Genomic DNA, 56983 nt, shown 5'->3' on the forward strand with positions numbered 1-56983 from the left:
GTGCCATGGCCTGTAGGAGCGGCGTTGTCAGCCTTGGTGCATGGCGGGAATGCTTGTCGAGGCCACAAGCCGGCGGTCTACACGCAATCGCGAGATGTGTAGATACCGATGCCCATCGTGGGGCAAGCCCGCTCCCACTTGCTCCGCGATAAACGACCCGATATGGTCGGCGCCTTCACAGCAAGGGGCGCACATGGGCTATTTATTGATCGTCGCGCTGATCCAGGCGTTTTCCTTCAGCCTGATCGGCGAGTACCTGGCCGGCCATGTCGACAGCTATTTCGCTGTACTGGCGCGGGTGTTGCTCGCCGGGCTGGTATTCCTGCCGCTGACCCGCTGGCGCCAGGTCGAACCGCGCTTCATGCGCTCGATGCTGCTGATCGGCGCGCTGCAATACGGCATCACCTATGTCTGCCTGTACTTGAGCTTTCGCGTGCTGACGGTGCCGGAGGTGCTGCTGTTCACCATCCTCACGCCCTTGCACGTGACCTTGATCGAGGACGCGCTCAATCGGCGCTTCAATCCCTGGGCACTGGTCGCGGCGCTGGTGGCGGTTGCCGGTGCGGCGGTGATTCGTTTCGACAGCATCAGCCCGGACTTCTTCATGGGCTTTTTGCTGCTGCAACTGGCCAACTTCACCTATGCCGCCGGGCAGGTGCTGTACCGTCACCTGATCGCCCGTAACCCCAGCGACCTGCCGCATTACCGGCGCTTTGGCTATTTCTACCTGGGCGCCTTGCTGGTGGTGCTGCCGGCCTTTCTGCTGTTCGGCAACGCCCAGCACCTGCCGAGCACTGACGTGCAATGGCTGGTGCTGCTGTTCCTGGGCTTGTGCCCGACGGCGCTGGGCTTGTACTGGTGGAACAAGGGCGCCTGCCTGGTCTCAGGCGCAACCTTGGCGGTGATGAACAACCTGCATGTGCCGGTCGGCTTGCTGCTCAACCTGCTGATCTGGAACCAGCACGAGCCATTGGGCCGGTTGTTCATCGGCGGGGCAGTGATTCTGGCGTCGCTATGGCTCAGTCGTCTCGGCACTCAGCGCCCGCTGCTGGCTGGGCAAGGTCGAGGGTAACAGGCCTGCGCGCAGGTCGTTGCCGCTGGGTTGCTGGTACAGGCTCAGGCCAAACTCCGGCAACACCGCCAGCAGGTAATCGAAGATATCGCCCTGGATACGCTCGTACTCGGCCCACACCGTGGTGCGGGTAAAGCAGTAGATTTCCAGCGGCACGCCTTGGGCGGTGGTCTGCATCTGGCGGACCATGCAGGTCATGTTCGGCTGGATGTCCGGGTGGCTCTTGAGATAAGCCAGGGCGTAGGCGCGGAAGGTGCCGATGTTGGTCATGCGTCGACGGTTGGCGGACAGCTCGGCAACATTACCCTGGGCCTCGTTCCAGACCTTCAGCTCGCTGCGCTTGCGGGCGATGTAGTCGGTCAACAGGCGCACTTCACCCAGGCGCTGCTCCTCATCGTTGCGCAGGAAACGCACACCACCGGCATCGATGAACAGGCTGCGCTTGATCCGTCGCCCGCCCGATTGCTGCATGCCGCGCCAGTTCTTGAACGACTCGGACATCAAGCGCCAGGTGGGAATGGAGACGATGGTTTTGTCGAAGTTCTGCACCTTGACCGTGTGCAGGGTGATGTCCACCACATCGCCGTCGGCGCCCACCTGGGGCATCTCGATCCAGTCGCCGACCCGCAGCATGTCGTTGCTGGTCAGTTGCACGCTGGCGACGAACGACAGCAGGGTGTCCTTGTAGACCAGCAGGATGACCGCCGACATGGCACCCAGGCCAGAGAGCAGCAACAGCGGCGAGCGGTCGATCAAGGTGGCGACGATGACGATGGCGCCGAACACGAACAGAACCATCTTGGCCAGTTGCACATAGCCCTTGATCGAGCGGGTACGGGCATGTTCGGTGCGCGCGTAGATGTCCAGCAGGGCGTCGAGCAGGGCGCTCAGGGCCAGGGTCAGGAACAGGATGGTAAAGGCCAGGGCCACGTTGCCGAGGAAATGCTGGCTGGTGGCGCTCAGCTCCGGCACCAGCTTCAAGCCGAATTGCACCACCAGTGAAGGGGTGGTCTGGGCCAGACGCTGGAATACCTTGTTCTCGCGCAGGTCATTGACCCAGTGCAGGGCCGGCTGGCGTCCCAGCAGGCGCGCAGCATGCAGTACCAGAAAACGCGCTACGCGGCCGAGCACCAGGGCAATCACCAGCAGTACGCCAAGGCCGATACCGGCGTGCAGGACCGGGTGCTGATCGAGAGTGCCCCAGAGGTCCAGGGTGTTTTGCCACATCTGTTGAATGTCCATAACCGTGTCGAAAGGTGTCCGCAAGTCGAAAACAGGGCCATTAGAGCGCGGATCGGCAAGAAGTTGCCAAAAGAAATTCGGCGCCGACGCCGGAAAACGTTACCCTATGCAACTGAATTTTTTGCACATGCCCGAGGTACACCCGTGTTTTCCCAATTCGCCCTGCACGAACGCCTGCTCAAAGCCGTGGCCGAGCTGAAATTTGTCGAGCCGACGCCGGTGCAGGCAGCGGCCATTCCTCTGGCGTTGCAAGGGCGTGACCTGCGGGTAACGGCGCAAACCGGTAGCGGCAAGACCGCAGCCTTCGTTCTGCCGATGCTCAACCGCCTGGTTGACCTCAAGCAGAAGCGCGTGGAGATTCGCGCCCTGGTGCTGCTGCCCACCCGCGAGCTTGCACAGCAAACCCTCAAGGAAGTCGAGCGCTTCTCCCAGTTCACCTTCATCAAGGCCGGCCTGATCACTGGCGGTGAAGACTTCAAGGAACAGGCCGCGATGCTGCGCAAGGTGCCGGACGTGCTGATCGGCACCCCGGGCCGTCTGCTCGAGCAGCTCAATGCCGGCAACCTGCACCTGGAGCATGTCCAGGTGATCGTGCTCGACGAAGCCGACCGCATGCTCGACATGGGCTTTGCCGAAGACGTCGAGCGCCTGTGCAACGAATGCCCGAACCGCGAGCAGACCATGCTGTTCTCCGCCACCACCGGCGGTGCCGGCCTGCGCGACATGATCGGCAAGGTCCTGAAAACCCCTGAGCACCTGATGCTCAACAGCGTCAGCCAACTGGCCGAGGGCACCCGTCAGCAGATCATCACCGCTGACCACAACCAGCACAAAGAACAGATCGTGCAGTGGCTGCTGCAGAACGAGACCTACGACAAGGCGATCATCTTCACCAACACCCGGGTGATGGCTGACCGCATCTACGGGCACCTGGTGGCCAAGGACTACAAGGCGTTCGTGCTGCACGGCGACAAGGACCAGAAGGACCGCAAGCTGGCCATCGAGCGCCTCAAGCAAGGCGGCGCCAAGATCCTCGTGGCGACCGACGTCGCTGCCCGCGGCCTGGACGTCGATGGCCTGGACCTGGTGATCAACTTCGACATGCCGCGCAGCGGCGACGAGTACGTGCACCGCATTGGCCGTACCGGCCGCGCCGGTAACGAAGGCCTGGCAGTGTCGCTGATCTGCCACGGCGACTGGAACCTGATGTCGAGCATCGAGCGCTACCTGAAGCAGACCTTCGAACGCCGGGTGATCAAGGAAGTCAAAGGAACCTACAGCGGGCCGAAGAAGGTCAAGGCCTCGGGCAAGGCTGCTGGCGTGAAAAAGAAAAAGACTGACAAGAAGGGCGACAAGAAGGTAGTTGCCAAGCGCAAGCCAACGGCCAAGCCAAAACCTAATGCACCGCTGGCCAGCTCCGATGGCCTGGCGCCGCTCAAGCGTCGCAAGCCGGCGCCGGCTGCGGAGTAAGCGCCAGCCTCATCGCTGGCAAGCCAGCTCCCACAGGTTCTTTGCAGTCCTTGTGGGAGCTGGCTTGCCAGCGATAGTGTTATCCCGATTTCAAGTCCTCTTCTCAGCGGTCTTCAGTACCTGCAACCGCTTGTCGATCAGCTGACATTTGTCCGGCAAATCCTTGCTGGCACTCTCAAGCTTCATCCCGCGCAATTCATCGTTGATCTCCTTGGCTTTTTGCGGATTCTGCTCCGTCAGCTTGCTCACTTCTTTGGCCAGTTCTTCGCGTTTGTCCGTCGCTTCCTCCAGCGTGCAGGCCCAGCTGGGAAGGGCCAGCAACAGGCTGGCGGCGGCTGCAATGTTCAACAGGGTCTTCATCGGCAGGCTCCTGTGCAATCAAGGTGAGGTCTTGCGGTTGAGCCTGGCCAGGGCAGCAAAGTTCAGTCGAACCGCAGCCGCGCCCATCGGTCACAACCTTACCTACCCCTGATTGAGGTTACGCTGATGAGCACCTATGACTGGGACTTGATCGAACGCCTGCTGCACGAGGCGCAGAACAGCGCCGGGCACAGTTTCACCCCCAGACCCTATGCCGAGCAACATGCGGCCCAGCTCGCGGCGCAAGGCGCGTCGCCTGGCGATCTGGATCATCTGAAAACGCTGGCATGTGATTACGAAAAGATACTGTTTGAGCGCGGTTACATCGCTTCGCGGCCGGAAGATCAAGGCGGTAACGGTGAAAACTTTGTCCTTACTGAGCGCGGCTCGCGGCTGTTGAGCCTGCTCGACAGTAGCATTCCGGGCAACGAGCACCCACGCCAGGTACTGGATGAACAGATTGATCCTCTGGACCAGGCAACCTTCGATACAGTGGCGTGCAACGCGCAGATTGCCTGAATCAGGCAACACAAGGCTGGCATTGAGCGGTCGGAGCCGCTGATAATCGGCGCTGGATTCACTTCTGCCGAGAAACCGCCATGTCGTTGCCTGATACCGGGGGCGCCCGATGAGCGCCATCCGCCGCAATACCGATGCCTTTGCCTTGCAAGTGATGCTGGTGCTGTGCCTGATCTGGGGCATCCAGCAGGTCATGATCAAGTGGGCGGCGCCAGATATCGCCCCGGTGATGCAGCAGGCCATGCGTTCGGGCATGGCGGCGCTGCTAGTCGGCTTGTTGATGTGTTTTCGCGGCGGTTGGGACCAGGTTGCTAGCACCTGGCGCGGCGGCCTGTTGGCCGGGGCATTGTTTGGACTGGAGTTTCTGTTCATCGCTGAAGGTTTGAAACTGACCTCGGCGGCGCACATGTCGGTGTTTCTCTACACCGCGCCGGTATTTACCGCCCTGGGCCTGCACTTCATGCTGCCGAGCGAACGCTTGCGCCCCCTGCAATGGCTCGGCATTTTGCTGGCGTTCGGCGGCATTGCCTTTGCCTTTGCCGGTGGCGTCTCGCTGGAGCAGCTGGATGGGCGCATGTTGCTCGGTGATGCCTTTGGCGTGCTGGCGGGCCTGGCTTGGGGCGCGACCACCGTGGTGGTGCGCGCCTCGCGGCTGTCCGAGGCCCCGGCGACCTTGACCCTGTTCTACCAACTGGCAGTGGGTTTTATCGGCTTGCTGCTGATTGCTGTGGCCAGTGGCCAGGTCAGCCACGTGCAGTTCACCCCGCTGTCGATTGGCAGCTTGCTGTTCCAGGGCCTGATCGTGTCGTTCTTCAGCTACCTGACCTGGTTCTGGTTGCTGCGCCGTTACCTGGCGTCGAACCTGGCGGTGTTCTCTTTCATCACGCCCTTGTTCGGGGTGACCTTCGGTGTGCTGCTGCTCGGTGAGCCACTGAGCCTGAACTTCGTCCTCGGGGCAGTCCTGGTGTTGTTCGGGGTGACGCTGGTCAGCGCTGAGCAGTGGGTGCGCCGACGCCTGCGCAGCCTGCTCGGCTAGCCTGTGTGCGCAATCGATTTGTAACAAGGGGAAACAGTTACCCAGGCTACGGTAGTAGCGGTCAGTGCTTGATCACGATCAAACTTGGCTTTGGTTGTATGTTTTTGACATGCGCAATGTAAGACATCGGGCTATGATCTGTATGAAGCATCGCAGGATTTACTCGCCGTGCAGGCTGACCCGTAAGGGGGAGTTATGACAAACCATCTGTACAACTGGCTCCACGACCTGGCCGTCGCCCTGGGCCTGCTGCCGCCACCGCTACAGCCGGTGCCGATCCCCACCGACGAAGAACGGCGCAAGCGCCAGCCACGTCGCTAAAACAAAACGGCCGCCGCATCATGGCTGATGCGACGGCCGCGCTACTGCAGACGGTCAGGCCAGGTTGACGGCACCCGCCGGACGCCGGGACATCAGGCTGATCAGCACGAAGCTGACCAGGCCAATCGCCAAACTGTAGTAAATTGGCGTGTTGGCATCCATCCCATCCTTGATCATGAACACCAGGGCGGTGACGAAGCCCAAGGTCATGCTGGTGATCGCCGCGGCGGTGGTGGCGCGCTTCCAGTAGATGGCGCCAATCAGCGGAATCAGCATGCCACCCACCAACAGGTTGTAGGCCAGGGTCAGGGCGCTGATCACATCGTTGACCACCAGGGCGATAGCCAGTACGACCATGCCGGTCAGGCAGGTGAACAGGCGGTTGATGCCCAGGCTCGACTGCTTGCCCCCGCGCAGTTTTGGCAGCAAATCTTCGGTCAGTACCGTGGACGCTGCGAGCAAGCCGGCGCTGGCGGTGGACATCATCGCGGCCAGGGCTGCGGCCATCAGCAAACCACGAATACCGTCTGGCAAGGTCGATTTGATCACTGCAGCGAAGGCGTTGTTGGGGTTGCCCAGGTCAGGCATCAGCACATGGGCAGCCATGCCGATCAGCGCGCATGCCAGGCCGTAGAACACACAGTAGACACCGGCGGTGGTACCGGCGTACTTGGCGACTTTTTCGTCACGGGCAGTGAAGACCCGCTGCCAGATATCCTGGCCGATGAGGATGCCGAAGAAGTAGATCAGGAAGTAGGTGATGATGGTGTCCCAACCGATGGTGGTCAGGCTGAAGCTGGCTTCAGGCAGCTTGCTCACCAGTTCGTCCCAGCCCCCGACCTTGTACAGGCAGACCGGCAACAGGATGAACATCAAACCGACGGTCTTGATTACAAACTGCACGATATCGGTCAGGGTCAGCGACCACATGCCACCGATGGTCGAGTAGATCACCACCACGCCACCGCCGAGCAGGATCGAGATCCAGAACGGCAGGTCGAGCAGTACTTCAAGTACGGTACCGATGGCCAGGATCGAGGTCACGCCGATCATCAGCGCATACGCCAGCATGATCGCGGCACTGGCCTGGCGGGCCATGGGGTTGTAGCGGCGCTCAAGCACCTGGGTCACGGTAAAAATTCGCAGGCGCAGCAGCGGTTTGGCCAGGAACAGGTTCAGGGCAATGATGCCCATGCCCAAGGCTGCGCACAGCCAGAAACCGGAAATGCCGTGCACGTAGCCCAGGCGGACAGTGCCCACGGTGGAGGCTCCGCCCAGCACGGTGGTGGCCATTGTTCCCATGTACAGGACCGGGCCCAGGTTGCGCCCGGCCACCAGGTAATCTTCATGGGTTTTTGCCCGGCGCATGCCAAACCAGCCAAGCGCGAGCATGCCGGCGGCATAGATCAGAACAACGAATATGTCCAAGGCCATGGGTGTCTCCAATTATCTTTATTATGGTGAGATCGATCCCGGCGCCAGGCAGGCCTGACGCCGGGTCATTCATCTATTCAGCGAGCTGTCGTTGCAGCCCGGCTGTCATGGCTCCTGCCCTGTTGCAATTCCTGGTACACAACCGTTAGCGACGAACCACACCCGGCAGCGCACAGAGCATTTCGTAAAGCAGGTTGGCACCGAGCAGCGAAGTGTTGCCGGTGGTGTCATAGGGTGGCGAGACTTCCACCAGGTCGCAGCCGATCAGGTCCAGGCCCTGGCAACCACGGATGATTTCCATTGCTTGGATGGTGGTCAGGCCGCCGATTTCCGGGGTGCCGGTGCCGGGCGCCCAGGCCGGGTCGATACCGTCGATGTCGAAGCTCAGGTACACCGGGCCGCCGCCGACTTTCTCGCGCACTTCGGCCATCAACGGCGCCAGCGACTTGTGCCAGCATTCTTCAGCCTGAACCACACGGAAGCCCTGCTTGCGGCTCCAGTTGAAGTCTTCGGCGGTGTAGCCCTGGGCGCGCAGGCCGATCTGCACCACGCGGTCGCAGTCCAGCAGGCCTTCTTCGACGGCGCGGCGGAAGGTGGTGCCATGGGCGATCTTCTCGCCGAACATGTGATCGTTGACGTCAGCGTGGGCATCGATGTGCACCAGCCCGACCTTGCCGTGCTTCTTGTGGATCGCCCGCAGGATCGGCAGGGTGATGGTGTGGTCGCCGCCCATGGTCATGGGGATGACGTTGTGTTCCAGGATCTGGTCGTAGGCTTCTTCAATGATCCGCACGGCGTCGAGCAGGTTGAAGGTGTTGATGGCGACGTCGCCGATATCGGCAACCGACAACGAATCGAAGGGCGCAGCGCCAGTGGCCATGTTGTAAGGGCGGATCATCACCGATTCGGCGCGGATCTGCCGGGGGCCGAAGCGGGTCCCGGAGCGCAGCGAGGTGCCGATGTCCAGCGGGATACCAATGAACGCGGCATCCAGGCCTTCGGCGCTTTGCAGGTGGGGGAGACGGAGCATGGTGGCGATGCCGCCGAAGCGCGGCATTTCGTTGCCGCCCAGTGGTTGGTGCAGAATCTTGTCCACGGTCGGGCCTCATCGATTCGATTGTTCTAGTTGTTGGAACCTGTCTGGACGGCCCGGGGAGCCCCCGGAAATACCGTCAAGCAGGTGTATTGCGGCAGAGTCTGCAAAAGGTAGTGGATGAAAAGAATCGCTACAGGCAAATACTTAGTTCAGGTTTTTCTGAACTAATGCCGAGAGTGAGGTTAGACTCCGCCCATCTGTTGCCCTGCGGACCTGCTGATATGGCCTCTGCCTTGCCCGATTTGAAACTGCTGCGCATCTTCGTCAGCGTGGTGCGTCACCAGGGTTTCGCCAATGCCCAACGCGAGCTGAACCTGTCGACTTCGGCGATCAGTACCTACATGAGCCAGTTGGAGGCCGCGCTGGGCATTGTCCTGTGCCATCGTGGCCGCGGCGGGTTCAGCCTGACCAGCAAGGGTGAGTTGTTCCACCAGGAAACCTTGCGCCTGCTGGCGGAAATGGACGGATTCGAGCAGTACGCCGCCGCGCTCAAGGGCGAGCTGCGCGGGACCCTCAACCTGGGGGTGATCGACTCCACCGTCGGTGATCGGGCCTTGCCCCTGGCCGAGGCCATCGGTGCCTACAGCCAGGAGCATCCGGCGGTGCACCTGCACCTGTCGGTGTCGAGCCCTTACGAGTTGCAACTGGGCGTGCAGGACAATCGCCTGGACCTGGCCATCGGTGCCTTTTCCACACGCATGAGCGGCTTGGTCTACCAGCCGCTGTACCGCGAACAGCACTGGCTGTACTGCAGCAACCGCCACCCGCTATTCACTGAGCGGCGCATCCCCGAGCAGGTCATCACCCAGCAACGCATGGTCGGGCGCGGTTACTGGAGCCAGGCCGAGTTGGCCCGGCATGGTTTCAAGCACAGTGCGGCAACGGTGGAGAGTATGGAGGCGCAGTTGATCCTGGTGCTGTCGGGGGCCTACATCGGTTACCTGCCTGAGCACTACGCCCAGGCCTGGGCCGACAAGGGCGATCTACGGGTGCTATCGCCGGCGACGTTCGGTTATCAGGCGCCATTCTCGATGATCATTCGCCGTGGTCGCAGCCGCGAACCCCTGATTCAGACCTTCCGCGATCTGCTCAAGGCGCACCTCACTCCAGCCTGAACGAAGCGGCTGTTGAAAAATTTACTTCCGGCTGCAAAAAATCCTGAAAGGAACCACCTCTGCACCGTAATTGCTCTGCTACACCTGTACTGGATTGATGAAATTTCCCATCATTTCCTTAGCAGGGATCGCCCAGATGCGCATGAATTTGCCCGTCACTGAGCATGAAAGAACCTTTCCGAGCGAGCAGCGGCTGATTTCCACCACCGACCTCAACAGCCGCATCACCTATTGCAACGACGCCTTCGTCGCCATCAGCGGGTTTACCTACGAAGAATTGCTCGGTCAGCCGCACAACCTGGTGCGGCACCCGGACATGCCGCCGGCGGTGTTCGCTCATATGTGGGAAACCATCAAACAAGGCAAGCCCTGGATGGGCGTGGTGAAGAACCGTGCCAAGAACGGCGACTGCTATTGGGTCAGTGCCTACGTTACGGCGATTTACGAGGACGGTCGCATCAGCGGCTACGAGTCGGTGCGATCGGTGCCGAGCCGCGAACAGATCCGTCGGGCCGCCAGCCTTTATGCGCGGCTACGCCAGGGGCGCAGCCCGGTGTCGTTGGCGGCGCGGCTGGGCGCGACCCTGGAGCATGGCTGGCCATTGCTGGGCGCAGGCATCCTGTCGCTGGTCAGCTACCTGTGGTTGCCGCAGTACGCTGCCCTGGGGGTGCTGATGGCCAGCCTGCTCAGCGCCTGGTACCTGATCGAGGCGCGGCAGAACCGGGTGATTCGCCGCACCCTGGATGAGCACCCGAAAGCCTTCACCAGCCCGCTGGTGGCCCTGACCTATAGTGACAACAGCGGCCTGCAGGGCCAGTTGGACCTGGCCATGCTCAGCGAGGAGGCGCGCCTGCAAACCGCCCTGACCCGGCTGGTGGACGCAGGGGTGGGGGTTAAGGCCCGGGCGGCGCAATCATCGGACCTGTCGGGCGCCCAGGCGCAGATGCTCGACCGCCAACGCAGCGAAACCGATCAGTCGGCCACGGCGATCGCGCAAATGGCGGCAACCATCCAGCAAGTGACGCACAACGTGCAGAGTACTGCCACGGCCGCCAGTGATGCTGATCACCTGGCCCAGCAAGGCAGTGAACTGGCGCAGCAGAGCCTGCGCGCCATGGGCAGCATGGCTGACGCGGTCAACGACATCGGCCTAGCGGTCAATGCCCTGGCCGGCCAGACCCAGTCGATCGGTAGCGTGGTCGATGTCATCACCTCGATTGCCGAGCAGACCAACCTGCTGGCGCTCAATGCCGCGATCGAAGCGGCGCGGGCGGGGGAGCGGGCAGAGGTTTTGCGGTGGTTGCCGATGAAGTGCGCTCGCTGGCCCAGCGCACCCGCACCTCCACTGAAGAGATCCACCAGATCATTGCGTCATTGCGTGCCGGTGCCGAGCGGGCGGTGTCCAGTGCCAGCAAGGGCGAGCAGATTTCGCGCGACAGCGTTCACAGTGTCGAGGCGGTGCAGTCGGCGTTGGTGGGCATCACTCAGGCGGTCAGTCGCATCACCGGCATGAGCCAGCAGATGGCAACGGCCTCGGAAGAGCAGAGCCATGTCGCCGAGGACATCAACCAGCAGATCACCCGCATTGCCCAGTTGTGTGACCACAGTGCCGGCCAGGCCAAGCAGGGCGCCGAGATCAGTCAGGACCTGGAGCGCATGGCCGATTACCTGTACAGCCTGGCTGAACGTTTCAACCGCTGAAGCTTTTCGTCTCTCCCACAGGGAAGTGGGCTTTTTTCGGGACTGCTGTGGCACACTTTGCCCGCCCAGGAGAACCCGATGTCCAGAATCCACTGCGAGCGCTGCCTGCGCCCCCAAAGCCACTGCCTCTGCCCTATGATCCCGTCCCTGGATAGCCGCACCCGTGTGCTGTTACTGCAGCACCCCAGCGAAGTGCAACATGCCCTCAATACCGCCAAGCTGGCGGCGCTTGGCTTGCGCAACGCCCAGTTGCACGTGGGCGAAGTGTTCCAGGACCTGGCGCCGCTGCTGGAGCAACCGCAGTACCGCAGTGCCTTGCTGTTCCCCGGGGATCAGGCGCAGCCGCTGGTGGCCTATGCCGATGACCGTGATGAGCGGCCTTGGCAATTGGTGGTGCCTGACGGCACCTGGCGCAAGGCAAGCAAGTTGCTGCATTTGAATCCGTTGTTGGGCGCATTGCCGCGGGTGACCCTGGCCCAGGTGCTGCCGTCGCGCTATCGCTTGCGCAAGGCGCCGCAGCCAGGAGCGCTGTCGACCCTGGAGGCGGTGGTGCAGGCGTTGAATGTGCTGGAGGCGCCGCAGAACTTTGATGCGCTGTTAAAACCGTTCGAGGCGCTGATCGAGGGGCAGATCGCGGCGATGGGGCGTGAGACGTACGAGCGTAATCATTTGCGTTGATTTTTTAAGACTGCATCGCGGGGCAAGTCGGGTCGCCGCATCGCCGCTCCCACAGAGATCAGCAATAGACTGTGGGAGCGAACGCCTCAGCGTTCGCGCATCGCCTCGGTGCGCGCCTTGAGTACCGGCTTGAGCAGGTAATCGAGCACGCTTTTGTGCCCGGTGATGATATCCACCGTGGCGGTCATGCCCGGGATGATCAGCAGCGGCTTATTGTCCCCGCCCAGATGGTTTTTATCCGTGCGCACCTGGATCAGATAGAACGCGTTGCCCTTGTCGTCGGTGACGGTGTCGGCGCTGATCAATTCGAGTTTGGCCTTCAGCCCACCATAGATGGTGTAGTCATAAGCGCTGAACTTGACCATCGCCGATTGGCCGGGGTGCAGGAAGGCGACATCCTGCGGACGCACCTTGGCCTCGATCAACAGGTTGTCTTCCAGCGGCACGATCTCCAGCAGGTCGCTGCCGGGCTGGACCACGCCGCCGATGGTGTTGACCTTGAGCAGCTTGATGATCCCGTGCACTGGCGAAACCACCGTGGTGCGTGTCACCCGGTCATCGATGGCGATGCTCGAGGCGGTGATTTTCGACAGATCAGTGCGCTTCTCGTTGAGCTCCTTGGCGGCCTCCGAACGAAAACCGGCTTCGGCTTCTTCGATCTTGCTCTTGATCTCGGCCACAGCGGCTTCGGCACGAGGGATCGCCAGGCTGGTGGCATTGAGCTGGCCCCGGGCTTCCACTGTGCTGCGCTTGAGGCGCAGGATCTCCACCGGTGAAATCGCCCCGGTGCCAACCAGCGGCGTGGACATGTTCAGCTCCTGCTGCAGCAGGGCCAGGGCTGAACGGTACTGCTCGACCTTGGAGCGGAACTCGGCCAACTCCTGGGTTTTCTGCCGCAGCTGTTCATTGAAGGTCTGCTTCTCGCTGGACAGGCGCCGTTGCCGCGACTGGTACAGTGACAGCTCGTCTTCGGCTACCTGTGGTGCTTTGCTGCGTACTTCCTCGGAAAGCTGGAGCGGCCGGCCTTCGGCTTCGGCCGAGAGGCGTTCGACCTGGGCGCTGAGGGCAAAGCGGTCGGCTTCGCTCTCGCCCTTGTTGGACAGAAAACGAGTATCGTCCAGGCGCAGCAAGGTATCGCCCTTGTTCACCATCTGCCCTTCGCGCACGAAGATCTCGGTGACGATGCCGCCTTCAAGGTTCTGAATCACCTGGACCTTGCTCGACGGAATGGCCTTGCCTTCGCCCATGGTCACTTCATCGAGCACGGCGAGTTTGGCCCAGAGCAACGCCACCAGCAGCAAGGCGGCGGCCAGCCACACGGTAATGCGCGACAGGCGCGGGGAGTCCTGCAGGGTGGCACTGGCCACGTCGGGCATGAACTCGCGCTCGGCGGTTTTGCCGAAACTCTGGAAGTAACTGCGCAGACCTTGGCTTACGGACATGGATGGACCCCCTAGAGCGCCGCGCCGACGCGGCCTTTGCGCAGTGCATCGATGACCGCATCCTTCGGCCCGTCGGCAACGATCTTGCCGTTGTCCAGGACCAGCAGCCGGTCGACCAGGCTTAGCATCGAGGTGCGGTGGGTGACCAGCAACAGCGTCTTGCCCTGGATCCAGCCGTGCAGGCGCTGGCGCAGTTGGTCTTCGCTGCTGTTGTCCATGTGGCTGGTGGGTTCGTCGAGGATCATGATCGGCGGTTCGAGCAGCATGGCCCGAGCCAGCAGCACGGCCTGGCGCTGGCCGCCGGAAAGCAGCTGGCCGCGCTCGCCCACCGGCCGGTCGAAGCCCTGTGGGTGCTGCCGGGCCAGCTCGCTGACGCCCGTCAGCTCGGCGACTTCAAGCATGCGCGCGTCGCTGACATAGCGCGCGCCCAGGGTCAGGTTGTCACGCAGGCTGCCGGCCAGCAGCGGCAGGTCGTGAGCAACGTAGCCCAACTGATGGCGCAGGTCGGCGATGTCGAGCTGACGCAGGTCGAGGTTGTCGAGCAGGATCTGCCCTTCGTCCGGGGTATAGAAGCCCATCAGCAAGCGCGCCAGGGTGCTTTTGCCGGAGCCGCTGCGGCCGATGATGCCGATGCGTTCGCCCGGTTTGACGCTGAAACTGATGTCGTTGAGGGCTGAAGCGTTTTGCCCCTGGTAGCGAAAGCTGACGTGGCTGACGTCCAGGGCGCCCTGCAGTTGGGTGCGTTCCAGTGGTTGCTGACCGGCCTGGCGCTCCTGCGGCAGGGCCATCAGGGCGTCGGTGCTGCGCATGGTCAATTGTGCTTGCTGGTAGCGGGTGATCAGCCCGGCGATCTGCCCGAGCGGCGCCAGTACCCGGCTGCCAAGCATGTAGCTGGCGACTAGGGCGCCGACACTGAGGTTGCCGGCAATGATGCTGTACACCCCGGCGACGATGGTGGCCATGCCGCAGAATTGCTGGATGAACAGGGTGCCGTTGGTGGCCACGGCCGACAGGTTGCGGGCATGGGCGTCGAGACGGGTGAGGGCGCCGTGGGTGCTTTCCCACTGGTACTGGCGCTCGCTTTCAGCACTGCAGGCCTTGAGGGTTTCCAGGCCACCGAGGGTTTCGATCAGCAGCGCCTGACGCACTGCGCCCAGGGCCAGGCTTCTTTGCACGGTGTCGCGCAGGCGAATCTGGATGAACAAGGCAAAGATGATGGTCAGTGGAAAGGCGATCAGCGGGATGATCACCAGCCAACCGCCGAGCAGGCCAATGACCGCCAGCATCAGCACCACAAAGGGTAGGTCAATGATGCTGGTCAGCGTCACGGCGGTAAGAAACTCGCGCAGCCCCTGGAAGTCATGAATGCTCTGAGCGAATCCGCCGACGGTGGCGGGTCGGGCTTTCATCGACATGCCGGTGATGCGTTCAAACAAGGTGGCGGAGAGAATCAGGTCGGTTTTTTTCCCGGCCTGGTCGAGCAGGTGGGCGCGGACCACGCGCAGGGTCAACTCGAAAAAAGTGCCAACCAGCAGGCCGGCGCTCAGCACCCACAGGGTCGAGGTGGCCTGGTTGGGCACCACACGGTCGTAGGTCTGCATGACGAACAAGGGCACCATCAGCCCCAGCAGGTTAATAAGCAGGCTGGCGAGAATGGCGTCGCTGTACAGCCAGCGAGAGAGTTTCAGGGTGTCGCGAAACCAGGCATTGACCCGCGGCATCAAGGGCGCGCGCAGGTCTTCGAGTTCGTGGCGAGGGCGGGCGAACAGCGCTTCACCGGCGTAGGCATCGAGCAACTCTTCGCGGCTGACCCACTGTTCGCCGCCTTCGGCTTCACACGGCAGGATCAGCGCCCGACCGTCGTCACCCCAGCGGCGCAGCACCGCGCAGCGCCCGTCCTTGAACAGCAACAGCACGGGCAGGTTGAGCGCCGAGAGCGCGCCCAGTTCGCGCCGCAGTACCCGCGCCTGCAAGCCTGCCCGGGCTGCTGCACGGGGCAGCAGCTCATGGCTCAGGCGTTGATTGGGCAGGGGCAGGCCGGCACTCAGGCCGGCGCGGCTGACCGTGCAACCATGCAGCTTGCAGAGGATCAGCAAACCATCGAGTAACGGGTCATCGAAACTCTGGCGCGGATCGGCCGCCGAGCTCGCAGGTTGCATGCTGGTCACAGTCGCCTACTCCTGCAGCGGGGGAGGGGGTTAGCGCATATCGGGCAAGCGCGCCTCGCTCTTCACTTCGCTCTTGGCGATCGCCTCCGGCGGCAGCGAGATGCGCTGCTTGCTCAGCAGCTCACCCATGTTGGCCAGGACCCGGTACATGGAGAACTCTTCGGTGTAGCGCACCTCGGTGTAGCGGCGGTTGGCGTTGTACAGCTCGTTCTCACTGTCGAGCAGGTCGAGCAGGGTCCGTTGGCCGAGGCCGAACTGATCCTGGTAGGCCGCACGTACGCGGGTGGTGGTCTCGGCGTACTCGCGTGCCGCTGGCAATTGCACGCGGGCGTTGTTCATTGCGTTCCACGACAACGCCAGGTTCTCGTTGAGAGTGCGCAGGGCGTTGTTGCGGATGTCCATGGCCTGGTTGATCTTGTGCGCATCGGACTGCAGGCGGGCCTTGTCGCTGCCGCCGCGGAACAGGTTGTAGCTGAGCTCGACGCCAGCTTGCCAGTCGTTGTTGTCGTGGCCGACCTGGCCTGCGGTGTTGTTGTTGGCACCGGTGGCCAGCACGGCGTCCAGGCGTGGGTAGAACGGCGACTTGGCCACTTCGTATTGCTGCTCGGCGGCGTTGACGTCGGCCTGGGCCGATTTCAGGTAGGGGTTGTTGTCGAGCATGCCCTGGCGCGCAGCGCCCAGGTCTCCGGGTACTTCACCCTTGATGGTGGTCGGGGTTTCCAGCTCATCGGCCTGGCGGCCAACGACGCTGTAGAAGTTAGCCTCGGCATCGGCCAGGTCGACTTCGGCGGTGTACAGGTTGTTCTCCGCCAGGGCGCGACGGGCAGTCGACTGATCACGGTCGGCGTTGCTGCCAACCCCGCGCTCGCTGCGCAGGCCGATCTGGTCGTTGACCCGCAGGTGCGCTTGCAGGTTGTTCTTGGCCAGGGTTACCAGTTCACGACGCTTGAGTACCTCAAGGTAGACCTCGACGGTGCGCAGGGCGATGGACTCGGCGGTGGCCTGGGTGTAGTAGGCCCGGGAATTGACCACGGCCTCGGTGCGCCCGACTTCGTTGGGGGTATTGAAACCATCGAAGAGCATCTGCCGCAGGCGCAGGTCGGATTGGGTGTAGCTCAGCGTCTCTTTATTATGGTTGCGGCTGCCATCGGCGTTGAAGCCGCGGGTGTTGGTGTTGTCGGAGCGTTGCCGGCCGTAGCCGGCCACCAGGTCGACGGTCGGGAAGTAGCCCCCTCTGGCGAACTTCACGTCTTCATCGGCAGACAACCGGCTGTTTCTGCTGGCATTGATTTCCGGGTGTTGGTCCACGGCGCTTTGCACAGCCTCATTAAGTGACATCGCCTGGGCATTGGTACATGCCATGGCCAACAGAATTGCGCTGGTGATGGGGGTCAAAACGCGCATGGGGTACTTCTCCCTGAATTCTAATAATGGTCCTGCGATCGTCAAAAAAGTGACGAAAATTTGAGTGCAAACCGTATCAGGCTTGTAACAACAGAGCTAAGAACATTTACGCGCGCAGCTAAGAAGATTTTCTCATAAGGCTTATGCGAAAAAAAACTTATGAGGTCTAACAAATCCGCGACATTGTTCATATCAGGCGGCCCATGGAATCAGCGCTAGGGTGCATTTTTTCGGGCGTCAGAGAAAGTTCCCGTGTTTTGCAGCATTGGGCATGGATGTAGCGGAGGGGATGGAGGCGGGGCGAAGTTTGGCGACAAAATATTGGCACTTGTCACCTGGTCACTTCGCTCAATCACTTTCACCGCAGCACTGGCAGGCGAACTCTTTGATTTCATTGAAATCATAGCGCCAGACCAGGCTGTTTCAGCGCCGGCCTGGGGGTACTCCCGCCGGGGTGGCCACGCGATAGTTCAGCGCACGTTTGCTGCAATCAACCGATTTGCAGTGGAGGAGTGCGCTCATGGCTAAGTTAATCGGGATCGTCAGCAAGGTGGTGGGTGAAGTCTTCGCTGTGGGCAGTGATGGCAGCCGCCGACCCCTGGTCGAAGGCGATCGGCTGTATGCCGGCGAGCAACTGGATACCGGCGTTGCCGGCGCTGTCGCCGTCCACCTGCAGAACGGTGCCGAGCTTACCCTCGGTCGCGGTAGCAGCCTGACCCTGACCCCGGAGTTGCTGGCCAACCAGGCCGCTCATGTCGATACGCCTGAGTCGCTGACCCCAAGCCAGGCGCAGTTGAGCGATGTGGAAAAACTCCAGCAAGCCATCGCCGCTGGCGCCGACCCGACCCAGGACGCCGATCCGACGGCAGCCGGGCCTGCATCTGGCGGTGCGCCGGGGGCACTGGGTGGCGGCCATAGTTTTGTGATTCTCGACGAGGTGGCGGGACGCGTCGATCCGCTGATTGGCTTCCCTACGGCCGGCTTCAACGGCTTTCCCGAGTTGCGCGAGCTGGACGTTGGCCTGATCAACAACAATGACGACCTGCCGCCACCTGCCGTGGACAATCCGGTCAGTATCGAAGGGCTTGGCGTCGAGGGTGGCGAGCTGTCGCTGAACGAGGCCAATCTGCCCCAGGGGTCGGCCAGCAATCCGGCGGCCCTGACCCAGGTTGGCAGCTTCAGCGTGCTGGCCCCCGATGGCGTGTTCAACCTCAACGTGGGTGGCATCAACGTGGTAACAGCCGGCACAGTGACCGGTGTCGGCCAGTCGGTCACCACGGGCCTGGGCAATGTGCTGACCATCACCGGCTACGACGCTGCCAGCGGCGTGGTCAGTTATAGCTACACGTTGAGCGGTGCCGAGAACCATCCCAGCGGTGCAGGCGGCAATGGGCTGGGTGAGAGCATCAGTGTTCAGGTAAGTGACACCGATGGCGATGTCGCCAGCGGTTCGCTGGATATCAATGTCATCGACGATGTACCGCAAGCAGTGGCCGACACCAATGCCGTGACCGCCACCGAGAACCAGTTGACCCTCACCGGCAACGTACTGAGCAATGACGTGCAAGGCGCCGACCGCGTACCGAGCGGGCCGATTACTGCTGGCACCTTTGTCGGAACCTACGGCACTCTGGTACTGGCGGCCGACGGCTCTTACACCTATACGCTTAATACGGCTGATCCGGACTTCATCAATCTGCATGGCGGTGGCAAAGGCATCGAGACCTTTACCTACACCCTGACTGATGCCGATGGCGATGCTTCCAGTGCCAACCTGGTGCTCAACGTTACCAATCTGAATGATCAGGTGGAGCTCAACGGGCTGTCCATCAATGGCGGCGAGCTGGTGCTGTCCGAGAAAAACCTGGCGACGGGCAGCAGCCCTGACGCAGCGGCACTGACCCAGAGCGGCACTTTTAGTGTGACCGCCGCCGATGGCTTGCAGTCGCTGACTGTGGGCGGCATCAACGTGATCAACGGCGGGGTGGCCAACAGCTTCCCGCAGTCGCTGACTACGGCGCTGGGCAACACCTTGACCATCACCGGCTACAACTCGGTTACGGGTGTAGTGAGCTACAGCTACACCCTGAACGGCAGTGAAACGCATGCCGCCGCCAATGGCAGCAACAGCCTGGGCGAGAGTTTCAATGTGGTGGCCACCGACACCGATGGCAGCAGTGCGAGCATGAGCATCGATGTGTCTATTGTCGATGACGTGCCGACCGCTGCGGGCGACACTAACGCCGTTACGGCCACCGAGAACCAGCTGACCCTCACCGGCAACGTGCTGATTAATGACGTGCAAGGCGCCGACCGCGTCCCGAGCGGGCCGATCACTGCTGGCACCTTCACCGGTACCTACGGCACCCTGGTGCTGGCGGCCGATGGTTCCTATACCTATACGCTCAATACTGCCGATCCGGACTTCTTCAACCTGCACGGTGGCGGTAACGGGGTCGAGACCTTTACCTACACCCTGACCGATGCCGATGGTGATGTGTCTACCGCCAACCTGGTGCTCAACATCAGCAACCTCAATGACCCGGTGACCCTCAATGGCCTGAACGTTGAAGGTGGCGAGCTCACCGTGTTCGAGAAGAATCTCGGCGACGGCAGCAGTCCGGACACCCTGGCGCTGACCCGGACGGGCAGCTTTACCGTCACTGCGCTCGACGGTGTGCAAACCCTGACTGTCGGCGGTATCACTGTGGTCACTGGCGGCGTGGCCAGCGGTTTCCCGCAATCGGCGACCACGGCGCTGGGCAACACCCTGACCATCACCGGTTACAACGCAGCCACCGGTGTGGTGAGCTACAGCTACACCCTGCTCGACAATGAAGCCCACGCCGCCGCCAATGGCACTAACAGCCTGGGCGAAAGCTTCACGGTCAGCGTGACCGATACTGATGGCAGCACCGCCAGCGGTTCACTGGATGTGAACATCGTTGACGATGTACCGACCGCCGCGGGCGACACTAACGCAGTCACCGCCACCGAGAACCAGCTGACCCTGACTGGCAACGTGCTGAGCAACGACGTCCAAGGCGCAGACCGCGTCCCGAGTGGGCCGATCACTGCTGGCACCTTCACCGGTACCTACGGCACCCTGGTGCTGGCGGCCGATGGTTCCTACACCTATACGCTCAATACCGCCGACCCGGACTTCTTCAACCTGCACGGTGGTGGTAACGGGGTCGAGACCTTTACCTACACCCTGACTGATGCCGATGGCGATGTGTCCACTGCCAACCTGGTACTCAACGTCAGCAACCTCAATGACCCGGTGACCCTCAATGGCCTGAACGTTGAAGGTGGCGAGCTCACCGTGTTCGAGAAGAATCTCGATGACGGCAGCAGCCCGGACACCCCGGCGCTAACCCAGACGGGCAGCTTTACCGTCACGGCGCTTGATGGCGTGCAAACTCTGACCGTCGGCGGTATCAATGTGGTCAGTGGTGGCGTGGCCAGCGGCTTCCCGCAATCGGCGACCACGGCGCTGGGCAACACCCTGACCATCACCGGCTACAATGCGGCCACCGGTGTGGTGACCTACAGCTACACCTTGCTCGACAACGAGGCTCACGCCACCGCCAATGGCACTAACAGCCTGGGCGAAAGCTTCACGGTCAGCGTGACCGATACCGATGGCAGCACCGCCAGCGGTTCGCTGGACGTGAACATTGTTGACGATGTACCGACGGCCGCAGGCGACAGCAACGCAGTCACTGCTACCGAGAACCAGTTGACCCTGACCGGCAACGTGTTGAGCAATGACGTGCAAGGCGCCGATCGTATCCCTAGCGGGCCGATCACTGCCGGAACTTTCACCGGCACCTACGGCACCCTGGTGCTGGCGGCCGATGGTTCCTACACCTATACGCTCAACCCCAACGACCAGGACTTCAAGAACCTGCACGGTGGTGGCAACGGCACCGCGACCTTTACCTACACACTGACCGATGCCGATGGCGATACCAGCACGGCCAACCTGGTACTTAATGTCAGCAACCTCAATGACCCGGTGACCCTCAACGGGCTGAACATCAACGGTGGCGAACTCACTGTCTACGAGAAAAATCTCAGTGACGGCAGTAACCCAAGCACCCCGGCGCTGACCCAGACGGGCAGCTTTACCGTCACTGCGCTTGATGGCGTGCAAACCCTGACCGTCGGCGGTATCAATGTGGTCAGTGGCGGCGTGGCCAGCGGCTTCCCGCAGTCAGCGATCACGGCGCTGGGCAACACCCTGACCATCACCGGCTACAACGCGGCCACCGGTGTGGTGACCTACAGCTATACCTTGCTCGACAATGAGAACCACCCGACGGCCAACGGTGCCAACAGCCTGAGTGAGAGCTTCACGGTCACTGCCACGGATACCGATGGCAGTACCGCCAGCGGTGCTATCGACGTCAATATCGTCGATGACCTACCGACGGCTGCCGGTGATACCAACGCCGTTACCGCCACCGAGAACCAGCTGACCCTGACCGGCAACGTGCTGAGCAACGACGTGCAAGGCGCCGACCGCGTCCCTAGCGGACCGATCACCGCCGGTACTTTCACCGGCACCTACGGCACCCTGGTGCTCGCGGCCGATGGTTCCTACACCTATACGCTCAACCCCAACGACCAGGACTTCAAAAACCTGCACGGCGGTGGTAACGGCATCGAAACCTTTACCTACACCCTGACCGATGCCGATGGCGATACCAGCACGGCCAACCTGGTGCTCAACGTCAGCAACCTCAATGACCCGGTGACCCTCAACGGGCTGAACATCAATGGTGGCGAACTCACCGTCTACGAGAAAAATCTCAGTGACGGCAGCAGCCCAAGCACCCCGGCCCTGACCCAGGGCGGCAGCTTCACCGTGACCGCACCGGACGGCCTGCAGACCCTGACCGTAGGCGGCATTAGCGTAGTCAGTGGCGGCGTGGCCAGCGGCTTCCCGCAGTCAGCGATCACGGCGCTGGGCAACACCCTGACCATCACCGGCTACAATGCGGCCACAGGTGTGGTGACCTACAGCTATACCTTGCTCGACAATGAGAACCACCCTACGGCCAACGGTGCAAACAGCCTGAGCGAGAGCTTTACTGTCACTGCCACGGATACTGATGGCAGTACTGCCAGTGGCGCCATCGACGTCAATATCGTCGATGACCTGCCGACTGCAGTGAATGACACCAACGCGGTCACCGCCACTGAAGTGCAACTGACCTTGAGCGGCAATGTGCTGAGCAATGACGTGCAAGGTGCCGACCGTGTAACCGGGCCGATCACCGCTGGCACCTTCACCGGTACCTACGGCACCCTGGTGCTGGCCGCTGATGGTTCCTACACCTATACGCTCAACCCCAACGACCAGGACTTCAAGAACCTGCACGGCGGTGGCAACGGCATCGAGAGCTTCACCTACACCTTGCGCGATGCCGATGGCGATACCAGCACCGCGACACTCAAGCTCAATGTCAGCAACCTCGATAACCCGGTGACCATCGACGGGCTGAACGTCAATGGTGGCGAACTCACCGTCTACGAGAAAAACCTCAGTGACGGCACCAGCCCGGATTCTCCGGCGCTGACCCAGTCAGGCAGCTTCACCGTAACCGCTCCCGATGGGTTACAGAGCCTGACAGTGGGTGGTATCAGCGTGGTCAGTGGTGGCGTGGTCAATGGCTTCCCGCAGTCCGGTACGACCCCGCTGGGCAACTCCATTACCATCACCGGTTACAACCCGGCTACCGGGGTGGTCAGTTACACCTACACCTTGCTCGACAATGAAAACCACCCGAATGCCAATGGCATCAATAACCTCAACGAAAGCATCAACGTCGTTGCCACCGATACCGACGGCAGTTCAGCCAGCGCGACCATCGATGTGAAGATCGTCGACGACGTGCCCAATGCTACAGGGGCCGAGCGTTCGGTGACCCCGGGCCAGGTGGACTCGAACCTGCTGCTGGTCATCGATGTCTCCGGCAGTATGAACGACGCCTCGGGCGTACCTGGGCTGACGCGCATGCAGTTGGCCAAGCAGGCAATCAATGCCTTGCTCGACAAGTACGATGAAATGGGCGACGTGAAGGTTCAGTTGGTGACCTTCTCCACAGGGGCCAACCAGCCGTCAACGGTGTGGGTAACCGTCGACCAGGCCAAGGCCATCGTCAATGGCCTGAGCGCTGGCGGTTCGACCTACTACGACTCGGCAATCAACTCGGCGCAGACGGCCTACACCACCGGTGGGAAAATTACCGGTGCGCAGAACATCGTGTATTTCTTCTCCGACGGCGAACCGACGTCGGGGCACTCCATTACTGCGCCACGGGAAGCAGCCTGGGAGACGTTCCTCGACAGCAATGGCATCAAGTCTTACGCCATCGGCCTGGGCGGAGGCGTCAATGCCGGCAATCTCAACCCGTTGTCCTACGATGGCAGTACTCACACCGACACCAACGCCACCGTGGTCACCGACCTCAACCAGCTCAACTCGGTGTTGTCCGGTACCGTGCAGGGTGCGCCGATCACCGGCAGCCTGATGAGTGGTGGCCAGTTTGGCGCTGATGGCGGCTTCATCAAGTCGCTGGTGATTGACGGCACCACCTACACCTACGATCCCAAGGGCAACGGCGGCGCGGGCTCTTACGCCACCAGTGGGGCGGCGGATCGCGGCACCTTCGATACCGGCACCAACAGCATTACCGTGAAAACCGCGATTGGCGGCAGCATCGTGGTCAATATGGATACTGGCGACTTTACCTACACGCCACCCAAAGACACCGGGAGCGGCCAGCTCGAGCAGGTCGGTTTCGTGGCCAGCGACAACGACGGCGATACCGCCAGCGCCAACCTGGTGATCAATGTCTACGCCAACACCGCACCGGTGGCCGGGGCTGACCATATCATCACCAATATCCTCTCAAGCAGCATCACAGTGCCCGCCGAGGCGTTGTTGGCCAATGACAGCGATGCCAACCATGACCGCCTGAGCGTGCCGTCGACGACCACCTTCGAGACGGGCTGGGCGGCCAAGGGTGCAGGTTTTACCGTGGGCAGTGCGACGCCGCCGACCGTGTCCTTCAATGGCACCAACAACAGCAGTGGCAACCAGTTGCGGGACCTGCCGCGCTCCTCCTTCAGAGGCCCGGCCGATGTCATGACCGCGGCGTTGATCGTCAATGGTTACCTGGGCGCGGTGACCACGGCCAATGCCAACGATGAGGATGTGTTGACTGTCACCCTGAAGAAGGGCGAGACGCTGACGCTCGATCACAACCTGGCAGCCGGCAACATTCTGATGGAATGGAAGGATGCCAGTGGTAGTTATCAGACCATTGCCGACGGCGGCTTCTTCACGGCAAGCCACGACGGTCTTTACAGCATTCACCTGGTCAACCTGACCAATACCTCGGGCAGCAACGTCAACAACGCCGAAAACTACGCGTTGACCATGACTGTCGACTATTCCAATGCGCAGAACGAAACCGCCTACGGCACCTACACCCTCAGCGATGGGCATGGCGGTAGCAGCACCGGCAATGTCGATATCACTTACCAGGAAGGCAGCACCCTTACCGGTACCGGAGGCGACGATACCCTGCTGGCAGGTGCCGGCAACGACACCCTCAATGCCGGGGCGGGCAATGACGTACTGATCGGCGGGGATGGCAACGACTTCCTCTACGGTGGTGACGGCAATGACCTGTTGATCGGTGGCGCCGGCAACGACCTGCTTGATGGCGGAGCGGGTATCGATACCGCCAGTTACGCCAGTGCCACGGGCGCTGTGACAGTCAACCTGAACACTGTCGGCGGGCAGAACACCGGCGGTGCAGGCACCGATACTCTGGTGGCGATCGAAAACCTGATCGGCTCGGACTACAGCGACACCCTGACGGGTAACAACAATGCCAACGTGCTCACCGGCGGCCTGGGCAACGATACCCTCAACGGTGCTGGCGGGGACGATGTGCTGATCGGAGGCCCGGGCAACAACACCCTCACCGGTGGCGCCGGCAGCGATACCTTCCTCTATCAGCAAGGCAACACGGGGCATGATGTGGTCACCGACTTTACCCCGGGTACCGATCGCCTGGACCTCTCGCAACTGCTGCAAGGCGAAAACACCACCACTGCATCGCTGGATGACTACCTGCATTTCAAGGTCACCGGCAGTGGTGCCGGCGTGGTCTCGACCATCGAGGTCAGCTCCGTTGCCGGGGCGGCGCCAACCCAGACCATCGATCTGGCCGGGGTCAACCTGGCCCAGCACTATGGCGTGACAGCGGGGGCGGGCGGGGTGATTGCGGCGGGGCAGGACACCGCGACGATCATCAACGGAATGCTCAATGATCATTCGCTCAAGGTGGATACGGTTTGACCGTACCCACTGGGTGACTCAGGACGGGCGCCGCAGGGTCTTTTGCCGCAAGATGTAAATGCTCACCAGCACTGCGCTGGTGAGCATGAAGCCCCGTGCCCAGATCAGCGGTACCAGGTAGCACGACAGGCCGATGCTCAACCACATCAAGCCGATCGCATAGACCTTGCCTTTGAGGGGAATGCCTTCGCCACTGAGGTAATCACGAATCCACGGCCCGAGCCGTGGGTGGTTGACCAGCCAATGGTGAAAGCGCGGCGAGCTGCGCGCAAAGCACGCAGCAGCCAGAAGCAGGAAAGGGGTGGTGGGCAACACCGGCAGGAAGATCCCGATCACCCCCAACGCAACGCTGAGCCAGCCGGTGGCCAGCAGCAGGTAGCGCATTGACGCCGACTCAGTGGTGGCGAGGTTTGAGCAGTGCAGGTGCTGGCTTTTCGTCCGGAGCATGCTGCAGCAGGTACAGGGCGGTCAGGGCCTCTGGAATCTGCACGATCATGTCGTCCATCAGGTTGGCATCGCTGGCGATATCAGCAAATTCCGGCTGCTCGTCGAACAGGCCCGAACCGACCATGATCGGCAGCAGCATCTCGCTGACTTCTTCTTCGGCAGTTTCGAACCAGGCCTCTTCACGCATGAACACGCCTTCCATGAAGCCGATGCACCAGCCGCGCAGATCCGAGTCGTCCGGCTCGTCACCCAGGTCCAGGTCGCACGGCAGCTCGAATTCCTCGTCGCTGGCCAATTGACGGGCGATGTGAGCCTTGAGCTGGATCAGGGTGGCCTCGATCTCTTCACGCTGGGCGTCGTTCGCGTAGTGCGGCTCTTCGGCGAACAGGGCGTCGATCCATTCGCGCTCAGGAACGGCCTCGGTACCAATCGACAAGGCAGTCAGGAAGCCGTGGGCGGCCACGTAGTCCAGCGCCTCTTCGTGCAGCTCGTCGGCGTCGAGGAAGGCTTGCAGGCGGGTCAATTGCTCGGCGAAGGACATTACGGGGCTACCTTGGGAATAAACGATATTGAATTCTAGCACCTTGCAGCGCAAACGAGGCAAAGGAAGACGTCTATCGCAGAGCGTCCTGCTAGGGCGCAGGCTCCGGTATAATGCTCGGCTTTTATCCTCAGGCTCTCGTGACACAAGGGCCGGGTAAAAGCCGCTTACGCATTTTCGGGTGTCGCCAGCGGGGTTTTCGTCCAGCCTGTGCCCAGGATGGTTTTGCGATTTTTGGAGTTTCTATGCTCGAACAGGCTCAGCGCGTCCTCAAGGACATCTTCGGTTACGACAGCTTTCGTGGGCGCCAGGGCGCAATCATCGAATGCGTGGCCAAGGGTGGTGACGCGCTGGTACTGATGCCTACCGGCGGCGGCAAGTCGCTCTGCTTCCAGGTCCCGGCCCTGCTGCGCTCGGGCCTGGCGGTAGTGGTGTCGCCACTGATCGCGTTGATGGAAGACCAGGTGGCGACCCTGGACGAGCTGGGTGTCGCCGCCGCCTCGCTGAACTCCACCCTTAGCGCCGAGCAGCAACGTGACCTGGCCGGGCGCATCCGCCAAGGTGAAGTGAAGATGCTCTACCTGGCCCCCGAGCGCCTGGTGCAGCCGCGCATGCTGGATTTCCTGCGCAGCCTCGACATCGCCCTGTTCGCCATCGACGAAGCCCACTGTGTGTCGCAATGGGGGCATGACTTCCGTCCCGAATACCTGCAACTGGGCCAGCTTGCCGAGCTGTTTCCGAATGTGCCGCGCATCGCCCTGACCGCCACCGCGGACATGCGTACCCGCGAAGAGATCGTCACCCGTCTGCACCTGCAGAACGCCGAGCGCTTTCTGTCGAGCTTCGACCGGCCGAATATTTTCTACCGCATCGTACCCAAGGAGCAGCCGCGCAAACAGTTGCTGGCGTTCCTCGGCGAGCGGCGCGGTAACGCCGGTATCGTCTATTGCCTGTCGCGCAAGAAGGTCGATGATGTCGCTGCCTATCTGTGCGAGCAGGGTTTCCCGGCCCTGCCTTACCACGCCGGGCTGCCTGCCGAGGTCCGTGCCTCCAACCAGCGTCGCTTTCTCAACGAGGAAGGCCTGATCATGGTCGCCACCATCGCCTTCGGCATGGGCATCGACAAACCCAACGTGCGCTTCGTTGCGCACCTGGACCTGCCCAAGTCCCTGGAAGCCTACTATCAGGAAACCGGCCGAGCCGGTCGTGATGGCCTGCCTGCCGACGCCTGGATGGCCTACGGCCTGCAGGACATGGTGATGCTCAAGCAGATGCTGCAGAACTCCGAAGGCGACGAGCGCCACAAGCGTATCGAGCAACACAAGCTCGACGCCATGCTCGCCCTGTGTGAGGAAACCCGCTGCCGCCGCCAGATCCTGCTCAACTATTTCGACGAAGAGCTGCCCCAGCCTTGTGGTCACTGCGACAACTGCATCGACGGCGTGCAGACCTGGGATGCCACCGAACCTGCGCGCCAGGCGCTGTCGGCGGTCTACCGTACCGGTCAACGCTACGGTGTCGGCCACCTGGTGGATGTGCTGCTGGGCCGCGACAACGAAAAAATCCGCAACTTCGGTCACGAGAAGCTCGCTGTGTACGGTGTCGGCAAAGACCGCTCCGAGCACGACTGGCGCTCGTTGTTCCGCCAGTTGGTCGCCCGTGGCCTGGCCGACATCGACCTTGAAGGCTACGGTGGCCTGCGCCTGTCCGACAGCTGCCGGCCGTTGCTGCGCGGTGAAGTCAGCCTTGAGTTGCGTAAAGACCTCAAGCCGCAAACCAGCAGCAAGGGTGGCAGCGGCAGTGGTGGCAGCCCGGCCAGCCAACTGGTGCGCAGCGACGAGCGCGAGCAGTGGGAAGCCCTGCGTGCCCTGCGCCGTAAGCTGGCCGAGGAGCATGGCGTACCGCCTTATGTGATCTTCCCAGATTCGACCTTGCTGGAGATGCTGCGCAGCCAGCCCACCAGCCTGAGCGAGATGGGCCGGGTCAGCGGCGTCGGTGCGCGCAAGCTGGAGCGTTACGGCGAAGCCTTCCTGGAAGTACTGGGCGGCGGCGTCGAGGCGCCGAAAATTGTCACCGACCTGCGCCACGAGTTGGTCAGCCTGGCCCGTGCCGGCATGACGCCAATGCAGATCGCCGGTCAGCTGAGCTGCAGCGAAAAGAACGTCTACAGCCTGCTGGCCGAAGCCATCGGCCGCCAGGAGCTGTCGCTGGACCAGGCGCTGGACTTGCCTGAGGAGTTGTTGGGCGAGATCCAGGACGCCTTCCTCGACGGTGAAGGCGAGCTGCCGCCGGTATCGGCCATTGCCGAACAGTTTGGCGGGCGAGTGCCCGAAGGTGTTTTGTATTGCGTACGGGCCGCGCTGGCCGCCGAATTCGAGATGTAACCCGGCTTTGTCATCATTTATAACGATTATCAAGTCACCGCCCGCTGTATGAGCCTTGCCTGAGGCTCACGGTCATGGTTAGCTGACTAATAATTAGTTCTGATGATGAGTTCCTCTATGCCGTTGACCGACCAACATAAATTCGGGATGCAGCTGGCACACATGTCCCGCGGCTGGCGCGCCGAACTGGATCGACGCTTGGCCGGGCTCAACCTGTCCCAGGCTCGCTGGCTGGTGCTGCTGCACCTGGCGCGATTCGACGAGGCCCCGACCCAGCGTGAGCTGGCCCAGAGCGTCGGCGTTGAAGGCCCGACCCTGGCCCGTCTGCTCGATAGCCTGGAAACCCAGGGGCTGGTGCGTCGTCAGGCGGTGCTGGAAGACCGCCGGGCGAAAAAAATCCTCCTTTGCCCACCGGCAAAACCGCTGATCGAGCAGATCGAAACCATTGCCAATGCCCTGCGCGCTGAGCTGTTCGTTGGCGTCGACGAAGAGGAACTGCGCATTTGCATGCGCGTCCATGCACGGATCCTGGCTAACCTGGAAAAGTCCTGAGCACTGTTCAGAAGGTGTGACCCAGGTTCAGGTACATCGCCTTCTGATTCTCGCTGTTGGCCCCGTAGCTGAAATTCAGCGGCCCCAGGGGCGTCTCGAAACCAATAAAGACACTGGCTGCATTGATGTAGCCACTGTCGAACTCGTTGTCGTTGTTCCAGGCCCGGCCGCGCTCCAGCGAGCCGCCCAGGTACAACGGAAAGTCCAGCGGCAGGTAGGCGCGCGGCGTCAGGCGGCGGTAGTAGACCAGGCGCATCAGGCTGACGTTCTGCCCGGAGACCGAGTCCTGACGAAACCCCGACAGTTGCCGGGCACCGCCGAGCACGAAGCTTGAGGTAACCACCTCGGTATCATCCAGGGTCCTGCCATAGCGGCCGCCCACCACCCAGGTGTTGGGGCCGCTGCTCATGGCTTTGTCCACGTTCAAGTCCCATTGCCGGTAGCGTTGGTCCGAGCCCAGGCTCGGGTCGTAATGGCGCAGGGTCAGGTTGATGTCCTCACCGCTGTGGGGGAAGTAGACGTTGTCGAGGGTGTCGAACGAGTACTTGAGCTCGTAGAAGCCTTCGTTGAAATTGACCTTGGGCAGGTCCTGGTCGCCGATGCGCACCTCGGCCTGGCCCCAGGCCTTGCCGACGCCCAGGCGCACTTCGCCGTTGTTGCCGATCTGCCTTCCCAGGTTGAGGCCAAAGCCGTAGCGTTCCAGGCGGTACTCGGCAACCGGGTCATCGTCCAGGGTTGCTTCGATGTTCTGTGAGCCCATGTCGATGTAGGGCGCGACGAAATAGCGCGAGCCGGCGTCCAGCGGTTGGTAGAACTCGCTGTACAGCTCCTGCTGGTCGCCGATCTGGGCGCGGGTCAGCCATTCGCCGCCAAGGGTGTTGATACCGTTGACCCGGTAGCTGGCGCCAATGTTGAAAGCGCTGTCGCCGCGCATGTCGTCCGACAGGTTCAGGCCCAGGCGCAGGTAGTCGGTGCCGCCGCGACGGCCGCGGGCGTTGATCACCAGGGTGTTGTCGTCACCTTTGTGGACCACGCGGTATTGCACCCGGTCGAAGTAATCGAGGCCATACAGGGTGCCCATGTCGGTCTGCAGGCGGCTCAGTTCCAGCGGCTTGCCGATGGGTTGGCGAATGTAGTAGCGGATCACGTCGTCGCTGACTTTCGAATCGTTCTCGATACGGATAGCGGTGATCACCGGTGTGCGCTGGCTTGGCGAGCGTGCGGCGAGCAACTCGCCGTCCCCGTTTTGCGGGCGCTTGAGCACTGCCAGGCGTGCGTCCAGGGCGCGAGCGGCGCGGTAACCTGCGTCGATCATGTCCTGGGCGCGGCCGAAATCGGTAACCCCGAAACTCGACAGCGGTGGCTGGATGAGGATGTCGTCACGGTGCAGGGCCGCCAGTTGCTCCTCGGAGTTGCGCCGGGTCATCAGGGTGATCGACTGGTTGAGTACGTCGACCACGGTCGCCAGTTGCTTGCGGTTGCGCAGCGGGGTGCCGATATCGACAACGATTGCCACGTCCACACCCATCTCGCGTGCAACGTCCAGGGGGATGTTGTCGACCATGCCGCCATCGACCAGCAGTCGGCCATCGAGCTCGACCGGGGCGAACACCGCAGGGATCGACATGCTGGCACGAATCACCTGGGGCAGGTGGCCGCGGCGAAACACCACTTTTTCGCCGCTGGCGATGTCGGTGGCCACGGCGCGGAAGGGGATCGGCAGTTTGTCGAAGTCACGGGTGTCGCTGGCATGGGCGAGCATGCTTTCCAGCAACAAGGCCAGGTTCTGGCCCTGGATCACGCCCAGCGGCAGGCCCAGGCTACCGTCGTCGCGAAAGCTGAGTTTCTGTTTGACCAGGAAGTCGCGGTCATCCTGCTTGCGTCGGAATGGCACGTCCTTGCGCGGCGGTGCATCGGACAGCGCCTGCTGCCAGTCGATGCCCAGCGCCAGTTTTTCCAGTTCGTCGACCTTGTAGCCCGAAGCGTACAAGCCGCCCACCACCGCGCCCATGCTGGTGCCGGCAATGGCATCGACCTTGATGCCCTGTTCCTCCAGGGCCTTGAGCACCCCGATATGGGCCAGGCCGCGAGCAGCACCGCCGGAGAGCACCAGGCCGACTTTTGGTCGGGGCGCTTCGGCTGCCAGCAGCGCGAAGGAAACGAACATCAACAGCAGGGATAACAGCAGGCGGTGCATCATGGCGCTCGGAGCAAGGGCTAAAGACCGCTAGTATAAGCATGCCCACCTGTCAGGAGACCTTCAGAGTATGTCCGCGCCTAAACCGCAAATCGTCATTACCTACTGCACCCAATGTCAGTGGCTGCTGCGTGCCGCCTGGCTGGCCCAGGAACTGTTGAGCACCTTCAGTGACGACCTGGCCCGGGTGGCCCTGGAGCCTGCCACCGGCGGCACCTTCCGTATCACCTGCGATGATGTGCAGATCTGGGAACGCAAGGCCGACGGTGGCTTCCCTGAAGCCAAGGTGCTCAAGCAGCGCGTGCGCGACCAGATCGACCCCCAGCGTGACCTGGGCCATAACGACCGGCCCTGACCGTCAGCCCTGGGCGGCGGTCAGGGCCGGCGGATTGCTGGCCGCCAGGCGGCTGGAAATGACAATGGCGAGGATGATCAGCGCACCGCCCATGAGCATGCGCAAGGTCGGGGTTTCGGCGAAGATCAGCCAGGCCATGGCGATGCCGTAGACCGGCTCCAGGGCAAACACCACCGCCGCGGTGCGCGCCTTGATCACTGCCAGGCTTGCGACGAACAAACTGTGCGCCACGCCTGTGCAGAACACCCCGAGCAGGCCGATCCACAACCAGTCCATGGCCGTCACCTGCGCAAGGCTTGGCGCCGCCGCAGGCAACAGGCATAAGGCAACCACAGCGTTCTGGCACAAGGCGGCCTGCACCGCCGGAATCCGCCCGGAGCTGGCGCGGTTGGTTAATGACAGCAGCGAAAACAGCAGGCCCGAAAGCAGTGCCCAAAGTAACCCGCTTGTGGCCTGGCTGGCCAGGTCGAAGTCCGGGGTTACCAATACCAGACCGATGCTCACCAGCAGCACCAGAACGATCTCGTTGCTGCGGATGCGCTCGCGAAACAGCAGGCCCTCAAGGATCACGGTAAAGGCCGGGAAGCTGGCAAAACCCAGGGTGGCGATGGCAACACCGGCAACTTTCACTGCGATGAAAAAGCTGACCCAGTGCCCGGCCAGCAGCACGCCACCGAGCAGCAAGCGGCGCCAGTCTTGAGCCTGTAGGGGTTGCCAGGCCTTGCGCGCAAACCCTGCGAACACGGCCAAGGCCAGTACGGCAAAAGCGGCCCGACCGAAGACGATGATTGCAGGCGAGGCGCTGGCCAGTTTGCCGAACACGCCGGTGAGGCCGAAGAACAGTGCGCCGATATGCAGGGCGCCGAGGGCAGTGCGGTGATTCATGGTGATCCTTGTTATAGAGCAGGGCAGCGGCGCCAGTGTATGGGGGCGGCGCTGGCCCTGTCTGTCGCGGCCCTCGCGTCAATTGTCTTCAGGGTCGCGCCGCAGGGCGCCAGGCGTGCGGCCAAAGGCCTTGAGCACGGCGGCGGCAAAGGCACTTTGCGAGCTGTAGCCGACCTGGCAGGCGATCTCGCCGATCGGTAAGCGGGTATCACGCAGCAGTTGCCGTGCCCGCAGCAGGCGGCGCTGGCGCACATAGTCCATGGGTGTGACCCCGCATTCGGCCATGAACCGCGCATGCAAACGCGCGCCGGACAGCCCGGCCAGGCGCGCCAGGTCAGCCACCTGCAGTGGGTAGGCCGCGTTCTGCTCGATATGGACGTCGAAACGGGCGTAGGGCAATGACTTTATCGCTGTGGCCGGTTTCGCTCCGCTGTTCAGGCTGGCCAGCAGCAACAGTGCACCTTGCTGGGCTATCAGCGGGTCGTTGATCGGGCTTGCCGCCAGCCAGTCGACCAGTTGTTGCTGACGATGGTCCAGGTTCACGGGCCCGGCCCGTTCAAGCAGGCGCCGGCTGGCGTCGAGGTGCACGCCCAGGCCCTGGTTCAGCCATGTGCCTGCGGGCACATCCAGCACCAGGCAGTCGCTGCCGGCAGGGCTGCCGCAGGTATGGTGGCTGCCCGCCGGGACCACCATCAGGCTCTGGCGGTCAACCCGCGCGCCGCGGCCTTCGACCTCGAAGTCCAGGCGACCGCGCAAACCGAACACCAGTTGCGGGTGCTCGTGGCTGTGGGCGATCAGGTCGTGGTGATAATGACGCAGGGAAAGAATCGGGGCGCGGCTCATCGAAGTGTCCTCCGGCAATCGCCGCAGTGTACAGGCTAACGGTTTATTGGGGACGCCTTGCGCCCCATCGCGGCGCAAGGCCGCTCCCAGTCTCATCTGTGTGGCCTTGTGCTGAGTGGGCAGCATGTCATCGGATCGACACGTGCCGGTCACGTTCGATTCATTGCCCCTTGGCAAGCTGACGCAAACCTTCCCGGAGCCTGCCGATGACCCGTGCCGAGTTTGCCAGACCCTCGCGCAAACAGCGCGTACGCACCCTATGGATCTCGGACGTGCACCTGGGGACCCGGGATTGCCAGGCGGAGCACCTGTCGCAGTTTCTCAAGGGTTACCAGGCTGACCGCATCTACCTGGTCGGTGACATCATCGATGGCTGGAAGCTGCGTGGCGGCATGTACTGGCCCCAGGCACACACCAATGTGATCCGCCGTCTGCTGACCATGAGCAAGCGGGGCACCGAAGTGATCTACGTCACCGGCAACCATGACGAATTTCTGCGCCGTTACTCGAAACTGGTGCTGGGCAATATCCAGTTGGTCGATCAGGCCGAGCACCTGACTGCCGACGGCCGGCGCCTGCTGGTGATCCATGGTGATCAGTTCGATGTAATCACCCGCTATCACCGCTGGCTGGCCTTTCTTGGCGATTCGGCCTACGAGGTCACCCTGACTCTCAACCGCTGGCTCAACCACTGGCGGGCACGCTATGGCTACGGCTACTGGTCTTTGTCGGCGTACCTCAAGTATAAGGTCAAGACTGCGGTCAGCTTCATCAGTGACTTCGAGGAGGCCATCGCGCATGAATGCGTCAGGCGCGGTTTTCACGGTGTGGTCTGTGGGCATATTCACCATGCCGAGATTCGCAAGGTCGGCGAGGTGGACTACCTCAACTGTGGCGACTGGGTCGAGTCCTGTACTGCGCTGATCGAGCACTGGGATGGCACCATCGCGCTGTACCGCCTGGCCGATGCCCAGGCCGAGGCAGCCCGGCGCCTGGCCGGGCTTGAGGAACTGGTGGATTCAGGCGGTGGTGGCGGGGTGCTCTAGCGTGGATTTGTACAGTGACTGCCGGGGCTGGGCGAACAGGCGTCGCAGCATTGGCTCGAAGAAGCTCAATGGCAGGTTGTCGTAGCTTGGATCGAACGCTGCGGCTTCCTCGTCGCGCCCGTCTCGCCAGGCGCGAAAGTCATTGGCGATGATCGCCCAGTCTTGCTCGGCAGGACGGGTTTCTGGCCTTGCGGGCCGAATTCAGAAGCTGACCTTGCCGCGCAACATGTCGCGGTACATGGCAAAGTCGCCGATCAGGCTGTAAAGCGGATGTTTGAAGGTGGCCGGGCGGTTTTTCTCGAAGCAGAAGTGCCCGATCCAGGCAAAGCCATAGCCCGCAAAGGGCAGGGCCAGCAGCAACAGCCAGTTGCCGCTGCCGAGGCTGAAAGCGAGTACGGCGATGACCAGGCTGGTGCCGACAAAGTGCAGGCGCCGGCAAGTCGGGTGGCTGTGTTCGCCCAGGTAGTAGGGGTAGAACTCGGCAAAACTGTGGAACTGCTGGGGGCTGTTCACGACACTGCTCCAGGGTCTGGTCGAACTGACAAAGATACACGGCGTGGAGCCTGATCTGAGTCTAGAGTGAGTAACACTACAGGGCAGTGACAATAGGCGCCAATTGAGTATCCTTTGAGATCGCCGCAGCAGCGGCTTGTCGCTAAAAAAGAAGCCAGCCATGAGCGAACGAACCACTTCAGCAAGCTGGGCATCAGGGATCGTCAAGGCACTCGAGCTCGAAGGCCTCGATTGCCGTGCCATGTTCAAGCAGCTTGGCCTTGATTTCGCCGCGCTCGATGACCCCGATGCACGGTTTACCCAGGACTCCATGACCCGTCTGTGGCAGTTGGCCGTCGAGCTGTCCGGCAACCAGGCGATCGGCCTGAACATGGCGCGGGTGGTTCGTCCGGCATCCTTTCATGTGGTCGGCTATGCGCTGATGTCGAGCCGCACCCTGGCCGAGGGTTTTGAGCGGCTGGTGCGTTATCAGCGAATCATCGCCGAAAGCTCCGACTTGAGTTTCCGCCTTGAGCCGGACGGCTATGCACTGATTCTTACCGTTCATGGCGATCACCTGCCTCCGACCCGGCACAGTGCCGAGGCCTCGCTGGCTTGCGCGCTGTCGCTGTGCAGCTGGCTCAGCGGACGGGTGATCCAGCCGCGCCGGGTGCTGGTCCAGGGGCCGCAACCCAAGGATCTGACGCCGTACAAGACGGCTTTTCATGCCCCGCTGGTGTTCAGTGCCCCCTATGATGCGCTGGTGCTCGAGCGCGCCGATATGGAGGCGCCATTGCCGACTGCCAACGAGGCCATGGCCACCCTGCATGATCGATTTGCTGGCGAATACCTGGCGCGCTTCTCGGAAAGCCGGGTCACTCACCGCGCGCGCCAGGTGCTGTGCCGGGTGCTGCCTCAGGGCGAACCCAAGCGCGAAACCATTGCCCAGGCCTTGCACCTGTCCCAGCGCACCTTGCAGCGTCGCCTGCAAGAGGAGGGGACGAGCTTTCAGACCTTGCTCGATGACACCCGCCGCGAACTCGCCGAGCAGTACCTGGCGCAGGCCAACATGACCTTGCTCGAAGCGGCCTACCTGCTTGGTTTTGCCGATCCGAGCAACTTTTTCAGGGCCTTTCGCCGCTGGTTCGACGTTACCCCGGGTGAGTATCGGGCACGTTTGACGGGGGGCGCAGCGGCCCCGGAAGAGCATGAGTCGGTCAGTGACGCCAGAACGCAGGCATACACAGCACCAGCACCGTGATGATTTCCAGGCGGCCCAGGAGCATGCCGAAGGCCAGGATCCACTTTGCCGCATCCGGCAGGGTGGCGAAGTTGCCGGCCGGGCCGATGGTTTCGCCCAGGCCCGGTCCGACCCCCGACACGGTACTGGCGGCGCCGGTCAGGGCGGTCATCCAGTCCACGCCCAGCAGCGACAGGGCCAGGGCAATGACGCAGATGGTGATGGCGAAGAAGAACGAAAACGTCAGGATCGAACGCACGATTTCTTCGTCGAGCCGGTGACCGTTGTATTTCTGCTTGATCACCGCCCGTGGGTGGATCAACTGGTTCAGGTTGGCCTTGAGCAGGATATAGGCGACCTGGAAGCGGAAAATCTTGATGCCGCCTGCAGTCGAGCCCGAGCAACCGCCCACGAAACCCAGATAGAAGAACAGCATCAGCGAGAAGTTGCCCCACAGGCTGTAGTCGCCCAGGGCGAAGCCGGTGGTGGTGACCACCGAGGTCACGTTCAGGGCCACATGACGCAGGGCATCGAGCCAGTGCAGGTTGGTGGTGGCCCAATACCAAGTGCCGAGCACCAACCAGGTGGCCAGCAGCATGGCCAACAATCCCTGCACCTGCTGGTCCTTGATCAGCGCCTTGCGGTTGCCGCGAATGGTTGCCACATACAGGGCGAACGGCAAGCTGCCGAGGATCATCACCACCACCGCGACCCAGTGCACCGCCGGTATGTCCCACTTGGCCAGGGACTGGTCGGAGGTGGAGAAACCGCCGGTGGAAATCGCCGACATGGCATGGTTGATCGCATCGAAGGCACTCATCCCGGCCAGCCAGAACGCCAGGGAACCGAGGGTGGTGATACCGATGTACACCAGCACGATGGACTTGGCGACCATGTGCGAGCGCGGCATGACCTTTTCCGAGCGGTCCGAGGACTCGGTCTGGAACAGGCGCATGCCACCGATGCGCAGCAGCGGCAGGATCGCTACGGCCATGGCGATAAAGCCGATGCCGCCCAGCCAGTGCAGCAGCGAGCGCCACATCAGGATCCCTGGGGACATGCTGTCCAGGCCGCTGAGCACCGTGGCACCAGTGGCGGTGATGCCGGACATGCTCTCGAAAAAAGCATCGGTGTAGCTGATGTGCTGGGTCAGCAGAAACGGCAGGGCGGCGAAGATGCACACCACCAGCCAACTGCTGACCGTCAGCAGGTACATGTCCCGCGGGCGCAGGTGCACGTGCTCGGGGCGGCCCGGGATGACCAGGGCCAGGCCTGCGACAAAGGTGATCATGCTGGCCCAGAGGAACGACGGCAGATCGCCGGTGCGCTCGAAGATCACCAGCGTGGCCATGGGCACGACCATGCTGATCGCCAGGGTGATCAGGAAGATGCCGATGATGAAACCAATGATCCTTAAGGTCGGCAACGCCATGTGATCTGCTCTGACTCGAAACGGAAGGGCGCCATTCTACCTATGGACCTTTTTAAGTAAACGCTAGAATAGCCCGACATTTATCCACAAGGGGTAGCCAATGGAGGCTCTCGACGCATTGCTCCACCGTGTTTCGGTTCCACGTCTGCTGGATCCGGCACCCAATGCCGCACAACGCGAGGTGCTGTTTCAGGCTGCCCTGCGTGCGCCGGACCACGGCCAACTGCGGCCCTGGCGCTTTTTGACGGTCGAAGGCCAGGCGCGGGAAAAGCTTGGCGAACTGCTCGCCGAAGCGGTAAAGCTCAACGGCGAGGCCTCTGAGGCGGCGTTGGACAAGGCCCGGGCCATGCCCTTGCGCGCACCGTTGCTGGTGGTTGTGGTGGCGCGCCTGCAGGATCATTTCAAGGTGCCGCAATCCGAGCAGCGCCTGGCGGCCGGTTGTGCTGCCCACAGCATTTTGCTGGCGGCCCACGCCCAGGGGATCGGCGCGGTATGGCGCACCGGTGAGCTTTCGTACAGCAAGCATGTGGCCAAGGGGCTGGGGCTGGAGGACAACGAGGAGATCGTTGCCTTCCTGTACCTGGGGACGCCGCAGAATGAACTGCGCACGGCGCCAGTGCTGGACACGGCTGATTTTGTCAGTGCCTGGGGGTAAGGTTTTGTAGAGGCTGTGACGGACTCATCGCCGGCAAGGCCGGCTCCCACAGTGGAACGGTGTGATCGGCCCTTGTGGGAGCTGGCCTTGCCAGCGATGGGCTGCGAAGCAGCCCTCGGCATTCTCAAGCCTTGCTCGGGCCGGTCAGCGGCAACTCCAGCCTGGCAACAAACCCACCCTCGGGATGATTGCCCAGGCTCAGGCTACCGCCATGGCGCTCCGCCGCCTTGCGCGCAATCGCCAGTCCCAGGCCATGCCCCGCGGCACTCTGCCCGGGCGCACGGTAGAACGGTTCGCCCAACTGAGCCTGGTGCTCTGTGGCCACTCCCGGCCCGTGGTCACGCACGCTCAGCACAATCGTGTCGTTATCGCGCACCCCGGTGATTTCAATCGGCTGGCCGGCCGGATTGAAACGCACGGCATTGCGTAGCAGGTTATCCAGCGCGCGCTCCAGCAGGGTCGGCCAGCCTTGCAGGTGAAGCCCGCTTTCATGCTGCAGCTGGATTTGCTGCTCTGGCGCTGCCAGCTGCGCGTCTTTTTGCACTGACGCCAGCAGGGCATCGAGGTCCACCGGCTCCGCCCGCGCTTGTTCGGCGTCGACCCGGGCCAATACCAGAATCTCGCTGATCAGTGCTTCCAGGCGGTCGCACTCGCGGGTCAGGCGCGGCCACAGGGCCTGGCGCTGCTCAGCTCCGGCCCGCTCGGCCAGGGCCAGGGCGATGCGCAGGCGGGCCAGGGGCGAGCGCAGTTCGTGGGACACGTCGCGCAACAACTGCCGCTGGCTGCCAATCATGCTCTGCAGGCGCGCGCCCATGCGGTTGAAGTCGTTGGCCAGTACACCGAATTCGTCACGGCGGTTGGCCAGGCGCGCCAGGCTGTTCTGCTGGTAGGTGGTCTGTCCCAGGTCATGCACGGCGCTGCGCAGGCGGCTCAAGGGGCGGGTGATCGACAGGGTGACGAGCAGGCTGAACAAGGTCAGCACCACCAGGGCAATCCCCAGTGCACTCAATGGCCAGAGCAGGCTGTCTCGGTGCCAGGCGTCCAGCTCCGGGTGCGGGATGCGGTAGATCAGCAGGTAGGTCTCGCCGGTGTCGGGGCTGGTGTATTCCTCGGTCAGGCGCCGCCACGGCAAACGGCGGTCATCATTGTGCCGGCGCGCTTCGAAGGCGGCGGCGCGGCGCGGGAAGGTGCCAGGAACGACCGCATCGCCACTGTCGTTGAGCACCTGCACGTCGATGTTGTAGCGGCGCTTGCGATGCTCAAGGTAGTGCTGGGCGCTCTCCGGCCCTTGCTGTTCATAGCGCTGGGTCCAGTTCTTGGCCAGGGTATTGAGGCCCGGATGGCGGCTGAGAATCCAGGCGTCCTGGTTCAGCATGTGCCCGAGCAGGATCGACAAGCCGGCAACTAGGGCAATGGCCAGCCAGAAACTGGCCAGGATGCGCCAGAACAATGAACGCAAAAGGTGCACCTCTAACGGAAAAAGCCCGGTCTGCTGGGGCAGGCCGGGCGGATGGCTGACAGCTTACTGGGCCTTGTTGGCTTTTTCAGCTTTCCAGGCTTTGAACTCGGCCCATTCGGCGCGGCGCTCATCCTGCTTCTTTTTCATCTCGTCGAACTGCTTCTGCTGTTCGGGTTTGAGCAAGGCGCGAATTTCGGCTTGAGTCTTGTCTTTTTTCGCTTTGAGCTCGTCTTTCAGGGCTTTCTGCTCAGCAGCCGGGAGCTTTTCCAGGTAGCGCTGGGTGATTTCCTGACGGCTTTTCATCTGCTCGCCCATCAGTTTTCCGATCTGCTGGCGCTGTTCGTGGCTCAGGTCCAGCTGGGCGAAAGGCGCTCCACCGCGGTGGTGCTCACCGTGGCGCGGGCCGCCGGCATCTGGCATGGCCATGGCGACGGTAGGCAGGGCGGCAGCGAACATCAGGGCGATAAGGGTCTTGCGCATGGTGACTCTCCTTTCTGAGGCCGGTCGTTACCGGATGTACCCAGTCTAGGGAGATCAAGGTCAGCGGCGGTCAGGCAAGGGTAAAGCTTGGGTAAAGATGCCAGCGCGCCGTGCTGACATTACAGGCTGTAGTAGTAACCACGGCTGCGCAAGGCAACGATGCGCGGGCGGCCATCGGCATGCGGGCCGATCTTCTTGCGCAGGTTGCTGACGTGCATGTCCAGGCTGCGGTCATACAGGGTCAACTTGCGGCCCAGGGCGATCTGCGCCAGTTCCTGTTTGTCCAGCGGCTCGCCGGGCTGGCGCAGCAGGGCTTCGAGGATGCGGCTTTCAGAGAGGGTCAGGGTCAGTTCCTGTTCATCGATGCTGACCACGCCGCGGGCAGGGCTGAAGCACAGGTCGCCGATTTCCACCTGGCTGGGTGTCGCATTGGGGTGGCTGCGGCGCAGCACGGCGCGCAGGCGGGCGGTGAGCTCGCGCGGATCACAGGGTTTGGCCAGGTAATCATCGGCACCCAGCTCCAGGCCCAGGATCCGGTCCAGCGGCTCGCCACGGGCCGAGAGCATCAGTACCGGCAGTTCGGTGTGCTCGTTACGCAACTGCTTGAGCAGCTCCAGGCCGCTGCCGTCGGGCAGCATCACGTCCAGCACTACGGCGGCCGGTGCTTGTTCGGCCAGCGCTTTACGCGCGCTGAGGCCGTCGTGGCAGGCACGTACCACGAAACCTTCCTGGGTCAGCCAGCTGCCGAGCAGCTCGCAGAGTTCCTGGTCATCATCAATCAGTAACAGCTCGCTCATGACTCACTCAATTCAACCATTGCCGACGCTTTCTGTGTCCGCCACTGGCAAAGATACCGCAGAGTGCCGCAAACAGGGCAACTGCGCCACCAATCAGGAACCATTGTTGCTGATCGGTGATGAGTTTCGGGGCGGCGCCGGCCTGCAGTTCCTTGAGGGTCAGCTTCAGGCGCTGGTTTTCCTGGCGCAGGCGGGTGAGCTGGGCGCTTTCGCGTTCGCTGTCGGCGTTGTGCAGTTGCTGGCTGAGGGTTTCACGCTGACGCTCGCTTTCCTTCAGGCGCTGCTGCAGCTCGGTAATCTGGCTGCCGGCGCTCAGCGACAACGGCGTGCTGGCAGCGGCAGGCTCTTCGGCCTGGGCGAGTGGGGTCAGCAGCAACAGGCACAGCAGCAGGGACAACGGACCTCGACGCATCGGAACTCCTGATTCCATTGGATGGTTCAGGAGGTTGTCGGCCAGCAGACGAGAATAATGAGCAGTTGCGAAGAGAAAGCTGCGGACGGCGGCGCACCAAGTGGTGCGCCGTCATCGAGGGTTACGGCAGGACTTGCTTGAACGGCTTGACGACGACGTTGGCGTAGACGCCCGCGGCAATGTACGGGTCGGTATCGGCCCAGGCCTGGGCGGCGTTGAGCGAATCAAACTCGGCGACGATCAGGCTACCGGTAAAACCAGCGGCGCCTGGGTCGTTACTGTCAACGGCCGGGTGCGGGCCGGCCAGCACCACGCGGCCTTGTTCCTTGAGCAGTTGCAGGCGTTCGATATGCGCCGGGCGCGCGGCCACGCGTTTTTCCAGCGAATCGGCTACGTCGGTGGCAATGATGGCGTAGAGCATGTCATTCCTCGTGCTTGGGGGTAGAAGGCGGGGTGCTCGGGTCGCTGTCATGCAGGTGACGCGACAGGTAGAAACCCTGGGCCACCAGGAACAGCACGGTCATACCCAGGCTGCCGAACACCTTGAAGTCGACCCAGATGTCCTGGAAGGTGAAGGCAACGAACAGGTTGGCTGCGCCGCAGAACAGGAAAAAGCCGATCCAGGCGATGTTCAAGCGCGTCCAGACTGGTTCCGGCAGGCTCAGGGCGTGACCCATGATGCGTTTGATCAGTACCCGGTCGCCGATGAAGTGGCTGCCGGTAAACGCCAGGGCAAACAGCCAGTTGACCACTGGAGCCTTCCACTTGAGGAAGGTTTCGCTGTGGAAGGTCAGGGTCAGGCCACCGAACACCAAGCAGGCGACCAGGGTCAGCCACTGACCCTTCTCCAGCTTGCGCTGGCGAATGAACAGGGCGCCGTAGACCACCAGTGAACTGATGATCAGCATCGCCGTGGCGCTGTAGATACCACCCAACTCGAAACTCTGCCCGGCGAATTCGACGGCGCGTGGTTCAAGCTTGTAGACGATGAAGAACAGGAGCAGCGGGATGAAATCGATGAATTGTTTCACAGTGGCAGCCAGAAGCAGGATGTGACGGCATAATAACAAACATCAATGACAGCGAAAGCGCCACCTATGAATGTTGATCTGCACTGCCACAGTACGGCCTCCGACGGTGCCTTGTCGCCAACGGTATTGGTTGCCCGGGCCCATGAGCATGGCGTGCGGATGCTCTCGCTGACGGACCATGACACCCTCGAGGGCCAACTTGAGGCTCGCGCCGCCACTCAGGCCCTGGCTATGCAGTGGGTCAGCGGTATCGAACTGTCGTGCACCTGGGGGGGCGCGACCATCCACGTGTTGGGCTACGACTTCCCGCTCGACGCCGCGCCGTTGCAGGCCGCCGTGGAGTCATTGCACCGCGGCCGCTGGCTGCGCGCAGAAGAAATCGACCGACGGTTGGCGCTCAAGGGCATGAAGGGCGCACTCGAGGGTGCCCGGGCCATCCAGCAGGAGCTGGGTGACAGCGGCAATGCCCCGGCGCGGCCGCATTTTGCTGAGTACCTGGTGCGCGCAGGCTATGTCAAAGACCGTGCCGAAGCCTTTCGCAAATGGCTGGGGGCCGGCAAGCTGGGCGATGTGAAGCTGCACTGGCCGACGCTGGAGGAGACCGTGCAGACCCTGCGCCAGTCCGATGCCTGGGTCAGCCTTGCGCATCCGATGCACTACGATTTAACCCGCAGCAAGCGCCGCCGGCTGATTGCCGACTATATTCAAGCAGGCGGGCAGGCGCTGGAAGTGGTCAACGGCATGATGCCGGCTGAACAGGTAGGCACGCTGTCGATCCTGACCCGTGAATTCGGTCTGCTGGCCAGTGCCGGCAGTGATTTCCATGGGCCGGGCAACTGGGGCGAGATCGGTGTGTACCGGCCGTTGCCAGAGGACCTGCCACCGTTGTGGCGCCGATTCAAGCATGAGCAGCCTATCGCGGCAGTCTGAACAGGAAGAGAACGTGAGTCAGTTTTTCCAGATTCATGCGGAAAACCCGCAACCGCGCCTGATCAAACAGGCCGTCGAGATCATTCGCAAGGGCGGTGTGGTGGTCTACCCCACAGACTCCTCCTACGCTATGGGTTGCCAGATCGGCGACAAGACCGCCGTTGAGCGGGTACGGCGCCTGCGTCAGCTGGACAAGAACCACAACTTCACCCTGATCTGCTGCGACCTGTCGCAGATGGGCCTGTTCGCCAAGATCGACACCGCCACCTTCCGCCTGCTCAAGGCCCATGTGCCGGGGCCGTATACTTTCATTCTCAATGCCACCCGCGAAGTGCCGCGCCTGCTGCTGCACGAAAAGCGCCGCACCATCGGCCTGCGCGTACCGTCCAATCCGATTGTCCTGGCGCTGGTCGAAGAGTTGCGTGAGCCGCTGATGAGCGTCAGCCTGATCATGCCCGGCGAAGACGAGCCGATGACCGACCCCTACGAGATCCGCCAAGCCCTGGAACACCAGGTCGACCTGATCATTGATGGCGGCTTTGGCGACTTCAAGGCCTCCACCGTAATCAGCCTGGCCGGCGACGAGCCGGAAGTGATCCGCGTGGGGTGCGGCGACCCTGCGCCATTCATGGTCGAAGCGTGAACCAGGCCAGCGCAACCGAACCGCTCATCGACCCGCAAGCAGGCGCCCAGCAGGAGTTGCCGCTGGTGCTGGTGTATGGCGAAGCCATGACCCAGATGCCGGTGGACCTGTACATTCCACCGGATGCCCTGGAAGTGTTTCTGGAGGCCTTCGAAGGGCCGCTGGACCTGCTGCTGTATCTGATTCGCAAGCAGAACGTCGACATTCTTGACATCCCGGTGGCGGAAATCACCCGCCAGTATATGGGCTATGTCGAGCTGATGAAAACCGTGCGCCTGGAACTGGCTGCCGAGTACCTGGTGATGGCGGCAATGCTGGCCGAGATCAAGTCACGGATGCTGCTGCCGCGTTCCGTAGAAATCGAGGAAGAGGAAGCCGATCCGCGCGCCGAGCTGATCCGCCGCCTGCAGGAATACGAACGCTTCAAGGCTGCCGCCGAAGGCATCGATGGCCTTAGCCGGGTCGGTCGCGAGGTGCTCGTGCCACGGCTGGACGCCCCGCAGGCCAAGGTCCGCAAACTGCTGCCGGAGGTCAGCCTGGAAGAACTGCTGGTGTCGATGGCCGAAGTGCTGCGCCGTGGCGACCTGTTCGAAAGCCATCAGATCAGCCGCGAGGCCTTGTCGACCCGCGAGCGCATGAGTGACGTGCTTGAGCGCCTCAAGGGCGGCGGTTTCGTACCCTTCGTTGAACTGTTCACGGCCGAGGAGGGCAAGCTTGGCGTGGTGGTGACCTTCATGGCGATTCTCGAACTGGTCAAGGAATCCTTGATCGAATTGGTGCAAAATGAGCCTTTTGCACCGATCCATGTCCGCGCCCGCGCCGAGTGACAACTGAGCAAGCCCATGAACCTGAATGAACCGCGCGACCTGGCGCCCCTGCTGGAGGCATTTTTGCTGGCCTCGGGTAAACCGCAATCCCTTGAGCGCCTGTACGAGTTGTTCGAGGAGGCCGAGCGTCCGGAACCGGCAGTGTTCAAAAAGGCCCTGGAGGTATTGCGCAAATCCTGTAGTGGTCGTGCCTTCGAACTCAAGGAAGTGGCCTCGGGGTACCGCCTGCAGATTCGCGAGGACTACGCGCCCTGGGTGGGCCGGCTGTGGGAAGAGCGCCCGCAGCGTTATTCCCGGGCGTTGCTGGAGACCATGGCGCTGATCGCCTACCGCCAGCCCATTACCCGTGGTGAAATCGAAGACGTGCGCGGCGTGGCAGTCAACACCAACATCATCAAGACCCTGCTCGAACGCGAGTGGATCCGCATCGTCGGCTACCGCGAGGTGCCGGGCAAGCCGGCAATGTTCGCCACCACCAAGGCCTTTCTCGATCATTTCAACCTGAAGAACCTCGACGAGTTGCCGCCCCTGGCCGAGTTGCGTGAGATGGAGCCTGCGCCCGAGTCTGTGCTGGAACTGGACGACGCACCGGTACCTGCGCACCTGCAGGCCTTGGCCGATGCCAGCGCCGAACCGCAGGCGCCTCAGGAAGAAACCAGCTTCCGCAGCTTGCTGACCGAGCTGGATGCCATGGAAGAAGGGCTGAAAACCGATTTCGACGACCTGATCGACGAAGCACCGGTTGACCTCGACGAAGCACCGGTTGACCTCGACGCCGAGCCGCTGGAAACCGAGCCGCAGACGCCTCATCAGTAACCCCGGCCTTTGGGCGGATTGACCGGCAACTTTTACAATTTCGGCTAGTCTGAGGTGCGTTCGCGCTGTGATCAGCGTATGATTTGCGACCCTTTTTGGCGCTTGTTCGCCATACCAGATTGTTCCAACTACACCGGGAGGTGCCCAGCATGAGTGAAAAAGACCTGCAAGAAGCCCAGCCATTGCCGCCATCAGGCGAGAAACTGCAAAAAGTTCTCGCGCGTATCGGCGTGGGCTCGCGCCGTGACGTCGAGGCCTGGATCGGCCAGGGCCGGATCAAGGTCAATGGCGTCAATGCCACCCTTGGCCAGCGTGTCGACCTGCACGATGCGATTTCGGTCGACGGCCGCGTGATCAAGCGCGAAGAAGCCGCTGAAACCGTGCGCCGGGTGATCATGTACAACAAGCCCGACGGTGAGATCTGCACCCGTGACGACCCGGAAGGCCGTCCGACCGTGTTCGACCGTCTGCCACGGCCCAAAGAAGGCCGTTGGATCAACATCGGCCGCCTGGACATCAACACCACTGGCCTGTTGATGTTCACCACCGACGGTGAGCTGGCCAACCGCTTGATGCACCCGTCCTATGAAATGGACCGTGAGTACGCCGTGCGTGTGCGTGGTGAAGTCGACGAAGACATGATTGCCCGCCTCAAGGCCGGTGTCGTCCTCGAAGACGGCCCGGCGCGCTTCACCGACATCCAGGAAGCCCCTGGCGGTGAAGGCTTCAACCATTGGTACCACTGCGTGGTGATGGAAGGCCGCAACCGTGAAGTGCGCCGCCTGTGGGAGTCCCAGGGCCTGGTGGTCAGCCGCCTCAAGCGCGTGCGTTTCGGTCCGGTATTCCTCAACTCCGATCTGCCGATGGGCCGCTGGCGTGAAATGAGCCAGCAGGAAGTCGACATTCTTGCCGCCGAAGTGGGTCTGACGCCGGTGGCCATGCCGACGCTGAACCACAAGAGCAAAGACAAGCTCGAGCGCTTGCAGCGCAAATCTACCCGTCCTCTAGGTCGTGGCGAGCGCGTGCGCACCCTGCGCCCGGCACAGGATGCCGCCACTGGTGAGCGTCCTGCACGCCAGCCACGTGGTGAAGCGCCACGCAAGGACAGTGGCCGTGGCAAAAGCACCGTTGCCGAGCGTCCGAGCGATATGAACAAGCGCGGCAAGCCAGCGCCCAAGCGCCCGGGCAGTACTCGCAACAAGCCGCGCCCGTAAGGCAGTAAAGAAGTTATGAAGAAGCCAACCTTCGGGTTGGCTTTTTTTTGCCAAAATTTCCTTGTCATACAGATACTTCCGTACGCAGTGGAAAGTATTTGAACCACATAGTAAATAAAACGTTACAAATGTGAGCCAATTGACGGGGCCTCCCTGATGTTTTTTTTCACTGTAAAAATAATGTGCCGAAAAGCTCGGAACAGAGCGCTTTAGCCGCTTCTCAGCGGCTTGTTCGCCAGCCCCGGGAGCGGTGTCATAGGCGCCATTGCTGCGTGCAAAGCCGGGCCGGAGAGCTAGGCATTCAATAAGAACAAATGGAGGCGCCATGAACGCCAATTACCCCCCCAGGCTAGAAACCTTCCCCAGGACCGGTGCGTTTTGTCGTCAGACAGTCACGCAACGTGTTGACCCCTGCGCGTCTGTAGGGGTATACAATGCGCCGCGTTTTAACTGTGACCCCAATGCGTACCTCGCACTCTTGCTGACGCCCGGTTGATGCGTCGAGGGCCTTGCCCGCGACCGCTGCCACTACGTCCAAGAACCTCAAGGTAATCACCTTGTTAATTCCGCTGCGCCACGAGCGCGGTGGGTCCGATTCCGTCACAGATAAAAACAAAGCAGGTGACTTCGTTCATGAGTGGACAAAACACACATTCAGGCGAGCTGAAACGCGGTCTGAAAAATCGCCACATCCAGTTGATCGCCCTGGGCGGCGCAATTGGTACCGGGCTGTTCCTGGGTTCTGCCGGGGTGATGAAGTCGGCGGGCCCGTCGATGATTCTCGGTTACGCGATCTGTGGCTTCATTGCCTTCATGATCATGCGCCAGCTCGGCGAGATGATCGTCGAAGAGCCGGTAGCCGGCTCTTTCAGTCACTTTGCACACAAATACTGGGGTGGTTTCGCCGGCTTCCTGTCGGGCTGGAACTGCTGGATGCTGTACATCCTGGTCGGCATGTCGGAGCTCACTGCTGTGGGCAAGTACGTGCATTACTGGTGGCCGGAGATCCCGACCTGGGCCTCGGCGGCAGCCTTCTTCATCCTGATCAACGCAATCAACCTGGCCAACGTCAAAGTGTTTGGCGAGGCTGAGTTCTGGTTCGCGATCATCAAGGTCCTGGCCATTGTCGGCATGATCGCTTTGGGCAGCTGGATGCTGGTCAGCGGCAGCGGCGGCCCGCAAGCCTCGGTCAGCAACCTGTGGGAACACGGCGGCTTCTTCCCCAATGGTGTCAGTGGCCTGGTGATGGCCCTGGCGATCATCATGTTCTCCTTTGGTGGCCTGGAAATGCTCGGTTTCACCGCAGCTGAAGCCGACAAGCCGAAGACCGTGATCCCCAAGGCGATCAACCAGGTCATCTACCGCATCCTGATTTTCTACATCGGCGCTCTGGTGGTACTGCTGTCGCTGACCCCTTGGGACAGCCTGGTCACCAGCCTGGATTCGGCCGGTGGCACCTATGGTGCCAGCCCGTTCGTGCAGGTGTTCTCGCTGCTCGGTAGCGACGTTGCCGCGCACATCCTCAACTTCGTGGTACTGACCGCGGCGCTGTCGGTGTACAACAGTGGTACCTACTGCAACGCTCGCATGCTCCTGGGCATGGCCGAGCAGGGCGATGCGCCGGCCAGCCTGGCGAAAATCGACAAGCGCGGTGTGCCGGTGCGTTCGATCCTGGCCTCGGCGGCGGTTACCCTGGTGGCGGTGTTGCTCAACTACTTCATGCCGCAGCACGCCCTGGAACTGCTGATGTCGCTGGTGGTCGCGACCCTGGTGATCAACTGGGCGATGATCAGCTACTCGCACCTGAAGTTCCGCCAGCACCTGAACAAGACCGGCCAGACCGCGCTGTTCAAGGCGTTGTGGTACCCCTACGGCAACTACATCTGTCTGGCGTTCGTGGTGCTGATCCTGGGCATCATGCTGCAGATCCCGGGCATTCAGGTATCGGTCTATGCCATGCCGGTGTGGCTGGTGGTGATGTGGGTCTGCTATGTGCTCAAGAGCAAGCGCGGCTCTCGTCCCGTCGACGGTGTTACGACTGTAGCCAAGTAAGGCGTAACCCTGGTTGTTCAAGCCCGGCCATGTGCCGGGCTTTTTGTTTTTGCGTTATCCTCAGTGCCTTAACAGGCTTGTGGCTCATGCTGATCATTTCCAGTTCCGTACAGATTCCCGACCATGAAATCGAGCTGACCGCCATCCGTGCCCAGGGTGCGGGCGGGCAGAACGTCAATAAGGTCTCCAGTGCCATGCACCTGCGCTTCGATTCGCAGGCCTCGTCCTTGCCCGCGTTTTACAAGGAACGGCTGCTGGCCTTGCGCGATGCGCGTATTACCCGTGACGGGGTGATCATCATCAAAGCCCAGCAATACCGGACTCAGGAGCAGAATCGCGCTGATGCCCTGGAGCGTCTGTGCGAGTTGATTCTTGCCGCGACAAAGGTAGAGAAGGCGCGACGCCCGACTCGCCCGACCCTGGGGTCGAAAACCCGGCGCCTGGACACCAAGAGCAAGCGTGGGGTGGTCAAGGCCGGGCGTGGCAAGATCGATTACTGAGGCAGGTGCCGTGGCGGTTGCAGTCGGGCCTGGCGATACAGGTACAGGCTCAGTAGCAGGCCACAGCATGAAGCGCCGGCGGCGAACACGAAGATCGACGCAAAGCCGAAGCCGGCGGCAATCGCCCCTGCCAGTGGCCCGGTGATACCCAGCGACAGGTCGATGAACAGCGAGTAGGCACCCACCGCCGCACCGCGGTTGGAGGCGGACACCAGGTTGACTGCCTCGACCCCCAGTGCCGGAAACACCAGGGAAAATCCGAAGCCGCTCAGCGCCGCACCGGCCAGGGCTAGCTCGGCACTTGGTGCCTGCCAGAGCAGGAGCAGGCCGAGGGTTTCCACCGCCAGGCAGGCGATGGCTACCCGGTATCCGCCGATGCGGTTGATCAGGTTACCGAACAGCAGCCGCGCACCAATGAAACAGGCGCCGAACAGGCTCAGGCATAGCGCGGCGTTGTTCCAGCTATGGCTGGCGTAGTACAGGGTGATGAAGGTGGCGATGGTGCCAAAACCGATCGAGCCCAGGGCCAGCCCTGCGCCATGGCCGAACACGCGACCGAGCACATGCAGGAAGGGCAGGCGCTCACCGCTCACTACGGGTGCAGCGGTTTTCGGCCAGGCCAGGGCCAGGCCCAGCAGGCACAACAGCACGATGCTGGCGCCCATGCTCCACAAGCCGAATTGCCGCACCAGCTCCACGCCCAAGGGGGCGCCGATGGCCAGTGCGCCGTAACTGGCGATGCCGTTCCAGGAAATCACTTTGGCGGTATGTTGCGCACCCACTCGGCCGATGCCCCAGCCGATCGAGCCGGAACCTACCAGGCTTTCGGCGCTGCCTAGCACCAACCGGCCGATCAGCAAGCTGATCAGACTGAGCCAGGGAACGTGCTGCCACCAGGCTGCCAGCAGCATGAATACACCGCTCAAACCGCAGCCGGCGAGGCCATAGATTACCGCACGCTTGCTGCCGAGGTTGTCGATGATGCGGCTGGCATAAGGCCGGCTGAGCAGGGTGGCCAGGTACTGTACGCTGATCACCAGGCCTGCGAGCACGACACCGAAGCCAAGGTCGTTATGCACAAAGCCGGGCAGCACGGCCAGAGGAATGCCGATGTTCAGGTAGCCAATGAAGGTAAACAGGACGATGGAAACGATTTGCTGGGTGACCGCAAGGGGGCGCGGTGAGTCGGGCATATGCGGGCTTTCGTAGAGGGGGAATTCTTGACGGTGTGAAAACGTGTTGACGGGGTGGTCCCTGCATCAGCCGTTTTCACACAGTCTGATCGTTGCGCGATTATTCCTGGTCGGCGCTGGAAATTTCGTCGCCGTCGTGGTCAGCCTGGGCTGGTTCGGCGCTGTGAGTGGCAGGAGTCTGCTCTTCTGGGTTCAGGCTTGGGAAGGGAAGATTCGGGATTTCATGCATCTCGTCGTTCCTCGCAAGTTGTGTGGAAAGGCTGCGCAAGGCGCGCATGGGCTTGTGAAAGCCTGTGCAGGATACAGGAGTCTGGATGACAGTATGAATTTTCCTGCTTAATGGCCATCGCGGGGCAAGCCCGCTCCCACAGTGGAGTCCTGTGGGAGCGGCGATGCGGCGCCCCGACTTGCCCCTCGATGCTTTTAGCGACAGACGTCAGCGATCGCCGCAGCCAGTGCTTCAAGACGTGCCGCGTCGGCGCCAGCGATGTTCGCCCGGCCAGTGCCGACCATGTACACACTGTGCCGCACGCGTAGGTGCTTGACCTGTTCCGGCGACAAGCCGGTGTAGGAGAACATTCCACGTTGTTCGGCAATGTGCGCGAACCGCTCGCTCAGGCCATGGGGTGCCAAGGCTTGCACCAGGCCCACCCGCAACTCGGCAATGCGCTGGCGCATGGCATCGACTTCCTCGATCCACAGGCGCTTGAGGTCAGCGTCGCCGAGGATCTGCGCGACCACTGCCGCGCCATGGTCCGGTGGCGTCGACCACAGGTTGCGGGCCAGCAGGGCCAGCTGACTGCGCACATCCAGCAGCTTCTCGGCATCATGGCTGCACACCAGCAGGGCGCCGGTGCGGTCACGGTACAGGCCGAAGTTCTTCGAGCAGGAGCTGGTGATCAGCAGCTCGGGCAGTTCGGCGGCGAACAGCCGCACCGCCCAGGCGTCTTCTTCCAGGCCGTCGCCGAAACCCTGGTAGGCAAAGTCGATCAGCGGCAGCAGCTCACGGCGGCGCACCACTTCCAGCACGGCGCGCCAGTCATCCTGGCTCAGGTCGAAGCCGGTCGGGTTGTGGCAGCAGGCGTGTAGCAGCACTACATCACCCTTGGGTGCCGCTTCCAGAGCCGCGAGCATACCGACGACGTTCAGGCGGTTGTCCGCGCCGACGTAGGGGTAGTGGCGCACAGTCAGGCCGGCACCGGCGAAGATGGTTTCGTGGATCGGCCAGGTTGGATCGCTGAGCCAGATACCGCGACCGGGCAGGCAGTGGGCGATGAACTCCGCCGCCAGGCGCAGGGCCCCGGTACCGCCCGGGGTCTGGGTGGCACCGGCGCGCTTGTTGCTGAGCAGCGACGAATCGCTGCCCAGCACCAGTTCGCTGATCAGCCGGCCGAAGGCCGCATCACCATGGCCGCCGACGTAGCTCTTGCTAGCTTGCTGGTCGAGCAGGCGTTGCTCGGCCTGCTTGACCGCGGCGGGGATTGGCGTCAGGCCCTGGGCGTCCTTGAACACGCCGACACCGAGGTCGAACTTGTTCGGGTTGCTGTCTTTGGCGTAGGCCTCCATCAGCCCGAGGATCGGATCGCCCGGGACGCGCTCGATGGCGCCGAAGTGCATTACTTGCGACCTTCGGCGGTTGTAGCGACCTCATCAGTGCGCGCGGCCATGATGAAGTCGTTACGGTGCAGGCCCTTGATCGAGTGGCTCCACCAGGTCACGGTGACTTTGCCCCATTCGGTCAGCAGGCCTGGGTGATGACCTTCGGCTTCGGAGATTTCGCCGACGGCGTTGGTGAAGGCCAGGGCATGCTTGAAGTTCTTGAACAGGAAAACTTTTTCCAGCTGCATGATGCCGTCACGGACTTCGATGTTCCAATCCGGGATCTGCTTGATCAGTACCGGCAGTTCTTCGTCGCTGACCTGTGGGGCATCGGCACGGCAGGCTTCGCAATGGGCTTGGTTCAAGGCGTTCATAAGGTTTTCCGCAAGTGGTTTGTTATTGGTTTGCAAGGTCGCTCAGGCAGCGACCTTGGGTGGGAATTTTGGCGCGTGCAGGCCCATCTTCATCGCCGTGTGGACCATGCCCATGATGTCTTCGTGGGCCAGGTCGAACAGGCGCTTGAGGCTCGGCAGGGCAAAGTACAAGGGTTGCAGGATGTCGATGCGATACGGCGTGCGCATGGCTTCGCGCGGGTCAAAAGCCTGGTGCTCGGGCTCGGCGGACAGGCTGTAAACGGTCTCTTTGGGCGAGGACAGGATGCCGCCGCCATAGATCTTGCGGCCCTGGGGGGTGTCGACCAGACCGAACTCGATGGTCATCCAGTACAGGCGAGCCAGGTACACGCGCTCTTCCTTGGTTGCCTGCAGGCCGAGCTTGCCATAGGTGTGGGTGAACTCGGCAAACCAGGGGTTGGTCAGCAGTGGGCAGTGGCCGAAGATCTCATGGAAAATGTCCGGCTCTTGCAGGTAGTCGAGCTCTTCTTCGGTGCGAATGAAGGTCGCCACTGGAAAGCGTTTGCTCGCCAGCAGTTCGAAAAAGGTCTGGAAGGGGATCAGTGCAGGTACACGGGCAACTTGCCAGCCGGTGGTGGCGCCCAGCACTTTGTTGATTTCACCGAGCTGCGGAATACGGTCATGCGGCAGACCCAGCTGTTCGATGCCGTCCAGGTATTCCTGGCATGCGCGGCCTTCGATCACCTTCAGTTGACGGGTAATCAGGGTGTTCCACACCGCGTGTTCCTGCTGCGGGTAGTCGATAAAACCCTGCGCATCGGGCTCGCGAGCCACGTATTGCGTCTGTTTCATGCTGCTCTCCTGCTGAGGGCCATTCTTGTTATGTGATCAAGCCATTACCCCCAGTGTTACCCTGCAAAGGTGCTGGTTGTAGCGTCCTGACGGCTGATTTGCCGTGAGAGCTACTCGCATTTGTAACGATAACTTTACGAAATTGATAGGATCCCGATAAATCGGGGTTTTTACCCCTTGAAAGCCTCGCTATCTGTCACATAATCTTTACGACTATTCTTCGGTCACCGCAAAAATATCGCTGCTGTGGCGCGTACCAGGCCTTCTAGGTAGGACATTTCATGCGTATTAAAGTGCATTGCCAGAACCGCATCGGCATCCTGCGCGACATTCTCAACCTGCTGGTGGAGTACGGCATCAACGTCGCCCGCGGCGAGGTCGGTGGTGAGCATGGCAACGCCATCTATCTGCACTGCCCGAACCTGATCAATCTGCAGTTTCAGGCGCTGCGCCCCAAGTTCGAGTCGATAGCCGGGGTGTTCGGGGTCAAGCGCGTGGGCCTGATGCCCAGTGAGCGTCGGCACATGGAGCTCAATGCCTTGCTCGGTGCGCTGGATTTCCCGGTGCTGTCGATCGACATGGGCGGTTCCATCGTTGCCGCCAACCGTGCGGCGGCGCAGTTGCTCGGGGTGCGGGTCGACGAGGTGCCGGGTATTCCGTTGTCGCGGTATGCCGAGGACTTTGACCTGCCGGAGCTGGTGCGGGCCAACAAGTCGCGAATCAATGGCCTGCGGGTCAAGGTCAGGGGCGATGTGTTTCTTGCCGATATTGCGCCGTTGCAGTCCGAGCATGACGACAGCGAGGCGTTGGCCGGCGCGGTGTTGACCCTGCACCGCGCTGACCGTATCGGTGAGCGCATCTACAACGTGCGCAAGCAGGAGCTGCGTGGTTTCGACAGTATCTTTCAGAGCTCGCGGGTCATGGCTGGCGTAGTGCGTGAAGCACGACGCATGGCGCCGCTGGATGCGCCATTGCTGATCGAGGGTGAGACCGGTACCGGCAAAGAGTTGTTGGCCCGTGCCTGTCACCTGGCCAGCCCGCGCGGTCAGGCGCCGTTAATGGCGCTTAACTGTGCCGGCTTGCCCGAGTCCATGGCCGAGACCGAATTGTTCGGATACGGCCCGGGAGCGTTTGAGGGTGCCCGGGCCGAGGGCAAGTTGGGGCTGTTGGAGCTGACGGCGGGCGGTACCCTGTTTCTCGATGGCGTTGGTGAGATGAGTCCGCGTCTGCAGGTGAAACTGCTGCGCTTTCTGCAGGACGGCTGTTTCCGTCGTGTAGGCAGTGACGAAGAGGTGTATCTGGATGTGCGGGTGATCTGTGCGACCCAGGTCGACTTGTCCGAGCTGTGCGCGCGTGGCGAGTTTCGCCAGGATCTCTACCATCGCCTCAACGTGCTGTCGCTGCACATTCCGCCATTGCGCGAGTGCCTGGATGGCCTGCCGCCGCTGGTCGAGCACTTTCTCGATCAGGCCAGCCGACAGATTGGTTGCCCATTGCCACGCCTTGCGCCCGCTGCCATGGAGCGTCTGAGTCAATACCACTGGCCGGGCAATGTGCGCCAATTGGAGAATGTGTTGTTTCAAGCGGTATCGTTGTGCGACGGCGGGGTGGTCAAGAGCGAACACATTCGTTTGCCGGACTATGGGGGGCGGCAACCGCTGGGCGAGTTTTCCCTTGAGGGCGATCTGGGGCAAATAGTCGGGCGTTTCGAGAAAGCGGTGTTGGAGCGCTTGTTAACTGACTTTCCCAGCAGTCGGGCGCTGGGCAAACGCTTGGGTGTTTCCCATACCACCATTGCCAACAAGTTGCGTGAACATGCAGTGGGTAAAACGGATTAGTTAATCCGTGGTTAATAAATAAGGGCAATAACGGTGGTTTGTTAGTTGCAGGCAGCGCGCCTCGTTCATTAACAAGCGAGGCGCTGCAGGCGGTCAATTCGCAGGATCAACCGTTCGAGCAACCGTTACCCATGACCCGGTACTCGAGAACGTGGCGCTTGCCCTGAGAGTCTTCGTAGGTCATGCGCGCTGGCACCACTTCGCAGACATTCGGGACTTCGCTCATGGAAATGACTTTGGCGATGTCCAGGTGTTGCGAGTAGCTGTACTGTTCAACCGGGATCTGCTCGGCGCCGCCATTTGCAACTTCGTCGGCCATGGCCACGCTGCAAAGACTACCCAGTGCCAATACCAGTAAAGCTTTCATCTTCATTTTACCTGTCTAAGGTCGTAAGGGGGCGCGCGACGCTTGTGGCGCCGCGTGTACAACAGGATCAACTATCACGATTAATGACCGATTAACTTCCCTTCGTGGGGGGCTACAAGAAAGTTAATCGTGGTGCCGTTGCTGGCGAGGGGAATTCTAGGAGCGCGGCCTGTGCTTAAACAGCCATGGTTTTGATAAACACTGTTGGCAGAAACTGTAACAATCGCCTGGCACGCTACCGGGTTTTTTATTTTTACGCCGTGCACAGCCGCGTTTGAGCCTTCGCCGCGTGCCGCAGGGACAAAAGCCGAGGTCGTTACTACCAACGTCGAATGGCCTGCGCAGTCTGGTACAGTTACAACGAGGTCATACAAAAACAACTATTACACCGAGGTAACAAAGATGAGTGCGGCTCCCCTGTATCCCGTTCGTCCCGAGGTTGCGGCCAACACGTTGACCGACGAGGCGACCTACAAGGCCATGTACCAGCAGTCGGTGATCAACCCGGACGGCTTCTGGCGCGAGCAGGCTCAACGCCTCGACTGGATCAAGCCTTTCACCAAGGTCAAGCAGACCTCATTCGACGACCATCATGTCGATATCAAATGGTTTGCTGACGGCACTCTGAACGTTTCCTACAACTGCCTTGATCGCCACCTGGCCGAGCGTGGCGATCAGCTCGCGATCATCTGGGAGGGCGACGATCCTTCCGAGCACCGCAACATCACCTACCGCGAATTGCACGAGCAGGTGTGTAAATTCGCCAACGCCCTGCGTGGCCAGGATGTGCACCGTGGTGACGTGGTCACCATCTACATGCCGATGATCCCCGAGGCGGTGGTCGCCATGCTGGCTTGTGCCCGAATCGGTGCGATCCATTCGGTGGTGTTTGGCGGCTTCTCGCCTGAAGCGCTGGCTGGGCGCATCATCGACTGCAAATCGAAGATCGTCATCACCGCTGACGAAGGCCTGCGTGGCGGCCGTCGTACGGCGCTCAAGGCCAACGTTGACCTGGCGCTGACCAACCCGGAAACCAGCAGCGTGCAGAAGATCATCGTCTGCAAGCGTACGGGTGGCGACATCGCCTGGCACCAGCACCGCGACATCTGG

49 protein-coding genes and 3 pseudogenes (1 of these 52 cut by a window edge) are annotated in these 56983 nt (G+C 61.9%); 25 read left to right on the plus strand and 27 right to left on the minus strand.

Translation table 11 applies throughout. From position 1 onward, the window contains the following. Positions 1-193 precede the first annotated feature (193 nt). A complete protein-coding gene (locus M5G17_RS05015; protein ID WP_273891925.1) occupies positions 194-1072 on the plus strand; it encodes a carboxylate/amino acid/amine transporter in 879 nt (292 codons plus the stop codon). Here M5G17_RS05015 and M5G17_RS05020 read toward each other — a convergent pair. Further along, entirely contained in the window at positions 1013-2314 is a 1302-nt protein-coding gene (locus M5G17_RS05020; RefSeq protein ID WP_273891926.1) for a mechanosensitive ion channel family protein, read from the minus strand. The two genes, M5G17_RS05015 and M5G17_RS05020, sit on opposite strands and share 60 nt — an antisense overlap. 144 nt (positions 2315-2458) lie before the next feature. Here M5G17_RS05020 and M5G17_RS05025 point away from each other — a divergent pair, with 144 nt between their 5' ends. Next, positions 2459-3784 carry a DEAD/DEAH box helicase gene (locus tag M5G17_RS05025; protein ID WP_273891927.1) on the plus strand — a complete coding sequence of 442 codons (1326 nt, stop codon included), beginning with the start codon at positions 2459-2461 and terminating at the stop codon, positions 3782-3784. Positions 3785-3874: 90 nt separating this feature from the next. Here the strand turns inward: M5G17_RS05025 and M5G17_RS05030 are convergent, their stop codons facing one another. Further along, positions 3875-4144, minus strand: coding sequence for a hypothetical protein (locus M5G17_RS05030; protein ID WP_273891928.1), 270 nt, complete (start codon positions 4142-4144; stop codon positions 3875-3877). A 126-nt stretch (positions 4145-4270) separates the two neighbouring features. Between M5G17_RS05030 and M5G17_RS05035 the strand changes: the two genes are divergently transcribed. The 3 genes from M5G17_RS05035 (at position 4271) to M5G17_RS05045 (ending at position 6020) form a co-directional block, all read left to right on the plus strand. Further along, the gene (locus tag M5G17_RS05035) at positions 4271-4663 is read left to right on the plus strand and encodes a transcriptional regulator (RefSeq protein WP_273891929.1); all 393 of its coding nucleotides are present in this window, start codon (positions 4271-4273) and stop codon (positions 4661-4663) included. A gap of 109 nt (positions 4664-4772) precedes the next feature. After that, complete coding sequence (locus tag M5G17_RS05040; protein WP_273891930.1) at positions 4773-5699, plus strand: DMT family transporter; 927 nt, start codon at positions 4773-4775, stop codon at positions 5697-5699. Between the two features lie 195 nt (positions 5700-5894). Next, positions 5895-6020 carry a PA1414 family protein gene (locus tag M5G17_RS05045; RefSeq protein ID WP_267903244.1) on the plus strand — a complete coding sequence of 42 codons (126 nt, stop codon included), beginning with the start codon at positions 5895-5897 and terminating at the stop codon, positions 6018-6020. Between the two features lie 54 nt (positions 6021-6074). Here M5G17_RS05045 and M5G17_RS05050 read toward each other — a convergent pair whose 3' ends face one another. Next, positions 6075-7454 carry a sodium:solute symporter family protein gene (locus M5G17_RS05050; protein WP_273891931.1) on the minus strand — a complete coding sequence of 460 codons (1380 nt, stop codon included), beginning with the start codon at positions 7452-7454 and terminating at the stop codon, positions 6075-6077. A gap of 145 nt (positions 7455-7599) precedes the next feature. After that, positions 7600-8550 carry an agmatinase gene (gene speB / locus M5G17_RS05055; RefSeq protein WP_130263667.1) on the minus strand — a complete coding sequence of 317 codons (951 nt, stop codon included), beginning with the start codon at positions 8548-8550 and terminating at the stop codon, positions 7600-7602. A gap of 221 nt (positions 8551-8771) precedes the next feature. On the opposite strand from speB, the gene M5G17_RS05060 reads away from it, so the two are divergent. The 4 genes and pseudogenes from M5G17_RS05060 (at position 8772) to M5G17_RS05070 (ending at position 12044) form a co-directional block, all read left to right on the plus strand. Then, positions 8772-9665, plus strand: coding sequence for a LysR family transcriptional regulator (locus M5G17_RS05060; RefSeq protein WP_273891932.1), 894 nt, complete (start codon positions 8772-8774; stop codon positions 9663-9665). Between the two features lie 136 nt (positions 9666-9801). Beyond that, positions 9802-10225: pseudogene (locus M5G17_RS27540) on the plus strand (PAS domain-containing protein); the annotation flags it as partial. Positions 10226-10392: 167 nt separating this feature from the next. After that, a pseudogene (locus M5G17_RS27545) lies at positions 10393-11366 on the plus strand (methyl-accepting chemotaxis protein); the annotation flags it as partial. A gap of 78 nt (positions 11367-11444) precedes the next feature. Next, a complete protein-coding gene (locus M5G17_RS05070; protein ID WP_273891933.1) occupies positions 11445-12044 on the plus strand; it encodes a tRNA-uridine aminocarboxypropyltransferase in 600 nt (199 codons plus the stop codon). 86 nt (positions 12045-12130) lie between these two features. On the opposite strand, the gene M5G17_RS05075 is transcribed toward M5G17_RS05070, so the two are convergent. Genes M5G17_RS05075 through M5G17_RS05085 form a run of 3 tightly spaced genes read right to left on the minus strand, consistent with a single transcriptional unit; the run spans position 12131 to position 17058 of the window. Continuing rightward, entirely contained in the window at positions 12131-13486 is a 1356-nt protein-coding gene (locus M5G17_RS05075; protein ID WP_273891934.1) for an HlyD family type I secretion periplasmic adaptor subunit, read from the minus strand. Positions 13487-13497: 11 nt separating this feature from the next. Continuing rightward, the gene (locus M5G17_RS05080) at positions 13498-15654 is read right to left on the minus strand and encodes a type I secretion system permease/ATPase (RefSeq protein ID WP_273891935.1); all 2157 of its coding nucleotides are present in this window, start codon (positions 15652-15654) and stop codon (positions 13498-13500) included. A gap of 30 nt (positions 15655-15684) precedes the next feature. Then, positions 15685-17058, minus strand: a complete 1374-nt coding sequence (locus M5G17_RS05085) for a TolC family outer membrane protein (protein ID WP_273891936.1) — start codon at positions 17056-17058, stop codon at positions 15685-15687. A 520-nt stretch (positions 17059-17578) separates the two neighbouring features. Here M5G17_RS05085 and M5G17_RS05090 point away from each other — a divergent pair. Beyond that, positions 17579-25441, plus strand: a complete 7863-nt coding sequence (locus M5G17_RS05090; protein WP_273891937.1) for a retention module-containing protein — start codon at positions 17579-17581, stop codon at positions 25439-25441. A gap of 18 nt (positions 25442-25459) precedes the next feature. On the opposite strand, the gene M5G17_RS05095 is transcribed toward M5G17_RS05090, so the two are convergent. Both M5G17_RS05095 and M5G17_RS05100 read right to left on the minus strand, forming a co-directional pair. Further along, positions 25460-25825, minus strand: a complete 366-nt coding sequence (locus tag M5G17_RS05095; protein ID WP_130263675.1) for a YbaN family protein — start codon at positions 25823-25825, stop codon at positions 25460-25462. 10 nt (positions 25826-25835) lie between these two features. Then, positions 25836-26429, minus strand: a complete 594-nt coding sequence (locus tag M5G17_RS05100; RefSeq protein ID WP_273891938.1) for a YecA/YgfB family protein — start codon at positions 26427-26429, stop codon at positions 25836-25838. Between the two features lie 245 nt (positions 26430-26674). Between M5G17_RS05100 and recQ the strand changes: the two genes are divergently transcribed. Both recQ and M5G17_RS05110 read left to right on the plus strand, forming a co-directional pair. Then, positions 26675-28813 carry a DNA helicase RecQ gene (recQ, locus tag M5G17_RS05105; protein ID WP_273891939.1) on the plus strand — a complete coding sequence of 713 codons (2139 nt, stop codon included), beginning with the start codon at positions 26675-26677 and terminating at the stop codon, positions 28811-28813. Between the two features lie 117 nt (positions 28814-28930). Next, complete coding sequence (locus tag M5G17_RS05110) at positions 28931-29365, plus strand: MarR family transcriptional regulator (RefSeq protein WP_130263678.1); 435 nt, start codon at positions 28931-28933, stop codon at positions 29363-29365. Positions 29366-29372: 7 nt separating this feature from the next. On the opposite strand, the gene M5G17_RS05115 is transcribed toward M5G17_RS05110, so the two are convergent. Next, positions 29373-31562 carry a patatin-like phospholipase family protein gene (locus tag M5G17_RS05115; RefSeq protein ID WP_273892059.1) on the minus strand — a complete coding sequence of 730 codons (2190 nt, stop codon included), beginning with the start codon at positions 31560-31562 and terminating at the stop codon, positions 29373-29375. A gap of 70 nt (positions 31563-31632) precedes the next feature. Here M5G17_RS05115 and M5G17_RS05120 point away from each other — a divergent pair, with 70 nt between their 5' ends. Further along, complete coding sequence (locus M5G17_RS05120) at positions 31633-31917, plus strand: Rdx family protein (RefSeq protein WP_273891940.1); 285 nt, start codon at positions 31633-31635, stop codon at positions 31915-31917. 3 nt (positions 31918-31920) lie between these two features. On the opposite strand, the gene M5G17_RS05125 is transcribed toward M5G17_RS05120, so the two are convergent. Both M5G17_RS05125 and M5G17_RS05130 read right to left on the minus strand, forming a co-directional pair. Then, the gene (locus M5G17_RS05125; RefSeq protein WP_273891941.1) at positions 31921-32802 is read right to left on the minus strand and encodes a DMT family transporter; all 882 of its coding nucleotides are present in this window, start codon (positions 32800-32802) and stop codon (positions 31921-31923) included. Between the two features lie 78 nt (positions 32803-32880). Beyond that, positions 32881-33645, minus strand: coding sequence for an AraC family transcriptional regulator (locus M5G17_RS05130; protein ID WP_273891942.1), 765 nt, complete (start codon positions 33643-33645; stop codon positions 32881-32883). 206 nt (positions 33646-33851) lie between these two features. On the opposite strand from M5G17_RS05130, the gene M5G17_RS05135 reads away from it, so the two are divergent. Continuing rightward, a complete protein-coding gene (locus tag M5G17_RS05135) occupies positions 33852-34691 on the plus strand; it encodes a UDP-2,3-diacylglucosamine diphosphatase (protein WP_273891943.1) in 840 nt (279 codons plus the stop codon). On the opposite strand, the pseudogene M5G17_RS05140 reads toward M5G17_RS05135, so the two are convergent. Further along, positions 34665-34799 (minus strand): annotated as a pseudogene (locus M5G17_RS05140) (phosphohydrolase); the annotation flags it as partial. The gene M5G17_RS05135 and the pseudogene M5G17_RS05140 overlap by 27 nt on opposite strands. A gap of 93 nt (positions 34800-34892) precedes the next feature. Continuing rightward, positions 34893-35204 carry an Mpo1-like protein gene (locus M5G17_RS05145; RefSeq protein WP_273891944.1) on the minus strand — a complete coding sequence of 104 codons (312 nt, stop codon included), beginning with the start codon at positions 35202-35204 and terminating at the stop codon, positions 34893-34895. Positions 35205-35364: 160 nt separating this feature from the next. Here M5G17_RS05145 and M5G17_RS05150 point away from each other — a divergent pair, with 160 nt between their 5' ends. Further along, positions 35365-36444: an AraC family transcriptional regulator gene (locus M5G17_RS05150; protein WP_273891945.1), complete on the plus strand. Its 1080-nt coding sequence runs from the start codon at positions 35365-35367 to the stop codon at positions 36442-36444. Here the strand turns inward: M5G17_RS05150 and M5G17_RS05155 are convergent. Next, on the minus strand, positions 36401-37855 hold the full coding sequence (locus M5G17_RS05155) for a TrkH family potassium uptake protein (RefSeq protein WP_273891946.1): 1455 nt from the start codon (positions 37853-37855) through the stop codon (positions 36401-36403). The genes M5G17_RS05150 and M5G17_RS05155 overlap by 44 nt on opposite strands. Positions 37856-37955: 100 nt before the next feature. Between M5G17_RS05155 and M5G17_RS05160 the strand changes: the two genes are divergently transcribed. Then, positions 37956-38510: an NAD(P)H nitroreductase gene (locus M5G17_RS05160; RefSeq protein ID WP_273891947.1), complete on the plus strand. Its 555-nt coding sequence runs from the start codon at positions 37956-37958 to the stop codon at positions 38508-38510. 124 nt (positions 38511-38634) lie between these two features. On the opposite strand, the gene M5G17_RS05165 is transcribed toward M5G17_RS05160, so the two are convergent. The 6 genes from M5G17_RS05165 to M5G17_RS05190 all read right to left on the minus strand — a co-directional run bounded on the left by M5G17_RS05165 (position 38635) and on the right by M5G17_RS05190 (position 42689). Beyond that, positions 38635-39969: a sensor histidine kinase gene (locus M5G17_RS05165; protein ID WP_420793336.1), complete on the minus strand. Its 1335-nt coding sequence runs from the start codon at positions 39967-39969 to the stop codon at positions 38635-38637. Positions 39970-40032: 63 nt separating this feature from the next. Then, positions 40033-40449, minus strand: a complete 417-nt coding sequence (locus M5G17_RS05170) for a Spy/CpxP family protein refolding chaperone (protein ID WP_130263688.1) — start codon at positions 40447-40449, stop codon at positions 40033-40035. Positions 40450-40568: 119 nt separating this feature from the next. Further along, positions 40569-41246, minus strand: coding sequence for a response regulator transcription factor (locus M5G17_RS05175; protein WP_273891949.1), 678 nt, complete (start codon positions 41244-41246; stop codon positions 40569-40571). Between the two features lie 7 nt (positions 41247-41253). Beyond that, positions 41254-41658, minus strand: a complete 405-nt coding sequence (locus tag M5G17_RS05180; protein WP_273891950.1) for an SH3 domain-containing protein — start codon at positions 41656-41658, stop codon at positions 41254-41256. A 121-nt stretch (positions 41659-41779) separates the two neighbouring features. Beyond that, on the minus strand, positions 41780-42079 hold the full coding sequence (locus tag M5G17_RS05185; RefSeq protein ID WP_273891951.1) for a YciI family protein: 300 nt from the start codon (positions 42077-42079) through the stop codon (positions 41780-41782). Between the two features lies 1 nt (position 42080). Continuing rightward, the gene (locus M5G17_RS05190) at positions 42081-42689 is read right to left on the minus strand and encodes a septation protein A (RefSeq protein WP_273891952.1); all 609 of its coding nucleotides are present in this window, start codon (positions 42687-42689) and stop codon (positions 42081-42083) included. 66 nt (positions 42690-42755) lie between these two features. Between M5G17_RS05190 and M5G17_RS05195 the strand changes: the two genes are divergently transcribed. The 7 genes from M5G17_RS05195 to arfB all read left to right on the plus strand — a co-directional run bounded on the left by M5G17_RS05195 (position 42756) and on the right by arfB (position 49671). After that, complete coding sequence (locus tag M5G17_RS05195; protein ID WP_273891953.1) at positions 42756-43619, plus strand: PHP domain-containing protein; 864 nt, start codon at positions 42756-42758, stop codon at positions 43617-43619. Positions 43620-43632: 13 nt separating this feature from the next. Then, positions 43633-44262, plus strand: coding sequence for an L-threonylcarbamoyladenylate synthase (locus M5G17_RS05200; protein ID WP_273891954.1), 630 nt, complete (start codon positions 43633-43635; stop codon positions 44260-44262). 128 nt (positions 44263-44390) lie between these two features. After that, on the plus strand, positions 44391-45089 hold the full coding sequence (locus M5G17_RS05205; RefSeq protein WP_273892060.1) for a segregation and condensation protein A: 699 nt from the start codon (positions 44391-44393) through the stop codon (positions 45087-45089). A gap of 15 nt (positions 45090-45104) precedes the next feature. Continuing rightward, complete coding sequence (gene scpB, locus M5G17_RS05210) at positions 45105-45905, plus strand: SMC-Scp complex subunit ScpB (protein ID WP_273891955.1); 801 nt, start codon at positions 45105-45107, stop codon at positions 45903-45905. 149 nt (positions 45906-46054) lie between these two features. Continuing rightward, entirely contained in the window at positions 46055-47119 is a 1065-nt protein-coding gene (gene rluB, locus M5G17_RS05215) for a 23S rRNA pseudouridine(2605) synthase RluB (RefSeq protein WP_273891956.1), read from the plus strand. A gap of 633 nt (positions 47120-47752) precedes the next feature. After that, positions 47753-49171: an amino acid permease gene (locus tag M5G17_RS05220; RefSeq protein ID WP_273891957.1), complete on the plus strand. Its 1419-nt coding sequence runs from the start codon at positions 47753-47755 to the stop codon at positions 49169-49171. Between the two features lie 86 nt (positions 49172-49257). Beyond that, entirely contained in the window at positions 49258-49671 is a 414-nt protein-coding gene (gene arfB / locus M5G17_RS05225) for an alternative ribosome rescue aminoacyl-tRNA hydrolase ArfB (RefSeq protein WP_273891958.1), read from the plus strand. Here arfB and M5G17_RS05230 read toward each other — a convergent pair. The 5 genes from M5G17_RS05230 to phhA form a co-directional block, all read right to left on the minus strand. Further along, positions 49665-50864 carry an MFS transporter gene (locus tag M5G17_RS05230; protein WP_273891959.1) on the minus strand — a complete coding sequence of 400 codons (1200 nt, stop codon included), beginning with the start codon at positions 50862-50864 and terminating at the stop codon, positions 49665-49667. The genes arfB and M5G17_RS05230 overlap by 7 nt on opposite strands. 100 nt (positions 50865-50964) lie before the next feature. After that, positions 50965-51093, minus strand: coding sequence for a hypothetical protein (locus tag M5G17_RS05235; RefSeq protein ID WP_273891960.1), 129 nt, complete (start codon positions 51091-51093; stop codon positions 50965-50967). A gap of 194 nt (positions 51094-51287) precedes the next feature. Beyond that, entirely contained in the window at positions 51288-52481 is a 1194-nt protein-coding gene (locus M5G17_RS05240; protein WP_273891961.1) for an amino acid aminotransferase, read from the minus strand. Beyond that, positions 52481-52837 (minus strand): 4a-hydroxytetrahydrobiopterin dehydratase, encoded by a 357-nt coding sequence (locus M5G17_RS05245; protein WP_273891962.1) that lies wholly within the window; start codon positions 52835-52837, stop codon positions 52481-52483. Before M5G17_RS05245 ends, M5G17_RS05240 begins: the two co-directional genes overlap by 1 nt. Before the next feature lie 42 nt (positions 52838-52879). Beyond that, positions 52880-53668 (minus strand): phenylalanine 4-monooxygenase, encoded by a 789-nt coding sequence (gene phhA / locus M5G17_RS05250; protein WP_273891963.1) that lies wholly within the window; start codon positions 53666-53668, stop codon positions 52880-52882. 281 nt (positions 53669-53949) lie between these two features. Here phhA and M5G17_RS05255 point away from each other — a divergent pair, with 281 nt between their 5' ends. Next, entirely contained in the window at positions 53950-55506 is a 1557-nt protein-coding gene (locus M5G17_RS05255; protein WP_273891964.1) for a sigma-54-dependent transcriptional regulator, read from the plus strand. A 106-nt stretch (positions 55507-55612) separates the two neighbouring features. Here M5G17_RS05255 and M5G17_RS05260 read toward each other — a convergent pair whose 3' ends face one another. Further along, on the minus strand, positions 55613-55873 hold the full coding sequence (locus tag M5G17_RS05260) for a DUF2790 domain-containing protein (protein WP_130263704.1): 261 nt from the start codon (positions 55871-55873) through the stop codon (positions 55613-55615). Positions 55874-56275: 402 nt separating this feature from the next. Here M5G17_RS05260 and acs point away from each other — a divergent pair, with 402 nt between their 5' ends. After that, a protein-coding gene (acs, locus tag M5G17_RS05265) for an acetate--CoA ligase (protein WP_273891965.1) crosses the window boundary here: on the plus strand, positions 56276-56983 show its start. Its footprint extends 1254 nt past the window's final position; 708 of the gene's 1962 nt are visible here — the first part of the coding sequence; the start codon lies at positions 56276-56278; its stop codon lies beyond the right edge, outside the window.

This window comes from Pseudomonas rubra (assembly GCF_028656935.1).
Taxonomy (GTDB): domain Bacteria; phylum Pseudomonadota; class Gammaproteobacteria; order Pseudomonadales; family Pseudomonadaceae; genus Aquipseudomonas; species Aquipseudomonas rubra.

What these genes read in the sequence shown, in the direction of transcription:
- M5G17_RS05135 (WP_273891943.1), top strand. Translation starts at nt 33,852, where the DNA reads ATGACCCGTGCCGAGTTTGCCAGACCCTCGCGCAAACAGCGCGTACGC.
- M5G17_RS05030 (WP_273891928.1), bottom strand. Translation starts at nt 4,144, where the DNA reads ATGAAGACCCTGTTGAACATTGCAGCCGCCGCCAGCCTGTTGCTGGCC.
- arfB (WP_273891958.1), top strand. Translation starts at nt 49,258, where the DNA reads ATGCTGATCATTTCCAGTTCCGTACAGATTCCCGACCATGAAATCGAG.
- M5G17_RS05035 (WP_273891929.1), top strand. Translation starts at nt 4,271, where the DNA reads ATGAGCACCTATGACTGGGACTTGATCGAACGCCTGCTGCACGAGGCG.
- M5G17_RS05075 (WP_273891934.1), bottom strand. Translation starts at nt 13,486, where the DNA reads ATGTCCGTAAGCCAAGGTCTGCGCAGTTACTTCCAGAGTTTCGGCAAA.
- rluB (WP_273891956.1), top strand. Translation starts at nt 46,055, where the DNA reads ATGAGTGAAAAAGACCTGCAAGAAGCCCAGCCATTGCCGCCATCAGGC.
- M5G17_RS05185 (WP_273891951.1), bottom strand. Translation starts at nt 42,079, where the DNA reads ATGCTCTACGCCATCATTGCCACCGACGTAGCCGATTCGCTGGAAAAA.
- M5G17_RS05130 (WP_273891942.1), bottom strand. Translation starts at nt 33,645, where the DNA reads ATGAGCCGCGCCCCGATTCTTTCCCTGCGTCATTATCACCACGACCTG.
- M5G17_RS05220 (WP_273891957.1), top strand. Translation starts at nt 47,753, where the DNA reads ATGAGTGGACAAAACACACATTCAGGCGAGCTGAAACGCGGTCTGAAA.
- M5G17_RS05155 (WP_273891946.1), bottom strand. Translation starts at nt 37,855, where the DNA reads ATGGCGTTGCCGACCTTAAGGATCATTGGTTTCATCATCGGCATCTTC.
- M5G17_RS05245 (WP_273891962.1), bottom strand. Translation starts at nt 52,837, where the DNA reads ATGAACGCCTTGAACCAAGCCCATTGCGAAGCCTGCCGTGCCGATGCC.
- M5G17_RS05060 (WP_273891932.1), top strand. Translation starts at nt 8,772, where the DNA reads ATGGCCTCTGCCTTGCCCGATTTGAAACTGCTGCGCATCTTCGTCAGC.
- M5G17_RS05120 (WP_273891940.1), top strand. Translation starts at nt 31,633, where the DNA reads ATGTCCGCGCCTAAACCGCAAATCGTCATTACCTACTGCACCCAATGT.
- M5G17_RS05260 (WP_130263704.1), bottom strand. Translation starts at nt 55,873, where the DNA reads ATGAAAGCTTTACTGGTATTGGCACTGGGTAGTCTTTGCAGCGTGGCC.
- M5G17_RS05115 (WP_273892059.1), bottom strand. Translation starts at nt 31,562, where the DNA reads ATGCACCGCCTGCTGTTATCCCTGCTGTTGATGTTCGTTTCCTTCGCG.
- M5G17_RS05240 (WP_273891961.1), bottom strand. Translation starts at nt 52,481, where the DNA reads ATGCACTTCGGCGCCATCGAGCGCGTCCCGGGCGATCCGATCCTCGGG.
- M5G17_RS05015 (WP_273891925.1), top strand. Translation starts at nt 194, where the DNA reads ATGGGCTATTTATTGATCGTCGCGCTGATCCAGGCGTTTTCCTTCAGC.
- M5G17_RS05160 (WP_273891947.1), top strand. Translation starts at nt 37,956, where the DNA reads ATGGAGGCTCTCGACGCATTGCTCCACCGTGTTTCGGTTCCACGTCTG.
- M5G17_RS05020 (WP_273891926.1), bottom strand. Translation starts at nt 2,314, where the DNA reads ATGGACATTCAACAGATGTGGCAAAACACCCTGGACCTCTGGGGCACT.
- M5G17_RS05095 (WP_130263675.1), bottom strand. Translation starts at nt 25,825, where the DNA reads ATGCGCTACCTGCTGCTGGCCACCGGCTGGCTCAGCGTTGCGTTGGGG.
- M5G17_RS05230 (WP_273891959.1), bottom strand. Translation starts at nt 50,864, where the DNA reads ATGCCCGACTCACCGCGCCCCCTTGCGGTCACCCAGCAAATCGTTTCC.
- M5G17_RS05170 (WP_130263688.1), bottom strand. Translation starts at nt 40,449, where the DNA reads ATGCGCAAGACCCTTATCGCCCTGATGTTCGCTGCCGCCCTGCCTACC.
- M5G17_RS05110 (WP_130263678.1), top strand. Translation starts at nt 28,931, where the DNA reads ATGCCGTTGACCGACCAACATAAATTCGGGATGCAGCTGGCACACATG.
- M5G17_RS05100 (WP_273891938.1), bottom strand. Translation starts at nt 26,429, where the DNA reads ATGTCCTTCGCCGAGCAATTGACCCGCCTGCAAGCCTTCCTCGACGCC.
- M5G17_RS05085 (WP_273891936.1), bottom strand. Translation starts at nt 17,058, where the DNA reads ATGCGCGTTTTGACCCCCATCACCAGCGCAATTCTGTTGGCCATGGCA.
- M5G17_RS05150 (WP_273891945.1), top strand. Translation starts at nt 35,365, where the DNA reads ATGAGCGAACGAACCACTTCAGCAAGCTGGGCATCAGGGATCGTCAAG.
- M5G17_RS05040 (WP_273891930.1), top strand. Translation starts at nt 4,773, where the DNA reads ATGAGCGCCATCCGCCGCAATACCGATGCCTTTGCCTTGCAAGTGATG.
- phhA (WP_273891963.1), bottom strand. Translation starts at nt 53,668, where the DNA reads ATGAAACAGACGCAATACGTGGCTCGCGAGCCCGATGCGCAGGGTTTT.
- M5G17_RS05195 (WP_273891953.1), top strand. Translation starts at nt 42,756, where the DNA reads ATGAATGTTGATCTGCACTGCCACAGTACGGCCTCCGACGGTGCCTTG.
- recQ (WP_273891939.1), top strand. Translation starts at nt 26,675, where the DNA reads ATGCTCGAACAGGCTCAGCGCGTCCTCAAGGACATCTTCGGTTACGAC.
- scpB (WP_273891955.1), top strand. Translation starts at nt 45,105, where the DNA reads ATGAACCTGAATGAACCGCGCGACCTGGCGCCCCTGCTGGAGGCATTT.
- M5G17_RS05070 (WP_273891933.1), top strand. Translation starts at nt 11,445, where the DNA reads ATGTCCAGAATCCACTGCGAGCGCTGCCTGCGCCCCCAAAGCCACTGC.
- M5G17_RS05090 (WP_273891937.1), top strand. Translation starts at nt 17,579, where the DNA reads ATGGCTAAGTTAATCGGGATCGTCAGCAAGGTGGTGGGTGAAGTCTTC.
- M5G17_RS05255 (WP_273891964.1), top strand. Translation starts at nt 53,950, where the DNA reads ATGCGTATTAAAGTGCATTGCCAGAACCGCATCGGCATCCTGCGCGAC.
- M5G17_RS05045 (WP_267903244.1), top strand. Translation starts at nt 5,895, where the DNA reads ATGACAAACCATCTGTACAACTGGCTCCACGACCTGGCCGTCGCCCTG.
- M5G17_RS05125 (WP_273891941.1), bottom strand. Translation starts at nt 32,802, where the DNA reads ATGAATCACCGCACTGCCCTCGGCGCCCTGCATATCGGCGCACTGTTC.
- M5G17_RS05235 (WP_273891960.1), bottom strand. Translation starts at nt 51,093, where the DNA reads ATGCATGAAATCCCGAATCTTCCCTTCCCAAGCCTGAACCCAGAAGAG.
- M5G17_RS05050 (WP_273891931.1), bottom strand. Translation starts at nt 7,454, where the DNA reads ATGGCCTTGGACATATTCGTTGTTCTGATCTATGCCGCCGGCATGCTC.
- M5G17_RS05180 (WP_273891950.1), bottom strand. Translation starts at nt 41,658, where the DNA reads ATGCGTCGAGGTCCGTTGTCCCTGCTGCTGTGCCTGTTGCTGCTGACC.
- M5G17_RS05175 (WP_273891949.1), bottom strand. Translation starts at nt 41,246, where the DNA reads ATGAGCGAGCTGTTACTGATTGATGATGACCAGGAACTCTGCGAGCTG.